General features: G+C 30.5%; 34 protein-coding genes and 1 tRNA gene (2 of these 35 running past the window's edge). 16 read left to right on the forward strand and 19 right to left on the reverse strand.

What is annotated here, in order from left to right; all coding sequences use genetic code 11:
* From P161_RS0108030 to rplM, 6 genes are all read right to left on the reverse strand, one after another.
* Positions 1-1,007, reverse strand: partial view of a sensor histidine kinase gene (locus P161_RS0108030; RefSeq protein ID WP_026776498.1) — the 5' portion only. 73 nt of this gene lie to the left of the window's left edge; the window shows 1,007 of its 1,080 coding nt (coding positions 1-1,007); its start codon is at positions 1,005-1,007; its stop codon lies beyond the left edge, outside the window.
* 71 nt (positions 1,008-1,078) lie between these two features.
* Positions 1,079-2,377 carry a Na+/H+ antiporter NhaA gene (gene nhaA, locus P161_RS0108035; RefSeq protein ID WP_026776499.1) on the reverse strand — a complete coding sequence of 433 codons (1,299 nt, stop codon included), beginning with the start codon at positions 2,375-2,377 and terminating at the stop codon, positions 1,079-1,081.
* 253 nt (positions 2,378-2,630) lie between these two features.
* Complete coding sequence (gene tsf / locus P161_RS0108040; protein WP_026776500.1) at positions 2,631-3,602, reverse strand: translation elongation factor Ts; 972 nt, start codon at positions 3,600-3,602, stop codon at positions 2,631-2,633.
* A 35-nt stretch (positions 3,603-3,637) separates the two neighbouring features.
* Positions 3,638-4,429, reverse strand: coding sequence for a 30S ribosomal protein S2 (gene rpsB, locus P161_RS0108045; protein ID WP_026776501.1), 792 nt, complete (start codon positions 4,427-4,429; stop codon positions 3,638-3,640).
* 173 nt (positions 4,430-4,602) lie between these two features.
* Positions 4,603-4,989: a 30S ribosomal protein S9 gene (rpsI, locus tag P161_RS0108050; RefSeq protein ID WP_026776502.1), complete on the reverse strand. Its 387-nt coding sequence runs from the start codon at positions 4,987-4,989 to the stop codon at positions 4,603-4,605.
* A complete protein-coding gene (gene rplM, locus P161_RS0108055; protein WP_026776503.1) occupies positions 4,989-5,444 on the reverse strand; it encodes a 50S ribosomal protein L13 in 456 nt (151 codons plus the stop codon). Before rplM ends, rpsI begins: the two co-directional genes overlap by 1 nt.
* 240 nt (positions 5,445-5,684) lie before the next feature.
* Here rplM and P161_RS0108060 point away from each other — a divergent pair, with 240 nt between their 5' ends.
* Positions 5,685-8,309 carry a DUF5916 domain-containing protein gene (locus P161_RS0108060; RefSeq protein ID WP_026776504.1) on the forward strand — a complete coding sequence of 875 codons (2,625 nt, stop codon included), beginning with the start codon at positions 5,685-5,687 and terminating at the stop codon, positions 8,307-8,309.
* A 102-nt stretch (positions 8,310-8,411) separates the two neighbouring features.
* Here P161_RS0108060 and P161_RS0108065 read toward each other — a convergent pair whose 3' ends face one another.
* The gene (locus tag P161_RS0108065) at positions 8,412-10,166 is read right to left on the reverse strand and encodes a hypothetical protein (RefSeq protein ID WP_026776505.1); all 1,755 of its coding nucleotides are present in this window, start codon (positions 10,164-10,166) and stop codon (positions 8,412-8,414) included.
* Between the two features lie 194 nt (positions 10,167-10,360).
* Here P161_RS0108065 and P161_RS0108070 point away from each other — a divergent pair, with 194 nt between their 5' ends.
* The 5 genes from P161_RS0108070 to P161_RS0108090 are packed head-to-tail and all read left to right on the forward strand — an operon-like array spanning position 10,361 to position 26,395.
* Positions 10,361-11,179 (forward strand): helix-turn-helix domain-containing protein, encoded by an 819-nt coding sequence (locus P161_RS0108070; protein ID WP_026776506.1) that lies wholly within the window; start codon positions 10,361-10,363, stop codon positions 11,177-11,179.
* A 29-nt stretch (positions 11,180-11,208) separates the two neighbouring features.
* Positions 11,209-12,153: a tail fiber protein gene (locus tag P161_RS0108075; protein WP_026776507.1), complete on the forward strand. Its 945-nt coding sequence runs from the start codon at positions 11,209-11,211 to the stop codon at positions 12,151-12,153.
* A 21-nt stretch (positions 12,154-12,174) separates the two neighbouring features.
* Positions 12,175-20,649 carry a LamG-like jellyroll fold domain-containing protein gene (locus tag P161_RS0108080; RefSeq protein ID WP_026776508.1) on the forward strand — a complete coding sequence of 2,825 codons (8,475 nt, stop codon included), beginning with the start codon at positions 12,175-12,177 and terminating at the stop codon, positions 20,647-20,649.
* A 3-nt stretch (positions 20,650-20,652) separates the two neighbouring features.
* Positions 20,653-21,930 carry a hypothetical protein gene (locus P161_RS19075; protein ID WP_026776509.1) on the forward strand — a complete coding sequence of 426 codons (1,278 nt, stop codon included), beginning with the start codon at positions 20,653-20,655 and terminating at the stop codon, positions 21,928-21,930.
* Between the two features lies 1 nt (position 21,931).
* Complete coding sequence (locus P161_RS0108090) at positions 21,932-26,395, forward strand: T9SS type A sorting domain-containing protein (protein WP_036841343.1); 4,464 nt, start codon at positions 21,932-21,934, stop codon at positions 26,393-26,395.
* Between the two features lie 70 nt (positions 26,396-26,465).
* On the opposite strand, the gene P161_RS0108095 is transcribed toward P161_RS0108090, so the two are convergent.
* Genes P161_RS0108095 through P161_RS0108105 form a run of 3 tightly spaced genes read right to left on the reverse strand, consistent with a single transcriptional unit; the run spans position 26,466 to position 28,766 of the window.
* On the reverse strand, positions 26,466-26,768 hold the full coding sequence (locus P161_RS0108095) for a DUF6370 family protein (RefSeq protein WP_026776511.1): 303 nt from the start codon (positions 26,766-26,768) through the stop codon (positions 26,466-26,468).
* A 2-nt stretch (positions 26,769-26,770) separates the two neighbouring features.
* Positions 26,771-27,025 (reverse strand): hypothetical protein, encoded by a 255-nt coding sequence (locus tag P161_RS0108100; RefSeq protein WP_026776512.1) that lies wholly within the window; start codon positions 27,023-27,025, stop codon positions 26,771-26,773.
* 55 nt (positions 27,026-27,080) lie between these two features.
* Positions 27,081-28,766 carry a glutamine--tRNA ligase/YqeY domain fusion protein gene (locus P161_RS0108105; RefSeq protein ID WP_026776513.1) on the reverse strand — a complete coding sequence of 562 codons (1,686 nt, stop codon included), beginning with the start codon at positions 28,764-28,766 and terminating at the stop codon, positions 27,081-27,083.
* 110 nt (positions 28,767-28,876) lie between these two features.
* Between P161_RS0108105 and P161_RS0108110 the strand changes: the two genes are divergently transcribed.
* From P161_RS0108110 to P161_RS0108155, 10 genes are all read left to right on the forward strand, one after another.
* Positions 28,877-29,092, forward strand: a complete 216-nt coding sequence (locus P161_RS0108110; RefSeq protein ID WP_026776514.1) for a zinc ribbon domain-containing protein — start codon at positions 28,877-28,879, stop codon at positions 29,090-29,092.
* Between the two features lie 234 nt (positions 29,093-29,326).
* Positions 29,327-29,737, forward strand: coding sequence for a DUF2452 domain-containing protein (locus P161_RS0108115; protein ID WP_026776515.1), 411 nt, complete (start codon positions 29,327-29,329; stop codon positions 29,735-29,737).
* A 55-nt stretch (positions 29,738-29,792) separates the two neighbouring features.
* Positions 29,793-30,149, forward strand: a complete 357-nt coding sequence (folB, locus tag P161_RS0108120) for a dihydroneopterin aldolase (protein WP_026776516.1) — start codon at positions 29,793-29,795, stop codon at positions 30,147-30,149.
* A gap of 125 nt (positions 30,150-30,274) precedes the next feature.
* A tRNA-Cys gene (locus P161_RS0108125) sits at positions 30,275-30,348 on the forward strand.
* 198 nt (positions 30,349-30,546) lie between these two features.
* Positions 30,547-31,023: a Dps family protein gene (locus P161_RS0108130; protein WP_026776517.1), complete on the forward strand. Its 477-nt coding sequence runs from the start codon at positions 30,547-30,549 to the stop codon at positions 31,021-31,023.
* A gap of 180 nt (positions 31,024-31,203) precedes the next feature.
* The gene (locus P161_RS0108135; RefSeq protein ID WP_026776518.1) at positions 31,204-36,756 is read left to right on the forward strand and encodes an alpha-2-macroglobulin; all 5,553 of its coding nucleotides are present in this window, start codon (positions 31,204-31,206) and stop codon (positions 36,754-36,756) included.
* A gap of 259 nt (positions 36,757-37,015) precedes the next feature.
* A complete protein-coding gene (gene pbpC, locus P161_RS0108140) occupies positions 37,016-39,310 on the forward strand; it encodes a penicillin-binding protein 1C (RefSeq protein WP_051605700.1) in 2,295 nt (764 codons plus the stop codon).
* A 385-nt stretch (positions 39,311-39,695) separates the two neighbouring features.
* Positions 39,696-40,538 (forward strand): MBL fold metallo-hydrolase, encoded by an 843-nt coding sequence (locus P161_RS0108145; RefSeq protein WP_026776520.1) that lies wholly within the window; start codon positions 39,696-39,698, stop codon positions 40,536-40,538.
* 12 nt (positions 40,539-40,550) lie between these two features.
* Positions 40,551-42,233, forward strand: a complete 1,683-nt coding sequence (locus P161_RS0108150) for a S8 family peptidase (protein ID WP_026776521.1) — start codon at positions 40,551-40,553, stop codon at positions 42,231-42,233.
* Positions 42,234-42,262: 29 nt separating this feature from the next.
* Entirely contained in the window at positions 42,263-44,107 is a 1,845-nt protein-coding gene (locus P161_RS0108155; protein ID WP_026776522.1) for a M1 family metallopeptidase, read from the forward strand.
* A 75-nt stretch (positions 44,108-44,182) separates the two neighbouring features.
* On the opposite strand, the gene P161_RS0108160 is transcribed toward P161_RS0108155, so the two are convergent.
* The 9 genes from P161_RS0108160 to P161_RS0108200 all read right to left on the reverse strand — a co-directional run.
* Positions 44,183-47,518 carry a T9SS type B sorting domain-containing protein gene (locus P161_RS0108160; protein WP_026776523.1) on the reverse strand — a complete coding sequence of 1,112 codons (3,336 nt, stop codon included), beginning with the start codon at positions 47,516-47,518 and terminating at the stop codon, positions 44,183-44,185.
* Between the two features lie 18 nt (positions 47,519-47,536).
* On the reverse strand, positions 47,537-49,072 hold the full coding sequence (locus tag P161_RS0108165) for a YifB family Mg chelatase-like AAA ATPase (protein WP_026776524.1): 1,536 nt from the start codon (positions 49,070-49,072) through the stop codon (positions 47,537-47,539).
* A gap of 93 nt (positions 49,073-49,165) precedes the next feature.
* Positions 49,166-51,745 carry a phosphoenolpyruvate carboxylase gene (locus tag P161_RS0108170; protein WP_026776525.1) on the reverse strand — a complete coding sequence of 860 codons (2,580 nt, stop codon included), beginning with the start codon at positions 51,743-51,745 and terminating at the stop codon, positions 49,166-49,168.
* A gap of 157 nt (positions 51,746-51,902) precedes the next feature.
* Entirely contained in the window at positions 51,903-52,289 is a 387-nt protein-coding gene (locus tag P161_RS0108175; protein WP_155810445.1) for a hypothetical protein, read from the reverse strand.
* 52 nt (positions 52,290-52,341) lie between these two features.
* The gene (locus tag P161_RS0108180) at positions 52,342-52,863 is read right to left on the reverse strand and encodes a hypothetical protein (protein WP_026776527.1); all 522 of its coding nucleotides are present in this window, start codon (positions 52,861-52,863) and stop codon (positions 52,342-52,344) included.
* Between the two features lie 11 nt (positions 52,864-52,874).
* Complete coding sequence (locus tag P161_RS0108185; protein ID WP_026776528.1) at positions 52,875-53,924, reverse strand: helix-turn-helix domain-containing protein; 1,050 nt, start codon at positions 53,922-53,924, stop codon at positions 52,875-52,877.
* Between the two features lie 185 nt (positions 53,925-54,109).
* Positions 54,110-56,080 carry a protein-disulfide reductase DsbD gene (locus P161_RS0108190; RefSeq protein WP_026776529.1) on the reverse strand — a complete coding sequence of 657 codons (1,971 nt, stop codon included), beginning with the start codon at positions 56,078-56,080 and terminating at the stop codon, positions 54,110-54,112.
* Positions 56,080-57,396 (reverse strand): tRNA lysidine(34) synthetase TilS, encoded by a 1,317-nt coding sequence (gene tilS / locus P161_RS0108195; RefSeq protein ID WP_026776530.1) that lies wholly within the window; start codon positions 57,394-57,396, stop codon positions 56,080-56,082. Before tilS ends, P161_RS0108190 begins: the two co-directional genes overlap by 1 nt.
* A gap of 96 nt (positions 57,397-57,492) precedes the next feature.
* Positions 57,493-57,671 carry the 3' portion of an alpha/beta hydrolase gene (locus tag P161_RS0108200; protein WP_026776531.1) on the reverse strand. Its footprint extends 637 nt past the window's final position, so only the last 179 of its 816 coding nucleotides appear in the window; its start codon lies beyond the right edge, outside the window — the gene reads right to left on this strand; its stop codon occupies positions 57,493-57,495.

The following is a 57,671-nucleotide window of genomic DNA, read 5'->3' on the forward strand; positions in this document are numbered from 1 at the left end:
TGGCTGGCAACAATTCCATGAACAACACTTAAACCCAATCCAGTGCCATCTCCAGGAGATTTTGTAGAAAAAAATGGCTGAAAAATGGTATCTAAATTTTCTTCTAAAATTCCTTTGCCTTCATCAAAAATTTCTAAAAATATATGTGTTTTTGTTTGATACGCTTTAATGGTAACCAACCCGTTTTTAGGTGAAAAATAAATAGCATTGATGATTAAATTGAACAAAATTTGAGTAATTTGAACTGTATCTGCTTTTAAATTCAGTTCAGAATCGTCAATGATTACATGATGTTGTACTTGTTCTTTTCTAAAAGTTGCTTCTAATAAATTAATGGCATTTTTTATATTGGGTACTATATTTATTTCTTTCTTTTCTTGGGGCATTTCACAAGCAAAAAACATTAATTTTTTAACAACTTCTCTTGCAAAAATAGCATTGCTTATAATTTTATCTACATCTTGAGTAGTTTGGCTAGCATTTTTAAAATCGTCTTTTAAAAGCTCTGCAAAACCCAAAATATTGGCTAAAGGTGTATTTAATTCGTGCGCAATTCCTGCAGTTAATTCACCTAATATTTTTAAACGATCTGCACGTTCCATTTGTCTTTTAAGAGAAATTTCATTTTGTTGAATTTCTATTCTTTCTAACAAATTCCCCAATTTTAAAGCAACATTATCTAATAGAGGTTGTTCTTCATCAAGAAATAAAAATGATTTTTTTTTGATGGATGCAACAATTCTACCTTTAATTTTGTTGAATAGAATTACATCTGCACAAATTTGATGTTCGTTATTGATATGTCCAGTTTTGTAGCTGTGTAAAGGAATTTCTATTAAAATTTCTGTTTGTTCAGGAAATTGAAAACCTTTTTTTAAGCTCTTACCAATTGCTTTTAGCGTTTCTGAAATCTCAACAGCATCTGCATTTACAATGATAGAAGATACTTCATACAAACAAGTAAGTTCTTTAATTCTTTCTTCTAAAGCAGTATTTTTGATGCTCATTTTTTTTTTTACTAGATATTTTAAAGTATTGGTTTATGATTAATTAATAATTTTCATTCCTTTTTTTAAATTTACTTTTTTTTTGCGCTAAACCTTAAAATTAGATAGCCAATAACTGCTGAAATAAGTGAGCCTAATAAAATACCAATCTTAGCAGAAGTTATATATTCTGGACTTGATGCAAAAGCTAAACTTGCCACAAAAATAGCCATTGTAAATCCTATACCAGCAATAAATGAAACGCCTATAATTTGTTTAAAATTGATATCTATAGGGATTTGTAATAGGTTTAATTTTTTAGCGATATAAATAACAGTTGGTATGCCTAAACCTTTTCCTAATACTAAACAGATTACAATATTAACTACCAAAGCAATTTCTATACCTGCAGAACTATCTATAAGTAAACCAGCATTTGCCAATGCAAAAACAGGAATTATAAAATACGCAACCCAGCCATGCAAATTATGTTCTAAATGCTGCAAAGGCGATTGAAATTTATTACTCCAGCTTTCTAAATCGTCCATAGCTTCTATTTGGTCATTAGATAAAATAGGCTTCTTTAAAATGCTAGCACTTTTAATGTTGTTATAAACGTTTTCCAACTGTGTAATAAAAGTAGAACTATCTATTTTTTGACTAATAGGCACAGAAAAAGCTAATAAAATTCCTGCAACAGTTGGGTGAACACCTGATTTTAAAAATAAAATCCAAACAATAATTCCCGTAAAAAATAAGATAAACTTCGAGTAATATCCTTTATAGGATAAAAAGTATAGAACAGCTAATAAAGCTAAAGCAATTAAAAGTAGTGTTGTTTTTATGGTACCACTATAAAAAATGGCGATGACTAAGACAGCTTCAATATCATCTACTATTGCAAAAGCTATTAAGAATATTTTTAAACTTAAAGGCACTTTTTTACCTAGAGCATTTAAAACAGCTAAAGAAAAAGCAATATCTGTAGCCATTGGTATTCCCCAGCCTTTAAATGTTTCTGGGTTTTGATTTAAAAGAATGTATAAACCCACAGGAATTAGTGCGCCACCAATAGCACCAAATAATGGAAAAGCTAATTTCTTTAAGGAATTTAATTCGCCAATTAAAATTTCTCTTTTAATTTCTAATCCAATCAAAAAAAAGAAAATAGCCATTAAGCCATCGTTAATCCAAAGTAATAATGGTTTTTTAAGTTCAAAACCTTCACCAGAAATTCCTATTTTATAGTCCCAAAGTTCAGTATATGTATTTCCAAAACTAGAATTTGCCCATATTAAAGCAATTATTGTACTTAGCAGTAATAAAATTCCACTAAAACCTTCAATTTTTATAAATTTTTGAAATGGTGTAAGAAATACTTTTCTAATCATATTTTTTTTATTTGATATGTTATTAAAGTTATATCTTCAAAAGATATGCCCACAATTCAAGCTTTTATCTAAGGTAATGAATATAAGTTGATTAATTAACTATTCTAAATTTTATATTGAGTATTAATTACTCAATCGTGTAATAAATACTCGATTTGTATAGCTTTATTAATTTTTAAAAACGAAAAAACCTCGCATTTCTGCGAGGATTTATATTTTATTGAATAAAGTGCTGAAATATATTCAGTTTAAATTATCCTAAAGTAACTCTTTTAAAAGTAGATACTTCTACATCACCATACGTCTTTACATATTCTGCAACGTTCTTTTTATCATCCTTAATAAAAGTTTGATCTAAAAGACACTGTTCCATATCTAAAGTTGTGTTATCAGCAATGAATCTATCAATTTTTCCTGGTAAAATTCTGTCCCAGATTTTTTCTGGTTTTCCTTCTGCAGCTAATTCAGCTTTAGCATCAGCTTCTGCTTTTGCTAAAACTTCTGGAGTTAATTGAGACATAGAAATATATTGAGGTACGTTTTTCAACGTTTTACCTAATCTACCTAACTCAATATTATCTTTTTCAATTACTGCAATTCTAGCTTCAGTTTCAGCAGCAACAAATGCAGGATCAAAATCTTTGTAAGATAATGTAGTTGCACCCATTGAAGCAACTTGCATAGCAACATCTTTTGCCAATTCTTCTGCATTATCTACAGCAGCAGATAAACCAACTAAAGCAGCAATTTTACCAATGTGAGTGTAAGCACCAACATAAGCAGCTTCTACTTTTTCAAAAGCAGTAATTTCTAGTTTTTCACCAATTACACCAGTTTGTTCAACCAATTTATCAGCAACAGTCATTCCACCAAAATCAGCAGCTAAAAACTCTTCTTTACTGTTTGTATGTAAAGCGATATCAGCAAACTGACCACCTAAAGCTACAAAAGAATCATTTTTACCAACAAAATCAGTTTCACAAGCTAAAACGATTGCAACACCAACAGTTTTGTCATCGTTAATTTTAGTTACTGCAACTCCTTCTGTAGATTCTCTATCAGCTCTTTTTGCAGCAATTTTCTGACCTTTTTTACGTAAAACGTCAATTGCTTTGTCAAAATCATTACCAGCTTCAACTAATGCCTTTTTACAGTCCATCATTCCAGCTCCAGTAGCTTCTCTTAACTTTTTAACATCAGCAGCACTTACTTTTACTGTTTCCATGTTATTTATTTTTTAATTATCGATTAAAATTAATTTTATTCTTCTTCGTCAGTTGCTTTAGCAGCTTTTGCTTTTCCTTCCTTTTTAGGAGCTTTTGGCTCTTTAGGACCTTTAGCTTCTTTTACTTTGTCTTTATCTGCTTTTCTTTCAGATAAACCTTCAGCAATTGCATCTGTTAAAAAAGATAAAACTTTATCTACAGACTTAGAAGCATCATCATTTGCAGGAATTACAAAATCTACTTCTCTTGGATCAGAGTTTGTATCTACCATTGCAAAAATTGGGATGTTTAATTTTTGAGCTTCTGCAACTGCAATGTGCTCTTTTTTAATATCCACAATAAATAAAGCACCAGGTAAACGAGTCATATCAGATATAGAACCTAAATTCTTCTCTAATTTTTCTCTCTGACGATTAATTTGTAATTTTTCTCTTTTCGATAAGGCATCAAAAGAACCATCTTGCTTCATTCTATCAATATGAGCCATTTTTTTAACAGCTTTTCTAATAGTAACAAAGTTAGTTAACATTCCACCTGGCCATCTTTCTGTAATGTAAGGCATGCTAACAGCTTTCGCTTTTTCAGATACGATATCTTTTGCTTGTTTTTTTGTTGCAACAAATAAAATTTTACGTCCAGAGTTCGCAATCTTTTTTAAAGCTTCTGAAGTTTCTTCTATTTTAGCTGCAGTTTTATACAAATCAATGATGTGTACACCATTTCTTTCTGTATAAATATATGGAGCCATGTTTGGATTCCACTTTCTAGTTAAATGTCCAAAATGAACACCACTATCTAATAATTCTTGAATATTTATATTTGCCATTTTTTAAAATGTGTTTACTTTCTGTTTGTGAAATCAATACTTAGGTAGTCTTTCGAGTCCTAACTATTTAGATACTAAACTGTTTAATATTATTTTTTTGTAATAATAACAGTTCTCTAAACAATCCATAAGCTTGAACAACTTTAACAAGCAGTCCTGAGCTTGACGAAGGATTAACGTTTCGAGAATTGGAATTTTTTACGTGCTTTTTTCTGACCGAATTTCTTACGTTCAACCATTCTTGGATCACGAGTTAATAAACCTTCTGGTTTTAAAATTAATCTGTGTTCTGCATTAATAGATACTAATGCTCTAGTAATTGCCAAACGAATTGCTTCTGCCTGACCAGTAACTCCACCACCATAAACGTTAACTTTAATATCATAAGACTCTAAGTTTTCTGTTAACATTAAAGGTTGTTGTACTTTATATTGTAAAGTTCCTGTTGTAAAGTAGTTTTTATAATCTTTATTATTTACTACAATTTCTCCTTTTCCTTCAGAAAGATAAATACGAGCAACAGCCGTTTTTCTTCTACCTATTTTGTGTACTATATCCATTATATAAGATCGTTAAGGTTAATAGCTTTAGGTGCTTGACCTGCATGTTTGTGCTCTGTACCTGCATATACATACAAGTTTCTGTATAAAGCGCTACCTAAAATATTTTTTGGTAACATACCTTTTACTGCTTTTTCGATTAATCTTGTAGGATCTTTCTCAAACATTTCTGTTGCAGTTAATGATCTTTGTCCTCCTGGATATCCTGTATGACGAATGTAAGATTTCTCTTTCCACTTGTTACCCGTTAAAACAATTTTTTCTGCGTTGATAATAACCACGTTGTCTCCACAATCTACGTGAGGAGTAAAGTTTGGTTTATATTTACCTCTAATTAGCTTTGCTACTTTAGAAGCTAGACGACCCAACGTTTGACCGTCAGCATCAACTAAAACCCACTCCTTGTTTACGGTAGCGCTGTTTGCTGATACTGTTTTGTAACTTAATGTGTTCATAATTACACTATTAGTTTTTGTTTATTAATAAATTATGTTTTCCTTAAAAAAGGAGTGCAAATGTAATGCTATTTATTTGATTGACAAATAGTGTTTTATAATATTTTTTTGCTTTTAAATCAATGTTTTTTCAAAAAACCACAATTAACATATCATTAAGAAAATAGAAAACTACTTTTGCATTATTGTTAAATCATCATTTTTTGATGTTTATTTCTTAATTATTATCAATTTAAACAGATGAAAATTCTATTTACTTTCTTTTTTTTTAGTTTTTTATTATCTTCTACAATAATTGCTCAAGAATTAGAAGATGAAAAAATACCTAAAAGAATTTACACAACAAAAAAATTAAAAGAAGTACCAGTTATCGATGGTGATGTTTCCGACAAAGCTTGGGAGGTTGTAGAATGGTCATCAGATTTTACAGAAAAAGATCCAGATGAAGGCACGCCTCCTACCTATCAAACAATGTTTAAAGTAATGTATGATGCTAAGTATCTTTATATTGCCTTAAGAGCTTTTGATGAAGAGCCAGAATTAATTCAACAACGATTAAGTAGAAGAGATGGTTTTGCTGGAGATAGAATAAATGTAATTATAGATAGTTATCATGATAAAAGAACCGCATTTGTATTTACAACAACAGCTGCTGGCGTAAAAGGAGAGGAGTTTGCTTCGCAAAATGGAAATAATTGGGACGATAGTTGGAACCCAATTTGGTATACGGATGCAAAGGTTGATGATAAAGGTTGGACAGCAGAAATGAAAATACCTTTTAGTCAATTACGTTTTGGAAAGGATACTGAACAAATTTGGGGATTTAATGTAAACAGAACTATTTTTAGATTACAAGAAAGATCTCTTTGGCAAAGAATACCAAATAACCAAGCTGGTTTTATTAGTGAAGCTGGCGAGCTACATGGGTTAAAAAACTTAATAGCACAAAAGCAATTAGAAATTCAGCCTTTTACTGTTTTACAATATGATAAATACCCACCAGAAGCTGGAAACCCTTTTAGAACAGGTTCGGATTTTAAGGTAAATGCAGGGTTAGATGCAAAAATTGGTATTACCAACGATTTAACGTTAGACTTGACTGTAAATCCAGATTTTGGTCAAGTAGAAGCAGATCCTGGAGCTATAGCATTAGATGGTTTTCAGATTTTTTTTAGAGAGCAACGTCCTTTTTTTGTAGAAAACAGCAATATATTTGATTACGAATTTGCCAACGGAAGTGATAATCTTTTTTACAGTAGAAGAATAGGTAGAAATCCACATAGAAACGCAAATTTAGCTTTTGGAGAATATGCAAATGAACCCCAAAACTCAAGAATTTTAGGCGCTGCAAAATTTTCTGGTAAAACTAGAGATGGCTGGTCTATAGGTGTTTTAGAGAGTGTTACAGGTAATGAATTTGCAGAAATTAGACAAGTTGATGGAGAAACAAGAGAGGAAATTGTAGAGCCTTTAACCAACTATTTTGTAACTCGTGTTCAAAAAGATTTTAATGAAAGAAACTCTTTTATTGGCGGTATTTTTACAGCCACAAATAGAAATTTAAATGGAGATTTTAACGAACTCCATAAGGCTGCTTACTCAGGTGGTCTAGATTTTCAGCATAATTGGAACAATAGAGATTATTATATTGATGGTAATATTATTATGAGTCACGTTTTAGGAAGTACAGAAGCTATAACCCGAACTCAAACAACGCTTAGACATAATTTTCAAAGAGTAGATGCAACTCATGTTTCTGTAGATCCAAACAAAACGTCATTAACGGGAACTGGAGGTCGATTAGAAATGGGTAAAAATGGAGGTGGAAATTGGAGATTTAATGGAGGTGTAATTTGGAGATCTCCAGAATTAGAATTGAATGATGTTGGTTTTTTAAGAAGAACAGATGAAATTATTCAGTTTGGTAACTTAAGATACTTATGGCAAGTACCCACTGATGTTTATAGAAACATTAATGTAAGATTTGAACAAAACAGTTTTTACGATTTTCAAGGAAACTTAAATCAAGTTGGTTTTGAAGTGCAAGGAAATGTAAATTGGATTAATAATTGGTCTACTGAAATAGGGTATGGTAAAGACACTAATTTATATGACAATTTCTTTTTAAGAGGTGGGCCAAGATTTAGAGGGCCAAATAGGGGTTTCGCTTATCTTTTTTTAAATTCTGATAATAGTAGAATGTTTAGTTTTACTTTAGGATACTCTAATAGGCATAGCCAAGAGAATGTAACCACGAGAGATCGTTTTGTAATACGCACCAACTATCAACCTTTTGATGCTTTTAGTATGTCTTTAAATATTGAATATGCAAACTTATACGATGCAACCCAATATGTTACACAAACTGCTTTTAATGATGAAGCAAGGTATGTTTTGGGGAATATTCAAAACCAAACATTAACTACAACACTTCGTTTAAATTATAGTTTTACACCAAATATATCATTACAGTTTTATGGACAGCCTTTTATTTCTAACGGAAGATTTACAGATCTTAATTATGTGATAAATCCTGTTGGTAAAAGTATCAATGATAGGATTTCTATCTACGATACAAATCAAATAACTACTCAAAATGATAACTATTTAATTGATGAAAATAGAGATGGTATTACAGATTATAGTTTCTCAAATCCAGATTTTTCTTTTGTACAATTACAAACCAATTTAGTAGCAAGATGGGAATATATACCAGGTTCAGAACTGTTTTTTGTGTGGGCTAGAGGATCTGTAGGGAATGTAAATCCTATAAATGACTTGGTAGATAGTGTTTCAAATCAAGTATTTAATGAGCCTGCAAACGATACTTTTTTAATAAAAGCGACTTATCGTTTTGCGAGGTAAATAAAAAAGGTAAACAACACGAATAATATGTAAATAGTGTTTTCGTGTATTTATTGTAGAGGGTGATAAAGGTTTTAATATCAGCTTAGGGATTTTAACATTCTATTTATTATCATTAGTATTTGACGACTGTAATTGTAGTAAAAATTCGTTTAGATTTGTATTTTTATCCAAGCCTATTTTCTTTTTTAATCGATACTTTCCTTGGTTTACACTTGTGGCACTAATGCCTAATAATCGGCCAATTTCTTTACTAGATAAATTTAAAAAAGCAAGTACACTTAATTTTGTTTCTGTTGGGCTTATGTTATTTATTTTTTGTCTAAGTTTTTTTGCAAAGTTCGGGTATAATTGCTCGAACTTAAACATAAAGGCTATCCAATTGTCTGCTGCAGCAGATTCTTGAGACTTTAATTCAGCTTTTATTTTATCGTAATTTAAAGCGTTAGAATTTTTAAGTTTTTGATTTATAATTTCCAATTGACTATTTTTCTCAATCATATCTCTTATAAAACTATTTAATTCTAATTCTTTTTGTTTTAAATTCTTTTCGAGCTTAGCTCCTTTTTTTTCGGCAATTAAAAGGTTTTTTTCTATCGATAATTTAACAAGCTTTGCATCTTTTATCCTTAAACGTTGTTGAGACCATATAAAAAGCCCCAAAATTAATAGTAAAATAATAGATAAAATTAAAATCGTTTTCTGTGTAACGTTTAGTTTGTTTTCTATTTCTAAAGTATCTTTTTCTTTATTTAATTTAGAAATTTCTAACTCTAAGGTCATTAAATTGTTAATATTTAGTTGCTCTTGCTCTAATTTTTCGATGTTTTTTTGGCTCCATTCATTCGTATAATAAAGTGCTTTTTCTGCATCACCAATAATTTTATAACCTTCACTTAAACCTTTTAATAGTTTTAAATTTTGGTCGTATTTTTTAAATGCACTTAATTGCTCTTCAACAATCTTTAAAGCGTCTTTAAAAGAACTAGCATTAAAAAAAGCGTATATTTTTTCTTTTAAAAGAATAGCATTTGTTTTTTCAACCTCAATTAAAAGTAGAAACATATTTGCGAAAGATGATTCTATAAAAAGTCTAATAGCTATCTCTTTGGCTAATTGTTGAGACTGTAAAGACCAATCATAGGATTTTTCAAAATTTTTGTTATCTAGAGCCCTTTTACCAAGTATAGATAATATTTGGGTTTGATTGGGTTTTTTATTTAATGCAGTAGTTTTTAGTAATGCTTTCTTCAAATAAAATATGGCAGAATCATATTTTTCTTCTTGATTCAGAATGTTTGCATACATTAAATCTAAATGATATTGTTGTTTGGCACTATTTCTATTTTCTTGATCTGCTTTTACCGCTTTTTTAAAAAATACTTTTGCTTTCTTTGGATCTTTCCCTTTTAAAGAAAAAGATGTTAAAGCAACATTTGCGTTGTATAATAACCTGCTATTTTTAGTTTCTTCTGCAATAGCAACGTATTTAGCCATTGCAGATAATGCCTGTCCTTTTTTACCATTTAAATAGGTTACTTTTTGAATTAAGGCATCTGCTTCTAAAATTTTATTATCTATTTTTTTTGCAACAATAAAAACAGTATCAAGCTCTTTTAAAAATTCTTGATTGTTCCCTTTCATTCTAAAAATTGTAGCTTTTCTAAGTTTTAAATATCCTCTATCTGACAAAGAAACATCCGTATTTAATAAACTGTCTATAACTTTAGAAGCCTTTTTTAAATCGCCATTTAATAGCAAATCTGTTGCACTTTGCAAGGTGTGTTTTTCTTGACAGTTAATAGTAATACTAACAAGAAAGCTGATAAATAAAATTGTAATACGGTTTAAATTCATTTTAAAATTTTATAAATATTGCTCTAAATAGACTTCATTTTGGTAAATGTAGATAATTTGTAGACATCTAAAATACCAAAAAGTAAAAATATTAAGGGATTTTTGAAGAAAATAAAATGTTTAATATAATGGCGCAAATTTACAGAACATTTCTTTTTTTACTTTTTACTTTTACAAAACAACAATTATCTTAAATGGAGTTCTTACACAAAGAAGATTTTCAACATACTCTTTTTAAAGATATTACACGTATTAATTATTTAGAAGATATGCCTGAGCAACTCATTAGCGATTATGGGTATACCTACATAATGTTAAGATATGGCAACATAGAGGCTTTTAATTACCTAGATAAAAAAGTAGCTATTCCACGAGTTTTTGTAAAAGGTACAGGAGATTACTTTATGGTAAAAGGATGTAGCAACAGTAGTTGGTTATCTATAGAATTGCCAAATTATTTGCTATACAATATCACAAAAATACACTCTATAAAAAATAGAAATCAATTAATAGACTTGTCTTTATATGTGGAAGATGATGTAATAGAGAGTTTATATACGGCTTTAGAAACCATTCAGGATATTGATGAAATTGCTAAAATAACGGATCAACATTTAAGAGAATATTACAGAGATTGGACAATTATGAGACCTTCTGTAGAAATTACAGCATACATCTTTAACAAAAAAGGGATGTTAACAGTGCAAGAACTGTTAGATGTTTTTCCACATTCAAAACGTACGTTAGAGAGAATTTTTGCTAGAGAAGTAGGTGCTAGTCCTTATCGTTTTATTTGCCTGGTGCGTTTTAACAATATTATAAGAGAGCTAGAAAAACAAGAACATGATTCTTTAACAAGTTTAATTGCAAAATACGATTATTACGATCAATCTCATTTTGAAAAAGACTTTAAAAAATTTTTAGGACAAAGTATTAAAGAGTATAGTAATAATTTTAACCCACTTTTAACGAATGCCTTGGCAAGAGAATACGTAAAAAACAATACAAATTAAAATATAAAACACAAATAAAGCATAATACTATGAAAACAATTTACACTACGCTATTATTACTTGTAATTTCAATTACAACATTTGCACAAGGTATAGCAGTGCAAGGTATTGCAAGAGACAATACAAATGCAGCAATTACAAACGAAACTTTAAGTTTCGATTTTAGAATTACAGATACTGCAGATGCTGTGTTGTTTAGAGAAACACAACAAATTAGGACAGATAATTTTGGACTTTTCTCTCATGTTGTAAGTACAGGAACAGCTGCAGATGGTACTGTTTTTAACAATGTAGATTTTAGTCAACAAGGTTTAAAATTAATAGTTTGGATAAATTATAATAGCAACAATGTACAAGTATATAACCAACCTTTGCAATATGTACCTTATGCACATTTTGCTAAAAAAGCAGAAAATGGTGTACCTCCAGGTACTGTAGTGGCTTTTATGGGTGATGACAATAAAATACCTGATGGTTGGGTAAAGTGTACAGGACAAAATATTGCTACTGGCAACCAATATGCAGCTTTAAGAGCGGTTATTGGAAATACCATACCAGATTTAAGAGCACGTTTTTTAAGAGGTCAAGGTGTATCTAGTAATATAGGTATCACTATTTATGACGAAAATACGCAAGTAAGACAATATTTAGACCAAACTATTGCTGGGCATAATCATGGTGTAAATATTAATACTAACTATACTGGAGATCATTCACATTTTGTCAGTCAGTTTCAACTTAACACTGCTGGAGGTTCAGAGCCAAGGGATTTTGTGGTGCCACAAAGCGGTTTTGTAGCTTGGAAAAAAAGTTATTTAGATCGTAATACGAGTACAACAGGTTCACATAACCATAATGTATCTGGAAATACAGCAGATGTGGGTGCAATTCAAAATGGCGGACAAACCCTTGCAGTCAGAGGAGAAGAAAACAGACCTTGGACAGTGGTTGTTAACTACATCATAAAATTATAAACAAACCCTAAACTTTTTATCATGATAAAAAAAATACTACTCTTTGTGGTCTGTATTTGGGGTTTAACGCTCCATGCACAAACCCCACAAAGTAAAAATCAAATTTTTACAGGTGCAGGTGCACAACAAGAAATTCAGCATAGCACAAACCTAAATTTAAACATGCAAGTTGGTGGCGCAATTTTGTTTAACACAAGTACAGGTGCACAAAATACTTCTGTGGCTTTTCCGTATTCAATTTTATACGTACCAAATACGTTTATAAGTGATAAATACCAAATATCAAAAGGCTATTATCCAGATAGAGTTCGTTTAACTTGGGAAATCGGTGCGAATGAAAATATTATTACGAACATACAAATTTTTAGAAAGGAATTAGGCACTGATAACCCAGAACAAAGAATAGCTACTTTAGCAAAAGATGTTTTTGAGTACAATGATTTTCAAACACAAGGTGGTACATTGTATGAATACAGAGTAAAAGCACAAGGAGTCTCTGAAGCAAAAGAAGAGGAGTTTTTTAACTTTATAAAAGGCATTGGTTTTAGAAACCCAACAGCTACAGTTTCTGGTAATATTAGTTACGAAGGTGGTAATCCTGTAAAAGATGTTACTGTATATGCAGAAGCTGTAGGTGCAGAAAATAGTGCAGGTAGCAGTATTTTTATCAATGGAGGTTATGCCTCTACAGGTATTTTAAACAAAAGTATTAATGCAAATAAAATTTCTATCCAAGCATGGTCTTCTTTTGTAAAACAAGACAATGCAGGCGATCTTTTTTATTACTCTACAAGTAATGGACAAGGATATTCCATAGTTTCCAAAATAACGAGTGCAAATGCGTTTGTAATAGATGTGTATAAAAACAATAATTATATTTTTAACATACATGTTAGAGGTAGTTTACCAACAGGCGAAATAGATGCTTTAGGGAATGATATTTATAAAGATATTAACCAATTTACCAGTAACGATTTTTATCACTTGTCTTTTGTGATGGAAAAAGGCAAAGAACCTAAAGTTTACATAAATGCCAGAGAAATGACACAAGATAAGTTGAATAACGCAACTGTGTCAGCTAACATAACTAAACCTGTAGTAACTTTTTTTAGAACTGCCATTTACAACCCAGATGCTACAGAAAAAATAAATCAAATAGATATTGGTGCTACTTTAGCAGGAGTAAATGTCGATGAAATTAGAGTTTGGGATAGAATTTTAACTGAAGATCAAATTAGAAAAGATTACAGAAGATATTTAAACGGAAGTGAAAGCGGATTAAAAGTTTATTTAAGAGCAGATGAAAATGCAGGTGATTTTTTATATGATATTTCTAAAGTTGGTAATATTCAAAATGAAAACCACGCAAGATTAATTAAAGATAGTAATAATTCGGGTATTAACTACTCTTTAAAAGTACCAAGAAGAGATCAGTTAGGTGTTTTTGGTGTTACCGATAACAATGGTAGTTATACAATTGCTGCAATACCTTATGCAGGTTCAGGAGAAAGTTTCGAAATTACACCTTCTTTGGGGGTTCATGAATTTAATCCAGCAACACAAACGTTGTTTTTAGGGAGAGATGAACCTGTAGTAAATAAAGTAGATTTTATAGATGTTTCTTCATTTACCTTTAGAGGTAAAGCTATTTTTAACGTACAAGATGTTTTTAAACCCATTGCAAGTACAGAACCCACCAATTTAAGAGATTCAGAAAATTACAACCAATATTTGTTAGGTGATGTTTTGATAAATAAGGGTGAATATTACTATGTAGGAGGTACAAAAAATCCAAATACAGGTTTTTATGAAGGTGGTGTTTTAAATCAATATCCAGTTATTGGTGTTGGTGGGGCTACTATTTTAGTAGATGGTAATATTGTTTTTGATGAAGACAATCAGCGTGTTTTAACTAACGAAGATGGTACTTTTACTATTGATGTACCTATTGGAAGGCATAAAGTAGAACTCGAAAAAAACGGACATACATTTGCACTCAATGGGCGTTTTCCAGAAGAAGGTACATTCGAGTTTTTCGAAGATCAAATAGAAACCAGGTATTTTATAGATAGTACTAGAGTAACTTTAGTAGGTAAAGTTGTTGGAGGTAAAAAAGAATTCGAAAAGCCAGTTGGTTTTGGTTTTGAGGGTAAAAACACCTTTAAAAATTTCGAAGATACTGTAAATGAAACCACAGAAACTATATCATCAAATAACAATATTGGTGTAGCTCAAATTACTTTTAAGGGCGAAACAAACTCAACATCCTTAGATAAAATAATTACTACAAATCCAGAAACTGGCGAGTATAAAGTAGCGTTAATTCCTTATCAATATAGTATTTTACAAAACGGAATTACAATTCCAACAAATACAGATATTTCTATATTAACAAGTACAGAAACCATAGATTTAAGAGAAATACCTGAGTTAAAAACATCAGAATACACCACAAAAGACAATACTGTTGTAAGTTCAGATCCTTACCATTATGTAAAAAGTTTCAGGTATAATTCAGATGTGGCTGTATATCTTTTAGAACAAGAATTTGATACTGAATTTACTATAGAAGATAAAACTTTTGATATTAGTGCGTTAAACACACCTATTTATACCCAAAGAGAAAAGTATAAATTTACTTTTGAAGTGGTGCAAGAATACATAAACAATGATGCTGATGAACCAGTAACCACAAAAGAATTTTTTACAGAAGGTGCATTTAATATTACCAATAATTTAGCACAATCAGACACGCAAGAAATTGTATTAAAAGATAACAATACCAAGTATGAATATTCTTTTAATGCAGGTTTACCAAACATTACAGTTACAGATGGTTTTGCGCAAAATATTGCAGTACAATATGTTATAGAAGGTAGTAATCCTTTGTCAATTTCTAATCTTTCAGATTTTAAAAGTTCGGGTATTGTAAAAGGAGGTAGGCCATCTGCAGGTAAAACATTTGTAACTTCTGCACCAGAAGTGCCAGAAGTTATTTTAAGAGATCCTCCAGGTACCAATAGTTATGCAACTATAGAAAAAGGAACTTCTATAAAAATGAAAACATCTACTGCATCTACAGATACAGGTTTTACAAACTTCGGTATTTTTACATCAATTGGTCCAGATGTTACCTTTTCTAAGGGAGTAATTTTTGCATCAGTAGACACAGAAATAGATGTAGTTGCAGATTTTGATCTTAATTTTTCGAGATCTACAGAAAATACATCAGCAAATGAAACTGAAATTACCTATACTTTTAATCAATCTATTTCTACAAGTGATGATCCTTCTTTTGTAGGTGCAGATGGAGATTTATTTATTGGGAATGCAAAAAATATTTATTATGGTATTTTTGATAATATTTTCATTACAGAAAATATTCCTTTAGATTTAAACAATGCTACCATTCCTAACCTACCAATAGTTGTAAAAGATAAAGATGGTAATGACAAGAATTTGTACATAAGTACTTCTAAAGATTACTTTATTGCAGAGCAACCTACCAATACTTTTTTCACCTATTCTCAAAAATATATTGTTGAAACATTAATACCAGATTTAGAGCGTTTGGCAGCTACAGGTTCAACGAGTCAAAATGGTGTAGAAGCAAAATCTGCAACATATTATACTGCTCAAGCAGAACTATGGAAAAAAGTTGTTCAGAATAATGAAAAAGCAAAATACGATGCAAAAAACAATCGTGAAGCTGTTAAGAATGCAGTAATTGCTAATGTTACAAATAATTTTGATCCAAGCCTTAGAAGTGGTTTAGCAGCTTTGGTAAACGAAAATTTTTATTCAAATAGATCTTTTGATGCTGGTTTAGGCGAATTTAGCAACTCAATCTCAACATCTGTTTTAACATCAAATACATATACAAACACCATAGATATAGATAACGAATTTGCTGCAGATCTTGGTTTTTTTATAAATGGTGTTGGTAGAAGTTTAAACTTTACAACAAGAACAGGCTCTGTAGAAACAGACAGCAATACAACAACACAAGATATAAGTAACACAATATCTTACACCTTAAAAGACAATGATAAAAGCAATTTATTAAGTGTAGATGTAGTAAGTATGTTTGATGGTAATGGCCCTGTTTTTATAACAAGAGGAGGTACAACATCTTGTCCTTATGAAGATGCAACAACATCTATTTTCTTTAAAAATGATGGTTTTGATGCTAATGTAATTGGAGCAGGAGGAGAAGTTTTATCTGAAGCAACGAACAGAGTTTACAATGCAGAAATCTCAGTAGAAAAAAATCTAATTACAAACGTTCCAGAAAGTGAAGCTGCTGTCTTTAAAGTGTATTTAAAAAACACCAGTGAAACACAATCCGATTTAGAATTTATTCTTGATTTTGATTCAACAACTCTAAATGGCGCAGAAATTAGTTTAGAAACAAATGGAACAAATATCTTTTTACCTTTTAATGAAACTATAGAGTTTCCAATCGAAATTACAAAGTCAAGCAGTTCTAGTAGGTTTAGTTATGAAGATATTAAATTATACTTGTATAGTCCTTGTGCTTTTGCAAGTGAAAAAGATGAAATCTCAGTAGAAATAACAGCAGAATTTAAAAAATCATGTTCTAATGTAGTAGTTTCTGCTCCAGAAAATAATTTTATTTTCAATACTAATGAAGCCTATTCAGTAGATGTTAATGGGAATACAACTACAAATACATTGCCAATTACGTTTACAGATTTTAATGTAGATTTTAGCGGTTTTAATAAAATAGAATTGCAATATAGAAATGCAAGTGCTTCTAACTGGACTAAGTTTGCAAGCTACTATGGTTCTGAAGCGTTAAAAACAACTGCTGGCGATACAGAAGGTATTGTCATTAGTTCTTCTGATGCAGATTTTACCTACAATTGGGATATTGTTGCAGATAATATTCCTGATGGAAACTATGAAATTAGAGCAGTATCTTACTGTACAGACAATATAACAAACACTTCAGATATTATCTCTGGAATTATCAACCTAAATGCACCTGTTGTTTTTGGAACACCAAAACCTACAGATGGTATTTTAGATGTTGGTGAGGATGTAACTGTACGTTTTAACGAACCAATTTTTAAAAGAATAACATCAGAAATAAGAGTTACAGGTTTAAAAAATCAGCAGGAAATAGATCATAGTGTTTCTGTGTATTTAGATGGTTCTTCAAATCAAATAGAATTGCCAAATCAACGATTGAATAACCAATCTTTTGCACTGCAATTTTGGTATAACAACAGTACAACTGGTAAAGGAAATTTGGTATCTCAAGAAAACGGAATTAAAGTTGCTATTGATGGTAATCATTTAGATTTTTCTATAGGAAATCAAACCGTTTCTACAAAAACAAATAATAGATCTTTAGATGCTTCTCAATACAATTTCTATTCTTTTGTTTATCAAAATGGAAGTTCGCCACAATTGTTAATTTTAGAAAATGGGCAGGTTTTAGAAGCTAAAGTTTTAGATGAAGAAATAGATTTTAATACAGCAGCATCTATCTTTTTAGGAGGTACTAATGTTGTTGGGAATTTACATGATATTCGTATGTGGTCTAAGCCATTTACGCCAGCGCAAGCAACAGTTGCAAAAGATGTAACCTTAACAGGTAGAGAATTAAATCTACAAGGTTACTGGAAGTTAGACGAAGGTTTTGGGGGAATTGCTATTGACAAGGCCAAAAGAAAAAATGCAACTGTAGCTTTAGCTTGGGATATTTTTCCAAAAGGAACTGGTTACGAATTTAAAAATAACGAACACCTAACGTTAAACAATGTTGGTTTTGTTCAGCCTACACATTTAGAGGATATTACTTTGTCTTTCTGGATAAAGCCAGATGCCACAAGCAAAGGAACTATTTTTTCTAATGGAAAAGGAGATAATTCTGAACCTACTTTAACAAATGGTTATCGAAATAAATGGGCTATCAACTTAAAAGAAAACAAACATTTAGAGCTTACAACTGAAAACGAAACCTTCCAATTAACCTTGAATGATTTAGAGGTAGATTCTTGGAGTCATGTTGCAATTGTTCTTAAAAGAGGTAGTTCTTTAAGCACGTTTGTAAATGGTAATGAAGAAAGTGCTGTATCATCAGCAAAAATTGGAGGAATTTCTGGAAACAAAATTGTTTTAGGTGGAAGATTGTTTCAGTATTCTGGAGGTTCAGATGAAGTTGATAGTCATTTTACAGGGTTGTTAGATGAGGTAAGATTATGGAATACAGCAAGAAGTTTTGAGCAAATTAAAAGAGATCGTTATTTTGAAGTTAATAAGGAAACCACAGGTTTGTTATTATATGTAGACTTTAATGAAGATGCTACAAATACCAGCAATGGTCCTGCCTATAATCATGCAGATAGAAACTTAACAACAGGTACAACTTTTGCAGTTTTGAGTGGAGCAAATCAAAATTATGTGCAAGATTCGCCACCATTAAAACCTCAATTACAATTTACAAACATTCCTTTTTCTACAGTTATCAATGGTGATGAAATGATTATTACACCAGAATTAACAGCAGAAGAATGGAGTTTATACGAAGGTGAAATCATCAACTTTTCTGTAGCAAGAATGTCAGATACACATTTTAATACTCAGAATTCACCTGTAACTTGGTCTGCTTTGGTAAATAGACAAGAAATAGAATGGTTTACGCAAGATCAAACCAAAGAAATCATCACCCAAAAAATTGTAGGTGAAACTTATAGTTTTACGATGGATGTTGTAAATATTGGTGGCAGCAATCAACCTTATACACTTTCAAGTTTGCCTGTTTGGCTACAAGCAGATAAAACAAGTGGTGCTATAAATGCAAATTCTGCTAGAACGATTACGTTTACAGTAGATAAAGATTTGGCAATGGGCAATTACACAGCAGATATTTTCTTGCAAACTGCTTCTGGTTTTAATGACCGTTTGTCATTCAATCTTCGTGTATTAAGTGATGCTCCAAATTGGGCTGTAAATCCACAAGATTTTGACAGTAGCATGAATGTGATTGGTAAAATAGAAATTAACGGATCTTTTTCTAGAGATGCTTTTACAAAAGTGGGTGCTTTTATAGATGATGAACCAAAAGGAGAAGCCTATTTAATTTATGATGCTTTTTATGATGCTTATTTTACGTATTTAACCATTTACAATTCACAAGAATTAGATGCAGATAATAATGTTATCACCAAAAATGTAACTTTTAAAATTTGGGATGCTATCAATGGTAAAATCATTACAGCAGCTATAGATAATGTAGAAAGTGTTCCTTTCATTCAAAATGATATTTTAGGATCTAATGATACTCCAAAAGTATTTTCTACTACCACTTTTGCTGAGCAAAACATTGCACTAAATAAAGGCTGGTCTTGGATGTCTTTTTATGCAGATGATAGTAGGTTTTCTAATTTAGCAGCTAGTTTAATTCAATTAGATGAAACTGAGGGAGATATTATAAAATCTCAAGTTGAGTTTGCAAACTACGAAAATAGTAAGTGGAATGGGAATTTAAAAGCTTTGAATACAGCTAAAATGTATAAAATAAAACTAGCCAAAGCCAATAATTTACGTTTAAAAGGCCCAGAAGTAGACATTAGTAAATTTATTTTTACAGTTGAAGGTAAAGCTAATGAAGATGATGTTGCAAAATGGAACTGGTTGCCATTTCCAATTCATAAAAATGTGAGCATACAAGAAGCACTAGCCTTTTTTGATGCTTCAAATGGAGATGTAATAAAAGATCAATTTAATTTTGCAATTTACAACACAAATTCAGGTTGGAGAGGAACTTTAAACTATTTAGAAGCTAACAAAGGGTACATGCTAAAATCTAGTAAAACGCAAAGTTTAAAATACCCAAACACAAGCATACTTCAAAAAACATTTTTTTCAAAAAGTGTGTTAGCAAAACAAAATAATACCAATGAAGATTTTACACAATATGCAAGCAACATGAATATTGTTGCAGAGGTTGTTGCAGATGAAAACTTTACAAAAGTGTTGGTTTTCGATATGAATAATCAACTAAGAGGTACTGCAGAAATTTCTGAAATTGATAACAAAAAATACAGTTTTATAACTGTGTTTAGCAATCAACCAGAAACGTTAAAGTATGTATTGGCAAATGATTTTGAAGAAGTTGATATCAATATGAGTTTTGAATTTGAAAGCAATAAAGTTGTTGGAGATTTCGAAAATCCTATACTACTTTCTGCAAGTGCATTATCACTAGAAAATGCTATTTTAAACGAGGCAGTTTTGTATCCAAATCCGTTTACAAATGAAATTAATGTAGACTTTTCATCAACAAGTTTTCAAATTTCTAAAGTAGAGGTTTTCAATACTATTGGTGTTTCTATCGTGTCTAAAAAAATAAATCAAGACAATAAAATTACTTTAAATACATCAAATTTAGCAAATGGAATTTACCTAATTCGTTTAACGAATGATTTAGGAGAAACCGTTCTTAAAAAAATGATTAAAAAGTAACTGATGAAAAAAGTTTTGCTTGCATTTTTGTTGAGTTTTTCTGTAACTATTTGTTTTTCACAAGACCCTAATTGGTCTGTAAATCCAAGTAATTATCAATACAGTATGACGTTTACTGCATTTTTAAATGTAAATGGCACTACTTTATCATCCACAAATGATAAAGTAGCTGCCTTTATAGATAATGAAGTTAGGGGTGTTGCAAATTTGGTGTATTTGGCTGATGAAGATAAATATGTAGCTTATTTAACGGTTTACAATTCTACAAGTAATAGCCCAGTTTCGTTTAAAATTTACAATAGTACAGCAAACAATGTTGTTGATGCAGTGCAAACTATAAATTTTCAAATCGATAGAAATGTGGGGAGTGTTTTTCAATCGTATTCCATTGCAAGTACTGCTTTAAATAATCAAGCAAATATTACCGATTTTTCTTTTAAAAACACAACTGTTTTAGCAACTTCAATTGTTGCTGATACAATAGAAATTACTTTACCATCTACTGTAAATCTTAATAATTTAGTTGCCAATTTTACAACAAATACTGGAGCAAAAGTATATGTCGATTTTGTGCTTCAAAATTCTGGAGTCTCTTCTCAAAATTTTTCAAATCCTATTAAGTTTCAAGTGCTTTCTGAAGATGAATCTGTCCTAAAAAACTATGATATTGTTATCATCAAAGATCAAAATATTCAAGAGTTAGCTGTAAGTTTAACTACAGCAAGAACTCAAGTTGTTGAAAATCCAACAGAAATTCAAGTAACATTTAATCAACCAATTGTAGCGTTAGAAAAGGAGAATTTTGTTTTATCGAATGCTATCATTCAAAATATTTCTAAAGTAGACAATTTAAATTATAAACTAAATATAGTTGCCATTCAACAAGGTGATTTTTCAATAGAAATTCCAGAAAATTCCATTAAGACATCAAATAATACAACTAACCAAACTTCTAGTAAAATAGATTTTTTGTTTGATGCTAATGCGCCTTTTTTAATTTCTATAACAAGAAAATCGCCTTTGGCAACGCTTACAAATGCGAATTCAGTAGCGTTTTTAATAACGTTTAATGAGCCTGTAAAAAATATTTTTGCAACAGATTTCAATTCTATTGCTGGAGCTGTTATATCACTTGCTAAAATTAGCGATACTAATTATACAGCCACAATTACAAATATTGAAAATACAAATGGCACTATTGGGTTAAGTTTGAAAGCAGACAATGCAATTACAGATTTGGTAGGCAATCCATTACGAACTACAGTTACAAATCATAATTAATATGAAAATAAAATTTTTCCATTTTCTTTTAATTATTGCCAATTTATGTTTGGTGACTAATGGTTTTTCTCAAGAACCAAATTGGGAAGTAAAGCCAACAAATTATCAATATAGCATGACGTTTACAACCTTTTTAAATGTAAATGGAACTACGTTAACCTCTGTAAATGATAAAGTTGCCGTTTTTGTAAATGATGAAATAAGAGGAGTTGCAAACGTAACTTTTGAAGCAGATGATAACAAATATGTTGCCTATTTAACTGCGTACGCAAATACCAATAACGAACCCTTAACTTTTAGAATTTACGACAGTAAAAACGATGTTGTTGTGTCTGTTTCTAAAACTATAAATTTTCAAATTGATGCGAATTTAGGAAGCGTTTTTCAGGCAGTAAGTATCGCAAATCCAGCCTTAAATACAACTGCTATTTTAAACGATATCATTTTTACAAACGCAACTTCTTTAAACACAGTAAAAAATGGAAATACGTTTCAAATAGAACTTCCACCAGGCACAGATATCACCAATTTAAAGCCCATTTTTAATGTAATTGATGGAGCAAAAGTTTATGTTGGCAATAAGTTACAAGAATCTGGAATTTCTGAGGTAGACTTTACATTTCCAATTATTTTTACAGTACTTTCAGAAGATGAAGCAGTTGCAAATAACTATACAGTTCAGGTTTCAGTAGCTGCAAATGCAGCAGCAACAAATGTTGTTTTAAGTATTGATGAAAACACAAGTGTACATCAAGCTCCAGTTGTTTTAAATGCCCAATTTAGTAATGAAATTACAGATTTTGATACAGACGATTTTCAGCTAACAAACGCTGTGGTTTCTAAAATTGTAAAAATTGACAACCAAAATTTTAAAGTAGAAATAGTTCCTATAAAAGAAGGGAGTTTTTCTGTTATGGTAGCTCCAAATTCAGTTGTAGATGCAGATTTAAAAGTGAATTTTCCATCCAATACAGTTGCATTAAATTATGATAAAACAAAACCAATACTTACCAATTTAAGTTACGGAATAGAAAATAATAATGAGTTTTTTGAAATCACTTTTAGCGAAGAAATTATAAATCAAGATATTTCTGATTTTGAATTTACGGGTTCAAATGCAGCTATTTATTTTAAATCTTCTTTATTTAGAGTAAGACCAAATACATTTCGATTGGCTATTTTTAGAATAGATAATAACCCTCAAGAAGGAAATATTTTCTTAAAACTAAAATCAAATTCAGATATTGTAGATCTTGAAGGAAATAAAATTTTACTCCAAGAAATGAGTTCTTTTTATAGAGATAATCAACCACCAACTGCACCAACTTTAAACGATGTTGTTGGCGTTTGTAATGCAACTGTTTCAGAGATACCAAAGGCTACAGATACAGTTTCTGGAGAAATTTTAGGCGTAACACAAGATGCTTTAAGCTATACAGAACAAGGTGAGTATTCTATAACTTGGACCTTTACTGATGAGGCTGGAAATGTTGCAACAGCCATTCAAAAAGTGATTGTAAGTGATGAAATTGCGCCAATTGCACCAACTCTAGAAACGGTTTCAGACGAGTGCAGTGTTACAATAACTTCAATTCCAACTGCAACAGACAATTGTGCAGGAACTATTATAGGTGAAACTTCAGACCCATTAACTTACAATTCACAAGGCGAACATTTAGTAACTTGGTCTTTTGATGATGGTAATGGAAATATCACAACAACTAAACAAAAAGTAATTATTAAAGATGTTACTTTTCCTGTAGTTCCAGAATTACCAGATATTAGAGCAGTTTCTAGTGTAACTTTAACAGCGCCAAAAGCACAAGATAATTGTGGAGAAGTTGTTGAGGGAATTACTTTTGATCCTATTTTTTACGATGAACCTGGTGAATATATTGTGTATTGGTTTTTTGACGATGTCAGTGGAAATTCGATAAGAGGATCTCAAAAAGTATTTATTATTAGAGGTACACCAGTTGCTCCAGTTTTACCAGATTTAAGAGCAGATTGTAGTGTTACCGTTTTTAATACACCTACTTTAGAAACCATTTCTGGTACAATTACAGCAACAACTGCAGATGCTTTAACTTACACAGAGCAAGGAGAATTTGTTATTTCATGGATTTTCGATTTAGGTAATGGAACGCAATTAACATCAACTCAAAAAGTAATTGTAAAAGATGAAATTGCACCAGAAGCCCCTTTTTTAAATGATATCACAAGCGAATGCAGTTATACTTTTTCAGAAATTCCAACAACTTATGATGGCTGTGCAGAATTAGTAACTGCAACTACATCAGATCCTTTAACTTACACTAAAGCTGGCAATTATACAATTACTTGGTCTTTTGATGATGGAAATGGAAACGTATCAACAAGTACTCAAAACATAACTATTACAGATACTTTAGCGCCTGAAAAACCGACATTATCAGACGTAAATGCACAATGTAGTGTTAGTTTAGTGGCACCAACTACCACAGATAATTGTGCAGGAACCATAACAGGAACAACAACAGACCCTATATTTTATAATGTTTCAGGGACATACACCGTAAATTGGGTTTTTGATGATGGAAATGGAAATTCTACAACAGCTTCACAAAACGTAATTATAAGCAATTCTTCTGCACCAATTCCACCAGAACTACCAGCTGTAAAAGCAGCTTGTTCTGTAACGATTACAGAAAATCCTGAAACAGCAGGAAACGGATGTTCTGGGACTATTGTTGGCACAACAACAGATGCATTGTATTATGATGAACAAGGTGAATATACAATCATTTGGACTTTTGATTACGGAAATGGTATTGTATTACAATCCAATCAAAAAGTAATTGTTAAAGATGAAACTTTACCAGAAATTCCAGTTTTGCAAGATGTTTTATCAGAATGTTCCCTAACGATTACCAATATACCAACAACTACAGATAATTGCGCAGGAACCATAACAGGAACAACAACAGATTCTTTAACGTATAATCAGCAAGGAGAATTTAGTATTACTTGGACTTTTGATGATGGAAATGGGAATATTTCCACAGCCAATCAAAAAGTAATTGTAAAAGATGAAACTGCTCCTGTAATTCCAGATTTAGCTGATATTTCATCAGAATGTTCCCTAACGATTACCAATATTCCAACAACTACAGATAATTGTGCAGGAACCATAACAGGAACAACAACAGATCCTTTAACATATAATCAGCAAGGAGAATTTACCATTATTTGGACTTTTGATGATGGAAATGGGAATATTTCAACAGCCAATCAAAAAGTAATTGTAAAAGATGAAACAGCGCCAGTAATTCCAGATTTAGCCGATATTTCATCAGAATGCTCTATAACAATTTCAGATATTCCAACAACAACAGATAATTGTGAAGGAACGATTACAGGGACAACAACAGACAACTTAACGTACAATCAACAAGGAGAATTTACGATTACTTGGTCTTTTGATGATGGAAATGGAAACATTTCAACAGCCAATCAAAAAGTAATTGTAAAAGATGAAACTGCTCCTGTAATTCCAGATTTAGCTGATATTTCATCAGAATGTTCCCTAGCGATTACCAATATCCCAATAACCACAGATAATTGTGTAGGAAATATAACAGGAACAACAACAGATTCTTTAATTTACAATCAGCAAGGAGAATTTACTATTATTTGGACTTTTGATGATGGAAATGGGAATGTTTCCACAGCAAATCAAAAGGTAATTATTAAAGATGAAACTGCTCCTGTAATTCCAGTTTTACAAGATATTTCATCAGAATGTTCTATTGTAATTTCAGATATTCCAACAACCACAGATAATTGTGCAGGAACGATTACAGGAACAACAAACGATTCTTTAACATATAATCAACAAGGAGAATTTACGATTATTTGGACTTTTGATGATGGAAATGGAAACGTTTCAACAGCCAATCAAAAAGTAATTGTTAAAGATGAAACTGCGCCAGAAATTAAAGCAAAAGATTTTGAATTGGAACTTGATGATAGTGGTAATGCAACTTTGGAAATTTCAGATATTGACAACGGTTCAACAGATAATTGTGGAATTGCTTCTTATAATTTATCCAAAACAAATTTTGCAGTAGCTGATTTAGGTGAAAATGATGTTGTTTTTACAGTGACTGATATTCATGGAAATTCAGATTTTGTAAGTATAAAAGTTACAGTTATACAAAAAGTATTGTCAACAGAAGATATAGAACTAAAAGACTTAATTCAATTATATCCAAATCCTGTTAGTAGAAAGTTATTTATAAAAATTGATGAAACTGTAAAAATTAATAAAATTGAAATTTTTTCTATCAATGGTAAAACAATTTTATCAAAAAATAAAAGTCAGGATTTTGTTGATGTAAAACCTTTTGCTATTGGTGTTTATTTTATAAAAATAACTACAGAAAAAGGTTTTCTGCTAAAAAAGTTTATAAAGAGTCAGTATTAGTTTGCCCAAATAAAAACCCATTAAAGAGCTTAATGGGTTTTTATTTGGTTTATAAAAAAGTAAAAAAATATTATTCAATTAATTTTATTGAAGAAGCTACAAATTTATTAGAGACAATTTCACCTTCAATTTTTGCTTTTCTAACTACATTACAAAAACCTGTTTGTTCATCATGAGCATCTCCAAAATCATCAATGCTAAAACCCTCAACAAAATAGGCTTTATCATTAATTTTTACAGCTAAATTGCAACCATCGCCTTCTAAATCAAATTGACATTGCCCACATGCAATTGGTGCTTCTAAAACACTAACTTTTAATTTTGTTTGGCAGGCTACTATAATTAAAAAGCTTAAAACGATTATTTTTTTCATGATTATTTTTCTCTTGAGTTAAGTTCAGTTTTTATTTTTTTCATCGATATAAATTGTACAGGAAGAATCGCTGCGCAAGAAACACCAACTACAAATAAAGCAATAAAAGTTGCATTATTATCTTTAAACAACATACCATAAATAGTTATGGATAACAATAAACCAATGACAATTATCAAAGCAATCGAAATTATTTTTAATCCTTTTAAGCTGCCTTGTAATTCTTTAGTCGATTTACTTTCTAAATTATTTTCCATTTCTAATTATTTTTATTTACAACAGTAAGCACTACAAAGTGCAACTGAAAACTGATTACTTTTTAGACCAACTATCCCTCAACCCAACAATTTTATTAAAAACTAAATGTTCTTTTGTAGAATCGTCATCAACATTAAAATAACCCATTCTTTGAAATTGAAAACGTTCACCAATTTCAGCAGACTGTAAACTTGGTTCAACAAAAGCTTCAATAATTTCTAAAGAATTAGGGTTGATAAATTCCATAAAATCTTTGTCTTTATGAGAGTCTGGAGCTTCATCTAAAAACAATCGATCATAAGCTCTTACTTCTGCTTTGATAGCATGTTTTACAGAAACCCAATGCAAAGTTCCTTTTACTTTACGCTTGCTTTCTTCAGTGTCCATGCCAGATTTTGTTAATGGATCGTAGGTACATTGAATTTCAATAACATTTCCATCAGCATCTTTTGTACAGCTGTTTGCTTTTATAAAATAAGCGTTTTTTAAACGAACTTCGCTACCCAACTTCAATCTAAAAAACTTCTTATTTGCTTCTTCTCTAAAATCCTCTTTTTCAATATAAATTTCTCTAGAAAAAGGAACTTCTCTGCTGCCAAAACCATCTTCATAATCATTATAATTGGCATCTAACATTTCCTCTGTATCCTCAGGATAATTTGTAATTACCACTTTTACAGGGTCTAAAACAGCCATTACTCTTGGTGCATTTTTATTTAAATCTTCACGAATTTTAAACTCTAAAAGTGCTACATCAATTACATTTTCACGTTTAGAAACTCCAACAGTTTCTATAAAACTTTTTATAGATTCTGGAGTATAACCACGTCTACGTAAACCAGAAATTGTTGGCATTCTTGGATCATCCCAACCAGCCACAATTCCATTCTCAACCAACGTTAACAATTTACGTTTACTCATAATTGTATAACTCAAATTCAAACGAGAAAACTCACGTTGTTTTGGCGGATTTGGGTATTCAGATTTGCTATACTCTAAAACATTTTCTTTAAACCAATCGTACAATTCTCTGTGAGGTTTAAACTCTAAAGAACATAAAGAATGCGAAATTTGCTCAATATAATCGCTTTCTCCATGCGTCCAATCGTACATTGGGTAAATGCACCAATCATCTCCAGTTCTATGATGCGTTTTGTACATAATTCTGTACATTAAAGGATCACGTAGTAACATATTTGGAGATTCCATATCAATCTTAGCACGCAAAGTATGCTCACCTTCTTTGAATTTTCCATCTTTCATTCCTTGAAACAACTCCAAGTTTTCTTCCACAGATCTATTTCTAAAAGGACTATTTGTTCCAACCTGAGTTGGCGTTCCTTTTTGCGCTCTCATTTCTTCTGATGATTGAGAATCTACATACGCTTTTCCATCTTTTATCAACAGAATTGCCCAATCATAAAGTTGCTGAAAATAATCAGAAGAATAGCATTCATTAGCCCAAGAATACCCCAACCAAGAAATATCTTTCTTAATAGCATCTACATATTCTTGCTCCTCTTTTGCAGGGTTTGTATCGTCAAAACGCAAATTAACTGGTGCATTGTATTTTTCACCCAAACCAAAACTAATTCCAATGGCTTTTGTGTGCCCAATGTGTAAATAACCATTTGGTTCTGGTGGAAAACGAAAACGTAAATCCTCTTTTGGCATTCCATTTGCCAAATCTTCTTCTATAATATGCTCTAAAAAATTGAGCGAATTCTTCTCTTCAGACATCCTTTTCTATAAATAAATTGAAGCGCAAAATTACGTAAAATACTTTTTAGACTTTGAGCATTCGTAACAAAATTGTAAATTCAGCAACTAATCAATAAACACCATAAATTATGAGCAATCAAATTAGAAATTATACCTGTCCTAAATGCAATAACAAAACCTATAAATTAGGTCAAATGCGAGCAACTGGAGGAACTTTATCTAAAATTTTTGACATTCAAAATCAGAAATTTACAAGCGTAACCTGCGAAAAATGTACATATACCGAATTTTATAAAACAAAAACAAGCGCAATTAGCAACGTTTTCGACTTTTTTACAAGTTAATTTTTTTGGGCGTTCCCAAGCAGAAAAGCTTGGTCGCGCTTTACGTTATATCTTTTTTTCAGAATTTATTAAAGTATCTGTAATTTTATCACCCAATTTATTCCTTAAATAATACATTGATTTTAAAAAAGCATAAAAAAGGATGCCACTTCAATCGCTAACGCAGGCATTTTTATCAGTTAAAGTTTTAATAAAAGCTAATTCAGTATTTATATTTTGTCGTAATTTTGCAACATGAAAAATGATGATGATAAAAAACCAGATTTAGTTGTTTTTAATGAGGAAACGCAACAATATGATGCTGCTTTAAAACCTTATGGAACATCAGCAAGTTCACCTGTAATTAAGCCATTAAATACTGCCAGTTGGAAAAATGATGGAATTACACGTGTAAATAAACAACTAAAATCTAAGTTTGATGAGGTTAAAAAAGAATACGAAGCTTTAATGCAAAAGTTTCAGTATAATGATTTAATCTACAATGCAAAATTTAGTTTTGAGCCAATTTTTGGTGAAAATTATCATTTGTACAACAACAGAAATGGTGAACCCTTTTTGTCGATTATAGAACCAGCACAATGTAGTTTTGAGTATCTTGGTTCTTTTAGATTAAACACCGATAAAATGTGGGAAAAAATAGACTAAAATTTATCCTGCAAGGTTTCAAAAACCTTGTAGGTATTCAAAAATCAAGACAAATTTGGGAATCATAAAAGTAAACAACATCAAACTCTACGCTTTTCACGGTTGTTTAGATGAAGAAGCAAAAATAGGTTCAGAATACAGAGTGGATGTAGAAGTAAAAGCAGATTTAAAAAAATCAGCAAAAACAGATGAACTTTCTGATACTGTAGATTATGTACATTTAAATCATATTGTAAAAGAAGAAATGGCAATCCGTTCTAAATTACTAGAAGAAGTTGCGCAACGTATTTTAAATCGATTTTTTAAAGAATTAAAAATGATTCAAAAAGCAACGGTTTCTGTATCAAAAATAAACCCTCCAATAGGTGGAAATGTAGAAGAAGTTGTTATTATTTTATCAAAAAAACGATAAGTATAAAAAATGCTTGTAGTAATTGTAAATTTATGTAAATTTGCAATCCTTAATTTAGATTCCTGTTTTTACAGGAAAGACATTTTAAGGTTTCGAAGTAAAAAAAACTTCGAGATAATTTTTTTGGTGTCTTGGCCGAGTGGCTAGGCAATGGTTTGCAAAACCATGTACAGCGGTTCGAATCCGCTAGACACCTCCAAAAAAACCTTGATAATTTTATCAAGGTTTTTTTATGCAATATTTTTTAGAAAATAAACAAAATCAAATTTTTATCAAACAAGTTAAAAAATAAACCTTTTGAACAAATAAATACTATAACAATCCAATAACTTGCAGTCGTTAAGAGGTAGTAAAATATCAGAATAAAAATACTAATCACTAATTAAAAAATATATTGATGAAAACAAATATTGGAATATCAGAAAAAAACAGAAAAGAAGTATCAGACATATTAGGAAAATTATTAGCAGATGAATTTGTGTTATACACAAAAACATTAAGAGCTCACTGGAATTTAGAAGGACATGATTTCCACACAAAACATGTGTTTTTTGAGGAACATTATGATGCAATCAAAATTTTTACGGATAGTGTTGCAGAAAGAATTAGAAAAATTGGTCATTATTCGCCAGGAACTCTAAAAGAATTTTTAGATTTAACTAATTTATCTGAAAAATACGATGGAGATAATACAAGTCACGATTACACAGTAGCTTTGTTAAAAGATCATGATACAATTATTCAATATATTAGAGAAAACTTATCGAAAGTTGGTGAAGATTGTAAAGATGTCGGTTCAGAAGATTTCTTAACAGGATTAATGCAAGAGCATGAAGAAATGGCTTGGATGTTAAGAGCAACTGTTGCTAAATAATCAGTATAAAAATATATTTAAAAAGCTAAACTCTATTTTGAGTTTAGCTTTTTTTTTGCTAAAATTATTTTTTAACGATTGACTTATCAAATTCTAATTAAAAAGTTACGAATTCTAATTCTTCTGATTTTTCCATACTTAATTCACTATTTTTGAGTTGTGCTTATAAACTTCACAACTATGAAAACCAAAAATCTACTTTTTACACTTGCTATTATTTTATTGATTTTTTCCTGTAAAGATCAAGAAATTAAAACAGATAACATTTATAAGTTCAAAGAATATATCAGTTATACAACTTCTGGAGTTGTTTCAAAAACGGCAAACATCAATATAAATTTAAGCAAAGAAGTTATTGATTGGGAAGCAAATCAAGAAATTTCTAACGATATTTTATCTATAGAACCTTTTGTGGAAGGAAGTTTAAAAACCTTAAATAATCATGCTTTAACTTTTGTTCCAGATGAAGATTTAGCAACAGATACAGAATATACAGTTACTGTAAAGCTGAATGAAATTTATAAAAATATTGATGAGTCCTTTAAAAATTATACTTTTCAATTTAAAACGATTACACCTAATTTTAATGTCCAAACAAAAACGCTACAATCCTATTCTAAAGAATATCAATATTTAGAAGGTGTTTTAAAATCTGCGGATATCATTACTTTAGAGAATGCAAAACAGTTAGTTGAAGCATCACAAAATAACAATCAAAAAAATGTAGTTTGGAACGAATCTTTTGCAAAAGGAAAGGTTTTTGAGTTTAAAATTGATAGCATTCAACGTTTTGTGGAGGACTCAAAATTAACTATTTCTTGGGATGGAAATGTAATACAAGCTGACAACGAAGGAGAAAATGAAGTTTTAATTCCGGGTAAAAATAATTTTAAAATTGTTGATATAAGTGTCAATAATTTAGGCGAACAATATATTTCTATCAATTTTTCTGATGCGTTAAAAAAGCAACAAAACTTTGATGGTTTAGTAGTGATAAAAGATTTTAATAATCCACGTTTTATTGTGAATGGAAATGAATTAAAAGTATTTTCTGAAGCAAAATTTGAAGGAAATATGTTGGTTTCCGTTTTTGAAGGAATCCAAAATTCAGAGGGTTATAAATTAAAAAATGCCTTTTCTGAAACCATTACTTTCGAGCAGAAAAAACCCCAAATTAGAGCCATTTCAAACGGAACAATTTTACCGAATTCAAATGATTTGAAATTTAATTTTGAAGCGATTAATGTTAGGGAAGTTGAGGTTAGAATCATTAAAATATTTGAAGATAATGTATTGCAATTTTTGCAGGAAAATAATATCAATAGTAATGATGAGTATCAAATAAAAAAAGTTGGAAGAAGCGTTGCTAAAAAAACCATCACTTTAATTGATAATGAAAAAAATAACATGCAAAAGTGGAGAGCCTTCAGCGTAGATATTGCTGAGATGGTGAAAACGGAACCTGGAGCTATTTATAGAATTGAGTTGAGTTTTAACAAAAATCAGGTTTTTTACGAGTGTTCAGAAAGTGCTTCATCAACCGAAAAGAGCGATGATTATGAGGATGAATTTTATGAATCAGCATACAATATAAGCGATCTTGAGGAAGATGAAAGAGAAGAATTATATTGGGATAATGAGTTGTATAGTTACAGAAATTACAGTTATAATTGGCGAGAAAGAGAAAATCCTTGTAATGATGCTTATTATAATGAAGACAAAATAGTTGCACAAAATCTGTTAGCTTCCAATTTAGGAATTATCGCAAAAAAAGGAGAAAATAATTCGTATTTCTTTGCAATTACAAATATTTTAAACACAACCTCAATTATTGATGCTACAGTAAAATTGTATAATTTTCAGCAACAAGAAATTGCAAAAGGGACCACAAATTCAGAGGGTTTTGTAACAATCGAATCTACTAAGAATGCTGCATTTGCAATAGCATCTAAAGGAAAAAATAAAGGCTATATAAAACTGTTTGATGGCAATTCTTTGTCACTGAGTAAGTTTGATGTTTCTGGAAGTAAAACTCAAAAAGGCTTAAAAGGGTACATTTATGGAGAACGTGGCGTTTGGAGACCTGGAGATTCATTGCATTTAACTTTTTTGTTGAATGATGCTGATAATAAACTGCCAAAAAATCATCCTGTAAAAATGGAAATTACAGATCCAAGTGGAAAGTTGATGTACAAAAATGTAACAGCTGAAAACTTGAATAATTTCTACAAATTTGAAGTAAAAACCTCACAAGAAGCAAAAACAGGAAATTACTCAGCCAAAGTTTCTGTTGGTGGTGCAAAATTTTATAAGACTTTAAAAATAGAAATGGTGAAACCAAATCGATTAAAAATTAAGATTGATTTTGGTGATGAAATTCTAACTAGCAAAAAACCAATTGAAGGAGTTTTAGATGTAAAATGGCTTTTTGGAACACCTGCAAAAAACTTAAAAGCGGAAGTGAAAGCCAAAATTTCTACGATAAATTATAGTTTTGAAGATTATAAAGAGTATGTTTTTTCAGATCCATCAAGAACTTTTTCATCCGAAGAAATAAACATTTTTGAAGGGAAATTAGATGATAATGGCTTGGCAAAAATCAACAGTAAATTAACGGTTGGCGAAAATGCGCCAGGAATGTTAAATGTTCAGTTTTTAGTGAGAGCTTTCGAAAATGGTGGAGATTTTTCTATGGATGCTTTCACTAAAAAATATGCACCTTTTTCTTCTTTTGTAGGTTTAAAATCTCCTGAAGGCAATAGATATGGTTCTTTTTTTACAGATGAAAACCAGAATTTTGCTGTGATTTCTGTAGATGAAAAAGGAAAACCAACTCCAAATAGAGCCTTAGAAATAGAAGTTTATCAAATAAATTGGCGTTGGTGGTGGAGCTCCTCTGATGATAATTTATCTAAATATTCGTCAAGTAGTTATCATAAATCGTATCAAACTATTAAAGTAAATACGAATGCTAAAGGAAAAGGAACTTTTAAATTGAACATTCCAGAAAGAGATAATGGACGTTTTTTAATTAGAGTTATCGATAAAAAAAGTGGGCATTCCACAGGAAGAACAGCTTATTTTTATAGAAACTGGTGGCGAAATTCAAGTTCTAATGATAAAGATGCTGCAAAAATGTTGGTTTTTTCTGCGGATAAAGAAACGTATGATGTTGGTGAAACAGCAAAAATTACGTTTCCATCAGGAAGTGAAGGAAGAGCACTTATCAGTATAGAAAATGGCACAAAAGTTTTGGACATCAAATGGATTAAAACCACAAAAGGAACCACAACTGCAGAACTTGTGATCACTAAAGAAATGACACCAAATGTGTTTGTAAATATTTCTTTATTTCAACCACACAAAGCTACAGAAAACGATTTACCAATCAGATTATTTGGTATAATTCCGATTTTGGTAGAGGATGCATCCACAAAATTAGAACCTCAAATTAAAATGCCAGAAGAACTGAAACCTGAAAAAGAATTTACGGTAACAGTTTCAGAAAAAAACAACAAATCAATGACCTATACTTTGGCAATTGTGGAAGAAGGTTTGTTAGATTTAACTCGATTTAAAACACCAAATGCCTATGATAATTTTTATGCAAGAGAAGCTTTAGGTGTAAAAACGTGGGATATTTTTGATGATGTAATTGGAGCATATTCAGGAAGTGTAGATCAAGTTTTTGCTATTGGTGGAGATGGAAATTTAGCCAAAGGAAAAAACCAAAAAGCTAACAGATTTAAACCTGTTGTTAAATTTTTAGGACCTTTTCAATTGGAAAAAGGAGCAGAAAAATCTCATAAGATTACATTGCCAAATTATATTGGTTCTGTCAGAACAATGGTGGTTGCAGGTGATGTAAATATGGAAGCTTTTGGAAATGCAGAAAAAGCAGTTGCTGTTAAAAAGCCTTTGATGGTTTTAGCAACGTTGCCAAGAAAATTATCGCCAAAAGAAAAAGTTACGTTGCCAATTACCATTTTTGCGATGGATGAAAAAGTGAAAAACGTACAAATTGAGGTAAAAACATCAAACGGAATTGCAGTTTTAGGAAATAAAACACAAAACATCAATTTTGAAAAGCCAGATGAAAAAATGGTGTATTTTCAGTTGGATGTTTTAAAAGCAAATGGCATCAATACTGTTGAAATTATTGCGACTGGAAATGGCGAAAAATCAACGTATAAAGTGGAGTTAGATGTTGTGAATCCAAACCCAATAACATCCAAAGTTATTGACGCAACTATTGAAGGAAATCAAGTGCAAGATATTGATTTTGAAACTTTTGGTATTGAAGGTACAAATACGGCTATTTTGGAATTATCCACAATTCCGCCAATCAATTTTTCTGGCAGATTAGCATACTTAATTCAATATCCACATGGTTGTGTAGAGCAAACTACATCCAGTGTTTTTCCACAATTATTTTTAACAGATTTGTTCGATTTAAATTCGGATAAAAGTTTAGAAATTCAAAGAAATATAGAAAACGGAATTACACGTTTAGGGAATTTTCAAAAAGCAAACGGAGGTTTGAGTTATTGGATGGGAGAAAGTTATATAAGTGATTGGGGAACAACCTATGCAGGTCATTTTATGTTAGAGGCAGAGAAAAAAGGCTTTGTGTTGCCACTTACGTTTAAGAGTAATTTTATTAAATTTCAAAAAGAAGCTGTTAGAAATTGGAGACCACAATACAATCAAAATTCAAGAGATTTAAATCAAGCTTATGCTTTATATACGTTGGCTTTGGCTGGTAGTCCAGATTTATCTGCCATGAATAGATTACGAGAATTTAAGCAAATTTCTAACGAGGCAAAATGGAGATTAGCTGCAACTTATGCTTTGGTTGGACAAAAAGAAGCTGCTGATGAAATTGTGCAAAAAGCCGATTTAAATTTCGCTGGTTATAATTATTACAACTACGGTTCTGTAACCAGAAATAGAGCGATGGCTTTAGAAACAATGCTAATTACAAATGATAAAAATGCCAAAGATGTATCAAAAATTATAGCAAAAGAATTGTCTAGTAATACTTGGATGAGCACACAAACTACTGCTTTTAGTTTGTTAGCCATTGGGAAAATGGTGGTGAAAAATGGAGGAAAAGCAATGAATTTGTCTTTCACAAATAATGGAAAATCCGAAGTTGTAAAAACAACAAGTTCTATGGTTCAGAGAACTTTAGATATTAAAAAAGGAAGCAATAAAATCACTTTTAAAAATAATGAGGATAATATTGTTTTTGTAAGAATTGTAAATTCTGGGAAATTGCCTTTGGGTGATGAAATTGCAGAAAGTAGGGGTTTAAATGTTTCATTAAATTACAAAGATTTGAGTGGCAATAAAATCGATATAAAAAGTTTAAAACAAGGTCAGGATTTTGTGGCAGAAATTACAGTGAGCAATCCTAAAAATGTAGAAGTTAAAGATATTGCTTTAACGCAAATTTTCCCTTCAGGTTGGGAAATTGTAAACACACGTTTTACTGATTTTGGAACCACAGCAAAAAGCGAAGCACGTTACACAGATATTAGAGATGATCGTGTTAATTTTTATTTCGATCTAGATAGAAAACGAAATACATCAGAAACAAAAACCTTTACAGTTTTATTAAATGCAGCGTATTTAGGAAAATACTATTTGCCAGGAATTCAAGTTGAAGCGATGTATGACAATGATTATTTAGTAAGAACAAAAGGTGATTGGATTGAGGTTGTGAAGTAAAAATCTACAACAACCTGCAAGGTTTCTTTTGAACCTTGTAGGTTTTTAATAATTCTAAATTTAAAATTAAAAACACGAATTGTCATTGCGAAATGAGCCTTTTTAGGCGATTGAGAAATCTCATAACGAATAAGAATCGTGTGAGATTTCTCCTATCGTCGAAATGTCAATTGAACTCTAAATTAGTGAATAAATAGCATCAAAATTGAATATTAAAAACTACATATTAAAACACAAAAAGAAAACAATATTTCTTGTTATGCTGTTGATTTTTTATGCGTTTTGTTTGCCAAAAGAATTATTTACAAAACCAACATCCACAGTAATTACAAGTAAAAATGATGAATTATTAGGTGCTTTAATTGCAAAAGATGGTCAGTGGAGATTTCCTCATAATGATAGTGTTCCAGAGAAATTTAAAACCTGTTTAATTCAATTTGAGGATGAATATTTTTACAAGCATCCAGGTTTTAATCCTATTTCAATTTTTAATGCGTTGAGACAAAATTTAAAAGCAGGAAGTATAAAAAGAGGAGGAAGTACAATTACACAACAAGTTATCAGATTAAGCAGAGACAATAGAGATAGAACCTATTTCGAAAAAATAAAAGAACTCATTTTAGCAACGAGATTAGAATTTAGAGCATCCAAAGAAAAAATACTTACCTATTGGAGTTCAAACGCGCCTTTTGGTGGAAATGTAGTAGGTTTAGATGCTGCTTCTTGGCGATATTTTAATCGAAGTTCATCAGAATTATCCTGGTCTGAAGCTGCAACTTTAGCAGTGTTGCCAAATGCACCAAATTTGATTTATCCAGGGAAAAATCAACATAAATTATTGGTAAAAAGAAACCGATTATTGAAAAAATTACTAACAAAAAACGTAATTGATTCGTTAACGTATGAATTATCAATATTAGAAGAATTGCCACAAAAAGCATATAAAATTCCACAAATTACAACCCATTTATTGCAGAAAGTAAATCAGCAGAAAAAAGGACAATTTGTAAAAACTACCATTGATAAAAAACTACAAACTCAAACCAATGAAATTGTAAAAAATCATTATAACCAATTAAGCAAAAACGGAATTCACAACATTGCTGTATTGGTTTTAGATGTGAAAACAAGACAGGTTTTAACCTATGTTGGGAATTCGCCAACAACAAATAAAAATCAGAAATTTGTAGATATTATTACCAAACCAAGAAGTACAGGAAGTATTTTAAAACCCTTTTTATATGCTGCAATGTTAGATGCTGGAGACTTGTTGCCAAATACGTTGGTTGCAGATATTCCAACAAATTATGGCAGTTATCAACCAGAAAATTTCGATAAAAAATATGCTGGAGCAGTTTCTGCAAAGTTGGCTTTATCAAGATCTTTAAATGTGCCAACTGTTAGGATGTTGCAAAGTTTTGGTTTGGAAAAGTTTCATCATTATTTGCAAAAATTAGCGTTAAAAGATGTCAAGAAAAATCCAAATCATTATGGATTAACCTTGGCTTTAGGAGGAGCAGAAAGTAACTTGTGGGATTTATGTAAAAGTTACGCATCAATGGCATCCACCATAAATCATTTTTCTGAAAATTCGAGTAGATATTTTACCAATGAATTTGCAGAACCAACTTTTTATGCTGATAAAAAAGTTGATTTTGGTTCAACATCCAAAGAAAAAATAATTTTTGATGCAGCTTCTATTTACCTAACTTTTGAAAGTTTAAAAGATGTAAACAGACCTAATGCAGAAGAAAATTGGGAATTTTTTGATTCTTCTAAACAAATTGCTTGGAAAACAGGAACTAGTTTTGGTTTTAGAGATGCTTGGGCAATTGGCACCACTAAAGATTTTGTAGTTGGGGTTTGGGTTGGAAACGCAGATGGAGAAGGAAGACCAGGTTTGGTAGGTGTGCAAACTGCTGGCCCAATTTTGTTTGATGTTTTTGACAAATTACCAAAATCAGATTGGTTTGAGAAACCTTTCGATGAAATGACTAAAGTGGAAATTTGCTCAAAAAGTGGTTTTAGAGCTACCCAAATTTGCGAAGAAAAAACGATGGAATTTATTCAAAATTCGGGTTTAAAATCAGCACCTTGTCCTTTTCATATTTTGGTAAATGTGGATAATTCAGAAAACTATCAAGTAAATACTTCTTGTGAGCGTTTGGAGAACATCAAACAGAAATCTTGGTTTGTTTTGCCACCATTATTAGAGTATTATTATAAAGATAAAAATCCGTTTTATAAAGCTTTACCAAAATTTAGAGAAGACTGTTTGGGTGAAACTAAAAACACTATGAAATTTTTATATCCCACAGAAAAAAGCAGCATTTTTTTACCTAAAAATTTTGATGGCAAAAAGAATGAATTAGTTTTAAAAGTAGCACATTCTAATAAAAATGCTATTTTGTATTGGTACTCCAATGCTACATTTTTAGGCACTACAAAAGAGATTCATAATTTGGCAATTTCACCCAAAGTTGGCGAGCATAAATTTACTGTGATGGATAATTTAGGGAATGAAATTCATCAATCTGTAATTATTAAAGAATAGATTTTCGATGGTTTTTTTTAAATGTTGTTTGATTAAATATCGCTCCTATGGAGCTTAATGTTTGAGATGTTTTTTTTATTAATATTATGCTCCTATGGAGCTAAAAAAATCCCAAAGGGATAAAGTATTAATAACAAAATGTGATAAATGTAAATCAAGCCCTGAAAGGGCGACATATTAAATATTTGTTTAATTAGTAAGGATTTTGGAAGTTAAAGGAATTTTTAATCGAACATTAACAAATTTCTGCGACTTTTTCTTATCAAGAACTATCAAATAAAATTTGGTTAAATATGTATATAAAAACCTTAAACCTTTAGATTTTCTTAACGAAAAATCATCATTTTTTTAACATCTTTGTAACATTTAGAAAATTTGTTTTAAGATGAAAATATATCCTATAGAAACTGGTAATTTTAAGTTAGATGGTGGTGCAATGTTTGGTGTTGTGCCAAAAACTATTTGGCAAAAAACCAATCCTGCAGATGCTAATAACTTGATTGATATGAGTATGCGTTGTTTGCTTATAGAAGATGGCAACCGTTTAATTTTGGTAGATACAGGTTTAGGTGCAAAACAATCAGACAAATTTTATGGTTATTATTACTTATTTGGTGATTTTTCTTTGGATGCTTCCCTTAAAAAATTAGGGTTTCATAAAGACGATATCACAGATGTTTTCTTAACACATTTACATTTCGATCATTGTGGAGGCGTTATTGAAAGAACTAAAGACGGACTTTTAATTCCAGCTTTTAAAAACGCCAAAGTTTGGAGTAATGACAAGCATTGGAAATGGGCAACTGAACCAAATCCGAGAGAAAAAGCATCGTTCTTAAAAGAGAATATCAATCCAATTAAAGAAAGTGGGCAGTTGGAATTTATTCATAGCAATTACAAAGAACAAATTGGTTTTGATGTCTTATTTATGGATGGTCATACAGAAAAACAAATGTTGCCAAAAATAGCATATCAAGGAAAAACAATCGTTTTTATGGCAGATTTATTACCTACAGTTGGGCACATTCCATTGCCTTATGTTATGGGCTATGATACAAGACCTTTATTAACTATTAAAGAAAAAGCAGCATTTTTAGACTTGGCTGCTGATGAAAATTTTTACTTATTTTTAGAGCATGACGCACATAACGAAATTTGTACAGTAAAGCATACAGAAAAAGGAGTACGATTAAACGAAACATTTACATTTAACGAATTATTTAATTAAGAGAATTTTATTATGAGAATTTTAAAACCAGTTTTATATACAGCATTTGCAGGAGTTTTTTTAGCAAGTTGTACAACAGTATCTAAACTTCCTGTTCCTAATGGAGTTGATAACGCTATAAATATACCAGCAAAAAAAGCAGCGTTAACAGATGTTGAAAAAGATAATTGGCAACATTTAGATTTAGCTACAGATACCATTCCAGGAATGAGTGTTGATAAAGCGTACCAATTTTTAGAAGGTAAAACCAGTGTGCCTGTAATTGTTGGTGTGGTAGATTCTGGTACCGATTTAAAACATGAAGATTTAGTAGATGTTGCTTGGGTAAATGCAGATGAAACTGCTGGTAATGGAATTGACGATGATAAAAATGGTTATATTGATGATATTAATGGTTGGAATTTTCTTGGAAAATCTTACAAAGAGCATTTGGAATACGAGCGTATTTTAATGAATCCATCAGTAGCTGATGCAGAAACTTTGGCTGAAGTAAAAGCATTTTATCAAGAAAAATTAGATGCAGCAAAAAAGGCAAATGAAATGTTGTTGCAAAATAAAACTAGATATGAGCAATTATTACAAGGTGTAAAAACTGCACATGAAGCTTTTGTCAATCATTTTGGAAAAGAAGACTATACAAAAGAAGAGGTTCTAGCAATTTCTACAACCGACGAAAATTTATCGAACCAAGTTGCATTTGCAAAACAAATGTATGCGTTTGGTTTGCCATCTATGGCAGCTGCAAAAACTGAATTAGAAGGTGGTGTAAATTATTTTATTGAACAATTAGCAACGAACAAAAAGTTAATTGCTGGCGATAATTTAAAAACCGATTACAGAACTGTTGTTGGTGATAACGCTTATGATATTAACGATTCTCCTGGTTATGGAGATGGAAATTCAGGCCATTCTGAAATTGATGAAGCTCATGGTTCTCACGTTTCAGGAATTATAGCAGCTACCAGAAATAATGATAAAGGAATGAATGGTGTTGCAAATAATGTAAAAATTATGGCAGTTCGTTCAGTTTCTAGTGGAGATGAATATGATAAAGATGTTGCTTTAGGAATTAGATATGCAGTAGATAATGGCGCAAAAGTTATCAATACTAGTTTTGGTAAAGCATTTTCGCCAAATAAAGAATGGGTTTATGATGCTATTAAATATGCAGCAAAAAATGATGTTTTAATTGTAAATGCTGCAGGAAATGATGGGAAAAACATCGATGTTGAAAAAACATATCCAAACGATTCTGAAGATTTAAAATTAGAAATTGCGAACAATTTATTGTCAATTGGAGCAATGAGCGCTAGTTATGATGAGAATTTACCAGCATCATTTTCTAATTATGGTAAAATAAATGTTGATATTTTTGCTCCTGGAGTTCAAATATATTCAACAACTCCAGAAAATGGCTATGCAAAATTTAGTGGAACATCTATGGCAGCACCATCAACTGCTGGAGTTGCAGCTTTAATACGTTCATATTACCCAGCATTATCTGCAAATCAAGTAAAGATGATTATTATGAATTCTGGAACAAAAATAGATTTACAAGTTATAAAACCAGGATCACAATCTCAAGAAAATCCAAAAGGAGAAATGGTTCCTTTTTCAGATTTATCTGTAACTGGTAGAGTTGTAAATGCAAATAATGCTTTACAAATGGCAGACAGAATTGTTAACGGAAAATAAATCAATAAAAACCAAATAAATAACAACTTATGAAAAAATACATTCTTTTTTTAGCATCTATATGTATGATTATCTCTTGTGCACAAACAAAAGAGGTTAGTTATACTCAGAATTCTTCTGCAGAAAATAATCCTGGTTATTGGCAACAACAAGTAGATTATACTATGGATATTGATATGGACGTAAATAAATATCAATATAAAGGAACGCAAAAATTAGTGTACACAAACAATTCTCCTGATGATTTAGACAGAGTTTTTTATCACTTATATTTTAATGCGTTTCAGCCAGGTTCTCAAATGGACATGAGGTCTTTAAATATCTCAGATCCTGATAGAAGAGTTCGTGATAGAATTAGCAAATTAAATGCGGATGAAATTGGATACATAAAAGTAAATTCTTTACAACAAAATGGAGTAGCAGTAAAGCATGAAACTGTTGGTACTATTTTAGAGGTGCAATTAAATACACCAATTAAAGCAGGTGAAAGTGTAACTTTTGATATGGTTTTTGATGCACAAGTTCCTGTTCAGATTCGTAGATCTGGTAGAAATAGTTCAGAAGATGTAGCTTTATCAATGGCTCAATGGTATCCTAAAATGGCAGAATATGATTTTCAAGGATGGCACACACCACCTTATATTGCAAGAGAATTTCATGGTGTTTGGGGAGATTTTGATGTAACACTGCATATTGATAAAAGTTATGTAGTAGGAGGAACAGGATATCTACAAAATCCGCAAGAAGTTGGGCATAATTATGCTGATAAAAAATTGCCTTTAAATTTACCAGAAGGTGATAAATTAACATGGCATTTTAAAGCACCAAATGTGCACGATTTTATGTGGGCAGCAGATCCTGACTATAATCACGATATTTTAACAATGAAAAATGGTATTGATTTACACTTTTTTTATAAGAAAACTTTAGAACCTGAATTTTTAGAAAATTGGAAAAACTTACAACCAAAAACGGCTGAGTTGATGACGTATTTCTCTGAAAACGTAGGTCAATATCCATACAAACAATACTCTGTAATTCAAGGTGGAGATGGAGGAATGGAATATGCAATGTCTACTTTAATCACTGGGAAACGTAAGTTTGGGAGTTTATTTGGTGTAACTGCACACGAAATGGCACATACCTGGTTTCAGTTTTTATTAGCAACCAATGAAAGTTTACATCCTTGGATGGATGAAGGTTTTACAAGCTATATTTCTAACAAAGCAGAAAATGAAATTTTAAACGAAAATAAAGAGAACCCACATGCAGGTTCTTATAGAGGTTACAGAACTATTGTTGCAAGAGGTTATGAAGAAACATTATCTACACATGCAGATAGATATGACACTAATTGGGCATATGGAACTGCAAGCTATTCGAAAGGAAATATCTTTTTATCGCAATTAGAATATGTTATTGGTTCAGAAAATGTTGCGAAAGGTTTAAAGAAATACTTTACAGATTTTAGTTTTAAACACCCAACTCCAAATGATATTAAACGTTCTATGGAAAAAGTTTCTGGGATTCATTTAGATTGGTATTTAAACGAATGGTCGCAAACGTTACATACCATAGACTATGGAGTAAAAGCCGTTGATGGTAAAAAAATAACGCTAGAAAGAATTGGTAAAATGCCAATGCCAATCGATTTGGAAGTTACCTATACAGATGGAAGTACAGAAAACTTCAACATTCCTTTAAGAATTATGAGAGGCGCAAAACCAACAGCTGCAAAAATAATTGAAGATTGGGCTTGGGCAAATCCTGTATATTCTTTTGATGTTGCAAAAACTGTAAAATCTGTAATGATTGATAAAAGTGGTTTAATGGCAGATATAAACTTAGAAAATAATTCTTTTTCTGTGGATTAAAGAATACATATTACAATGTATAGTAAAAAGGAGTAAGAATGTTTATCATTTTTACTCTTTTTTTTGTTGTATTTTTTACTGTCTTAACAAGCTAAAATTACCTTTTCTGTTTTTTATATTGTCTTTCTGGTCTATTAAAATAGCTTGAAACCAATAATCGTTTGCAATCATTTGTTTACCATTGTAAGTGCCATCCCAACCAATATCATCAATAGTAAAAGTGGCTATTTGTTTTCCATATCTATTAAAAATATTAATCGTACCACTTTTATAGTAACTTTTATCAATGCCTTTTATTTGCCAGAAATCATTATTTCCATCACCATTTGGTGTAAAAAAATTAGGGAAACTAATTAGGGCAATTTCAAAAGGAATTGAACCACAATTGTTATTGTCATTTACTTCTAAATTATAAACACCACCTCCTAAGTTTTCGAAAATAGGTTCATTTTGATAGTCAAATAAAATGTTATTATTTGCATCTAAAAGTCGAAACTCATAATCTCCTAAACCTAAATTATTCGTATTTATTTTGATAAAATTATTATCCGAATCATCTTGAACTTCTATATCGTTTATAGTGATATAAGAAATTGAAGATTCATTTATGACAATTTGCTCTTCCTCTGAATTACAACCATATTGTGATGTTGCAATTACTTTATAAACGCCACCTTTTTGAATATTTGTAGCTGATGAATTGCCAACAACAGTTCCATTTTCATCTCTCCAAGTGTAAGAAAAATTTGGGTTAGGATTGTCAACTTTAATTTCTAGATTTGAGTTGTTTGTTATGCAAATAATATCTTCTGCAATTAAATTAACAGTTGGTTTTTCTCTCACAATAAAGTCGACTGTGGTTTCTTCAAAACAAACATCATAAAGAGGATTTTCTAAACGAACTTTAATAGTTTGTGAAGTTGTATAAAAAGGATTTGGAAGAGGACTAGATAATTCCACATTATTTTCATCAAAATACCTAACAATCAAGTTGGTTTGACTGCCAATAATTTCGCTTTGAATAGTTGTTGTGTTAAAACCAACAAGACCATCAAAATCAGTATCACATTCTTCTTGTGGAGCAATTGTATTTGCTATGGGGACAGTATTTACAAGAAATTCTATAACATTTGTGTCACTACATTTTCCATCAAGATCTTTAGAATTTATATTCTCAATTTTCGCAGTAATTTTTTGAGAAGCTGTTACAAAAGGATTTGGTAAAGGACTTGAAAGCTCTTCATCATTTTCATCAAAATAAGTTACAACAACATTAGTTTGGTTGCCAATTATGGTGCTTTGTATGGTTGATGTATCAAAAGAAAAAACACCATCTCTATCATTATCACATTCAGGATTTATAATTACAGGATTTGCAATAGGCATTTTTTCTACGTTTAAAGAAATATGTGCACCTAAACCCAAACAGGCATTATCGACTTTACTATCAACTCTTATATAAATGTTTTGTTGATTTGGATACCCAATATTTTGATAATTTGAAATATCTGTAATCGGATTTTCTTCAGCTAAAGCATCTAATTCATTTTTGTAATAAGTAATTTCTAATTGTTGATTAACAGGAAATATATTTTGAATATCTGCAGTTACTGAGCTAAAATCGAAAGTAGCAATACCATCTGTTGTATTTGTTCCATCATCACATTGATAAAATGAATTTAATAATGTTGACGGAATTTGAGTTGTAGAAACAAATAGATTTACTTCGCTAATTTCAAAACAACCAGTGCTGTTCTCTACTCTAGCCCAAATTTTACCTGTACTAACTGTTTTATTTTCGTAGTTGGTAACATTAGAAATTGCAATCCCTTTATTTTCAGCAAGTGTTTTCTCTCCATGGAAGGTAATCGTATAATTCTCTGGATTTGTAACTATTTTTTCTTTTACTTCAATTAGATTGAAGAAACTGAAACCATTGATATCAGAATTATCACACTGTTTTAGAGAGACAATAGGGTTGATATTTGGAGCTTCAAAAATTTCTATTTCTTTAGGTATTGTATAAACTGTATTGTCTATGTGAGTTACAGTTGCTGTAACGTTATAAATACCTGAATTCGTAAATTGATGATTAATATCTATCTGTGTTGAAGTATTATTGATACCAGAACTTGGATCATCAAAATTCCAAACAACAGATTTTATTTCTGTTTGATTTGTTAAACTAAAATTGTTTGAAAAGTTAGAACAAGTATTATCATTTGTAATTTCAAAAGGAAAAATAGTTTTTGCTTCTCCATTTACGGTAACAAAAAAATTAACATTAGATTTTCCTATATCAGCACTATTTTTAAATTCATTATAGGGTGGACAACCTCCACTGTATGATTTGAACCAAGATATTCCATTATCTTGTTTTGTACCTGCTGCAAAAGCAACAGCAGAACTAGCCAAGCTATGAAGTTGCTTTACCTCCACTAAAATTTTTTTTATACCAGCTTTAACAATAATTGGATTATTGAAGTATATAATAGAAATATGCGCATTTTGAGGGCTTGCAAATTGATCTTGACTTTTGCTTTTGCCAATGAGTTTGGTTTCAGAAAAAGAAGCTGGAAAATCATCATCAATTTCATAAATGTTAAATTCTACATTTGTGTCCCACTCATTAGATTCTACTAGTCCAATTTGTCCTGATTTAATAATATATTCTTCGTTATCAGAAATACCAAAGTTTGATAAAGTAAAAGACTTTGACCAACTCACACCACCCCAACTACAGCCATAAATTCCAGTTTCAAAAACTTCATCACCAATATTAGTAGAAAGTGTTAAATTAGATTTTGTATTAATTAAACTTCTCTTTTCGCCTGTTACGCTAATAAAAAAATTTGCATTAGGTTTTGGAGATTCTAATTGATCTGTAGTGATAAAAGTATAATGTTCTCTGCAACCATAAAACCAAGAAAAATCCTTGTCTTGTGCAGTGCCAGCAATTAAAACTTTTTTATAATCTGGATTATAAATATCTTCAGATTGGGTTATACTTACTAATATTTTAGTTGTTTTAGAAGGTATAACTACAGGTCTAGAAAATGTGATGTTTATGATTTCAGGTTTATTACCAATTTCTGGAACTGATACTGAACCACCTCCAAGATAAACATTGTTGGAATTTGGAAAGTTATCATCAATACTAAATACAGCAAAACTGATTCTTGCTCCATTATAAGAGTTGCTAATTGCAGTTTGGCCAGACCTTATTATTAATTGATCTGATTTAATAACTCCAAAATCTGAAAGGGTAAATGTCCTTGCCCAAGATTCTTCATAATCACACGATTCCCAATCAGTTTTAATAGGAGTATTTCCAACATTGTGGGTTAGTGTAATCTGAGATAAAAGGTTTGAACAAAATATTAATATAAGGGGTAAAAGTAATTTTTTCATCAAAAATAATATATAAGTTTACCCTAACCAACCATCTCTATCTAAACTTCTATATTGAATAGCCTCTGCAATATGATCTGGAGAAATATCAGCAACATCAGCTAAATCTGCGATGGTTCTTGATACTTTTAAAATACGATCGTAAGCTCTTGCAGAAAGGTTTAATTTTTCCATGGCAGTTTTTAAGAGTGATAAACTTTCAGGAGATAATTTACAGAATTTTCTGATTTGTTTTACAGACATTTGAGCATTGTAATGTACATTTTCAAATTCTTCAAAACGTTTGGATTGTATTTCTCTAGAGGCTGTAACACGTTTTCTAATATCTACAGAAGATTCGCCCTTTCTTTCTTCGGATAATTTCTCAAAAGGAACTGGAGTAACTTCAATATGAATATCAATTCTATCTAATAAAGGTCCAGAAATTTTGCTCAAATAACGTTGCATTTCTTGTGGAGAAGAGGTCATTGGACTATTTGGATCATTAAAAAAACCACTTGGACTAGGGTTCATACTAGCAACCAACATAAAAGAACAAGGATAAGTTACTGTGAATTTTGCTCTAGAAATGGTAACATCTCTGTCTTCTAAAGGTTGTCTCATTACCTCTAAAACTTCTCGTTTAAATTCTGGTAATTCATCTAAGAACAAAACGCCATTATGTGATAAAGAAATTTCTCCTGGTCTTGGATATTGGCCTCCACCAACCAAAGCAACATTGCTAATTGTATGATGTGGACTTCTAAAAGGACGTTGATATAAAAGTCCATTATTTTTAGTTTTACCAACCACAGAATGAATTTTGGTAGTTTCTAAAGCTTCGTGCAAGGTCATTGGAGGTAAAATACTTGGCAATCTTTTGGCTAACATTGTTTTTCCAGAACCTGGAGGCCCAATGAGAATAATATTATGACCACCAGCTGCTGCAATTTCCATGCAACGTTTTATAGATTCTTGTCCTTTTACATCCGAAAAATCGAATTCAGGGAAATCTATATTTTTGTAAAACTCGGCTCTTGTATCTACAATTGTGGGTTCTATTTTTTGATTTCCATCAAAATGATTGATGACTTCTAAAATATTTTCTACACCTAAAACTTCTAAATTATCAACAATTGCGGCTTCTTTTGCATTTTCTTTTGGCAGAATAAAATACTTAAAACCCTCTTCTCTTGCTTTTATAGCCATTGGCAAAACACCTCTTATAGGTTGCAGACTTCCATCTAAAGAAAGTTCGCCCATAATAATATATTCGTGAATGTTTTCTGATTGAATTTGATTGGAAGCTGCTAAAATTCCCATTGCTAAAGATAAATCATAGGAAGCACCTTCTTTTCTAATATCTGCAGGAGCCATGTTGATGATGATTTTTTTACCAGGAAGTTTGTAAGCATTATTATTTAAGGCAGCAGAAATTCTGTACGAACTTTCACTTACAGCTTTGTCTGGCAAACCCACCAAATGATACCCAATTCCTTTATCTATATTCACTTCAATGGTAATTGTGGTGGCTTCAATACCAAAAACTGCAGAACCGTAAACTTTAACAAGCATTTTCTTTTTTGATAAAAATAGATAAAATTAAACCAACAAAAAAATGCAACCTAAATTAAGATTGCATTTTATGTTTTTTAAAGTGATAAAATATTAAGCAGAATTTCTACTCGCATTAATATTTCCAAATAAAGAACGCATTACCATTTTTTCAAAGATTTCAATTTCAGCTTCATTTCCTGCTGTTTTTTGTAACTCCTGAATTTTCTTCAACGCAAATTGCTGAATCGTTAACAATGGCAACACAATACTTTCTCTAATTTCTATGGATGCTTTTCCAACTGGATGATTTTCCATCAATTCTGTATGCCCTGCTAATTTTAATAATAAACGTTTTGTGGTTTTATATTCTTCATAAATTAAAGTCCAAAATTCTCCGAAAACTTCGTCATCAGCCATATAAGCAGTTAAACCGAAAAACGATTTTGTTAAACTCATCATACTATTTTCTAGCAATGTTTTTAAGAAATCAGATGCGTTATAAAACTCAACTATTTCGTCAAATCTGTTGGCATCTTCGTACTTTTTTAATGCAGTTCCTACTCCATAAAAACCAGGAACGTTTTGTTTTAATTGACTCCAACTTCCTACAAAAGGAATGGCTCTTAATGCAGAAAAATCTAACGTGTCTGAATTTGAACGTTTACTTGGTCTACTACCAATGTTTGTTTTTGCATAATATTTTAAGGTACTCATTTGCTCTAAATAAGGTAAAAACTGCGGATGATTTTTAAAATCAACATAGGTTTTATAACTTGTTTTTGCTAAATCATCAATAATAGTTCTATGAGCATCATTCAATTGATCTTTCGTAAAAACCTCATTTTTAATACCTGAACTTATCAATTGTTCTAAATTGAATTGAGAAGAATTTAATGTTCCAAAATTAGAACTAATGGTTTGTCCTTGAATGGTTAACTGAATTTCTTTATCTTCAATTGTTGGACCTAAAGAAGCGTAAAATTGATGCGTTTTTCCTCCTCCTCTTGCAGGTGGTCCTCCTCGTCCGTCAAAGAAAATAACTTCAATGTCAAATTCTCTAGAGATTTTTGTTAAGGCTTCTTTGGCTTTAAAAATTCCCCAATTTGCCATTAAATAACCACCATCTTTTGTTCCATCAGAAAACCCTAACATAATCGTTTGTTTGTTTTTTCTTTTCGATAAATGGTATCTGTATGTTTTATTGGTGTATAAAATGCGCATTACATCACTTGCATTTTCTAAATCGTCAACCGTTTCAAAAAGAGGAATAACATCAACTGGTAATTCGTTTTCAAAACCACATAAATTTAGCATTGCAAAAGTTTGCATTACATTTAAAGCAGATTGGTTGTTGCTAATAATATATCTGTTGGCACCTCTTTCCCCATTTCTTTGCTGAATAGTTTTTAAGGCGTAAATAGATTCTATCGTTTTTACAGACATTTCATCTGTTAAAACTTCAGGGTCTATAGTTCCTTTAATTTCTGCTAAAACTTTTATTTGATCATCTTCTGATAATTGATGATAATTTTCAGGAAAAGTAGCATCTCCAGAAGCTAATAAATCGTCTACAATTTGCGTAAATGCTTTGTGATGCACTCTACTATCTTGGCGAATATCTAAGGTTGCAAAGTGAAAACCGAAGATTCTTACCTTGTTTATAAAGTCGTTTAATTCTTCTATAAATAAAGAATTATGCTTTTCGATTATAATTTCTCTAGCTGCATATAATTCTTCTAACAATATTTTTTGAGAGAAATTTACTTTAGAATAACTTCTAATAACGTGCTTGTATAAACGTTTTTCAATTTTGCTTAAAATTTCGTGAACGCCATCAAAAGTGAAACGTCTTTTTAAACGTCTTACATCTCTATAATAATTTCTTAAAATAGATTGACGCAATCTTTCTGCAACATCTAACGTAATTTGTGTGGTTACAAATGGGTTTCCATCTCTATCTCCTCCAGGCCAAAAACCAAGATCTATAATTTCATTATCAATAGGATGTCCATCATATACATTATGCTGAATATAGTTGTAAATTTTTGGCACAGAATGATAAAAAACATTCTCTAAATACCAAATTAAACTAATAGCTTCATCATAAGGAGTTGGTTTTGTCTTCTTGTAAAAAGGCGTTTTCCCTAATTGAGCCAACAACTTTTTTATCAATAATAAATCGTCATTTTGAATGGCTTTATCCAAATCTGTGATAATTCCTAAAACAGAGCCAGGATAAAATTGCGTTGGGTGTGCAGTTAAAACAACACGAACTTTAAAATCTTCTAAATGTTTTTTAAGTTCCTCTTTTTTATCATTTAAAATGGCAATTTCTTTAGAGTTTCTTAGCGTTCCAATTCCATCCATATTATTTACAATAGGAAACGCAGCATCTTCAATAGCATCAAACAACACTACTTGACGTTCTATATATTGTATAAATTGAAAAAGTAAATCGGTCTTGTTTTTTCCTTCTGATGAGTCTTGATATTTGGTAAAAAATTCTTCTACAATTTCTGTAGGATTTTTTCCTTCTTCAAATCCTTTTTCACAAATTTTATGAAAAAGTGGTAATAAAACACCTGTATTGTCAATCGTATCAAAAGGGAGTGTAATAAATATGCTGTTATAAATTTGATATTTAGACAACACATTGTCATTAAATCTTGTTAATTCTGGTAATGCAGACATATTTTTAAATTTTATAGTGTGAAATTACAAAAAACCAAAAATAAAGCAGCTAGGTTTATACGAATAATCAGGTAAAAAATTACGAAATCGATATAAATTTGTGATGTTTTTTTACAAATGTTTAATATCTAATAAAAAGTATTGAAATTGTTATTTTTTATTCTGTTGGTTGTACAGAAAGAGGGCTTGGACACCACAAATTCCAACGAGTTGGATCGTTTTCTAATAGAAAACCTTTCAGTAAATTTTCGTCTCTATAAGCAATGTAATCATCATAAATAAAAGCAGTTGGTGTTTTTCCGAAATTTCGAAGTCTTAAAGAGTATGGATTTGCATCTGAATCATTCAAATCCAAATAAGCAAAATTAAAGTTATTTAGTTTCAATTTTTTATTGATGTCAGAAAAGTCGTTTTTTGAATTTAATAAATTAGAAAAGGTATAAATACTTACGGGTTTTTTTAAGGTTGGTGTAGTTGTATTTTGAGCAAAAATGGATAAATTGATTAAAAGAAAAATAGAAAAATAAATATTTTTTAGTTTCATGGTTTTATGTTTTTTTTCGTTCAATTTATAAATGTAATTTATTTAGAAAAATCTATTTGTTACCCAACATTTTTTTATCCTCCCAATGTTCAATCCTTTTGTCTATTTCTTTTTTAGGAAGTCTATTATTTAATTGAAATAGTTGTTTTATTTTTTCTATTGCAATCGGAAATTCAACCAAACTTTCCTTTACTAATTCATCAAAAACATAAATAATACCTCTTACTTCAATTCCTTGTTTACTAACTTGTTTTCTTAGTTTTCCATCCCCAGTCAGTAAAGTTCCTGATAATTTTTTGCTATAATACCAAACAGAACAATCTTCAAAACTCAAACCACTTGAAGACTCTAATAATTCAGATATGTTTTGAAAATCTATAGTTTCCTCTGTTTCAATTATTTTCAAATAACCATTTTTATATAACACTGAAACTGGACTTTTTTGTTCTTCATTTAACTCTTCATAAACAAAATCGGTTGTATATAAATCAAAAGGTAGTTTTGAGAAAACATCTAATAAGTCAAGCTTTGCTAAATCAATTAAAATATTGGCATCATTTATAACAATCTTCATTAGAGCAGAACTTAGATTAAAGCATAATTTTCTTTAACGAATTCTATATTTTTTCCTAATAAAGAAGAAGCCTTACTAATAGATATATTTTCTTGAGCTAATGCTCTATAAACAAGACGTTCGTAACGATTTGAATTTTCAGGGGTTTCAAATCTTGAATAATTTACTTCTTTTTTAAGACTAGGATTAAAATTTATCTTTATATAAAATTGTTTTTGACGCTCTTTTGATAATATTTTAGCATCAACTAATCTATATACAATTGCAGGAACACTAATTCCATATTTTTTTTGAGTAGAGATTAATTCAGTCAAAGTTATACCCTTTCTTTTTCCTCCAAATTCATTAATAATAATGTTTTTAGGTAAAAGAAATTCTGATGCAAATTTATTGCAATAATTTTCCTCTTCATTTATTTCACAATCGGGAAGATTTAATAATAAATGACCTAATTCGTGCAACAAAGTAAATCTTTTCCTTTCAACAGGGAAATTACCATTAACAACAATTACAGGATATTTGTCATTTACATAAGTTGCTAGTCCATCAAATTTTTCATCAGTATCGTAAAGTTCAATAACTTTAATTTCTTTATCTTCTAAAAGTTGTATAATGTTATGAATTGGGTCAGTACCAATATTCCATTCAGTCCTTAGTTTTAATACTGCGTTTTCGATATCATTAATATTATTGATGCTAATATCTTTTATAATATTTTTAAATGAATAATCTATAGATAAAGTATCTTCAACCCATAAATAATTTTCAAGTTTGATTTTTATTTGTTCTTTTAGAGAATTCTGTTTTTTCATTGAAAAACTAGATTTTTTTCTAAAATTAACCTCTCCAATATCTACCTTAAATGAATTAAAAAAATAATCAATTTTTAAACCAAAAAGGCGAGATAGTTTTAATAATTTTGAGCTTGAAGGCATAGAAATACCTTTCTCATATTTGCTCACCATTTGTTTTGAAATTTGTAATTCATCTGCAATATCTTGTTGCGACAAACCTTTTAATTTCCTAGCATTTTTTATTCTATAAGCTACTATTTTTTCCATCTTGATTTAATAAAGTTGACAAATTTACATAAATATAATCAAAAGTCAACTAAGAATCAAATTTTGAGCGATTTTTTATGTTGGGTAAGTCCTTAAAATAGTAACTTTTAAAACACATATCTCATAAATTTAACTTTATATGTTACTCTCTTATTAGAAGTATAATTTCTACATCAAAAATTATGCTACTTTTTATTTTCAAAATTTTGCAAACCTTTTTGTAGCCAAGCATAATAGGTGTCTCTATCTGTATATTGTTGTTCAGTATTTAAAACTTCCAAATCTGGACTTAACAAAACATAATAAGGTTGAGATGTGTTTTTAAAATTAATCACTTGAAAAGTTGACCATTTATCTCCTACTGTTTCAATTTTTTTAATTTTTCCATTGTCTTTTAAAAAATCAAATTGCTCATCTTTTGGCAATTCTTTTTCATTGTCATCAACATATAAAGAAATTAAAATATAATCGTTTTTTAATGTTTGATAAATATCTAGTTCGCTCCAAACATTTTCTTCCATTTTTCGGCAATTCACACAAGCCCAGCCTGTAAAATCTAACAAAATTGGTTTGTTAACTTCCTTGGCTTTTGCCAAACCTTCTTCAAAATCTTTGTAGCAATCTAAACCTAAAGGACAATCGCTTTCTTGCTCATAAATACTGTAAAACTGAGGAGGAGGAAAGCCACTTAACAACCCTAAATTCCAAGTTGGGTTTTTTAGAACTCCAGGAATCATATAAATAACAAATGAAACAACTAAAACTCCGAAAGAAATTCTTGAAAACGATAATTTTTTAACAGGCGAATCGTGAGGAAATTTAATTTTAGCGAATACATATAAAGCCAAACCTATAAAAATTACAATCCAAATTCCCATGAAAATCTCACGTTTTAGAAAATCCCAATGGGCAACTAAATCTGCATTTGACAAGAATTTAAATGCCAACGCCAATTCTAAAAAACCTAAAACTACTTTAACTGTATTTAACCAACCTCCAGATTTTGGTAAAGAATTTAACCAATTTGGGAACAAAGCAAACAATGCAAAAGGCAAAGCCAAAGCCAAACCAAAACCAGACATTCCAGCCGTTAATTGTGTTGCGCCACCATCTGAAGTTAAAGAACCAGCCAATAAAGAACCTAAAATGGGTCCTGTACATGAAAAGGAAACAATTGCTAAGGTTAATGCCATAAAAAAGATGCCAATAATTCCGCCAACTGATGAAGCATCATCCATTTTATTTCCCCAAGAACTAGGTAAGGTTATTTCAAAAAATCCAAAAAATGAGAACGCAAAAACAACTAAAACCACAAAAAAGAAAATATTTAACCAAACATTGGTGGAGATTGTGTTTAAAATTTCAGGATCTAAATTATCTAAAAAGTGAAAAGGTAAACTCAATAAAATGTAGATAAGAACAATAAAAAATCCATACAAAATTGCATTGAAAATCCCCTTCTTTTTGTTTTTAGATTGTTTGGTAAAAAATGAGACTGTTAAAGGAATCATTGGGAAAACACAAGGAGTTAATAGTGCTAATAAGCCACCAACAAAACCAAGAATAAAGATGCTTAATAAACCTCCTGAAGTTTCTGAATTAGAATCTGAACCATTTTTTAAAAGGGCTACATTTTTTAAATCTAACTGTAATTGTTGTTTTAATTTTGCACTTTTTTCATCAATAGAAGTGTTTAAAGCAATTTCTTTTCCTGAAAGGGAAAGGGTAAAGTTTTCATCGAAATTTATACAAGCAGTTTCACAAACTTGCCCAAAAAAATTCAGCTTAATTTGCGTTATTTCTTTGTTGGTTAATTGTATTCTTTGAGTGATCGTTGCTTTGTCTTTAAAAACAATTTCTTCAACTTCCCAAACATCAGAATATTTTTTAAAGGTGTCTTTTTCATCAGCTTTGCCAACTAATTTATAACCAGTTTCATTTTCTGGAATAGAAATTTTTAACGGAATAGATGCATCATCTGGATTATCTTGTGAGTACAAATACCAACCTTTGTAAAGTGTTGCATTAAAAATAACATCATATTCAGTTTCTGATATTTTTTTTACAGAAGTTTCTATTTTTATTGGGGCATCTTCAGTTTGTGCGTTCAAAAATAAAGTGAACAAAAAGATAAAAAGTGTGAGGAATTTCTTCATTATAAAGTTGTAATTTTTAAGGTGCTTTTGGTTGATGGTTTTATTGAAAAACGCCTGTCTTGTCTATGGTTTATCACCCAAATAATTTCGTTATTTGCATTGCAAAGTAGCCAAGTATTTTCTTTTTCTAAAAGCGAAAATTTAGCATCTTTAAAAAATTTACTCAACTTTTTTTTGCCTTGCATTTTAGAGGGATAAAGATAGTCTCCATTTTGCCATTTTCTAATAAGTAAAGGGTACTTTAACAAATCTTTATCAACGTAAATAGTTTGCTTGTTTTCTGTTGATTTTTCTTGAGTTTGTTCAAAAGTTAATTGAACTGGGTTTGTTATTTTTGATTGATTTTCTTGAATTAGAGATTTCTCGACTACGTTTGAAATGACATTTGTTTTTTTAGTCAACATTAAAAAGTCTCTATCTTTTAACAAACGATGTGTTTCAGAAAAAACTTGTTTACCAGATTGTGCAGAAAGTAAATCGTAAACATCATTCCATTCTGTAAAACCAAACTTTTTTAGAAGCTGATATAAATACGCTTTCGAGTTTGAAAGTTGCTGTATTTTATCAATATTTATTTTTGTGATAGCATTTTTTGTTTCCATTATTTCTGATGAAACCTTATCAATACTATCTGTAAGAATTTGCTGACTTTCTTGTAAATTCTCTAGTGTTTTTTCAAATGATGACAATAAACTTGGGTTGACCTCTTTTAAAATAGGTACTACTTGATGTCTTATTTTATTTCTGGTGTATTTTGTAGAGGCATTACTTGCATCTTCTCTCCAGCTAATGTTATTTTCTTTGGCATATTTTAGAATTTCTTCTCTAGAAAAAGGCAAAAGCGGACGCACAATATTTCCGTTGATTTTTGGGATTCCAGTAAAACCCTCCAATCCAGTTCCTCTTGTTAAATTGATGAGAAAAGTTTCTAAATTATCATCTGCATGATGAGCTGTTATAATAAAGTCGAAATGATGTTTTTCAGCTAATTCTTGAAACCAAGAATAACGTAATTCTCTTGCTGCAATTTGTGTGGAAAGTTTATTTTCTTTTGAATATTTTTGGGTATCAAATGATTTTATAAAAATCTGATTAGACGTTTTTTGTGATAAATTATTTACAAATTCTGCATCTAAATCGCTTTCTTTTCCTCGTAAATTAAAATTGCAATGTGCCAAAGAAATATCAAAATGTAAAGTGGCTAATTGTTGATATAAAACAACAGAATCTAAGCCACCAGAAATGGCAATTAATAGTTTTTTATCCTTTAAAAAAGGAAAATTTTGGTTGATATGAGCTGTGAATTTCTGTATCATTTTAATCTTCAAAAATACGAAATTTTAAAATGATTATAGAACTTTAAAAAACCACAAAGGTTTTTAAAATTTTTGTGGTTTGTAGTTATTTTAAAGTTATGAATTCAACCAATCAACTATATCTTGCAACATTTCTTCTTTGCATAAATCGTTGTGCAATTCGTGAAAACCATTTTCATATAATTTTAAAGTGGCATTTTTTGAATTGTTTGCAAATTTTTCGGTCCCTTTATAATCAATGATACTGTCAGCAGTTCCATGTAATAAAAACATAG

It is taken from the genome of Polaribacter sp. Hel_I_88 (assembly GCF_000687935.1).
Lineage (GTDB): Bacteria > Bacteroidota > Bacteroidia > Flavobacteriales > Flavobacteriaceae > Polaribacter.

Coding starts and splice junctions, on each gene's coding strand:
- nhaA (WP_026776499.1), bottom strand. CDS start 2,377: ATGATTAGAAAAGTATTTCTTACACCATTTCAAAAATTTATAAAAATT.
- tsf (WP_026776500.1), bottom strand. CDS start 3,602: ATGGAAACAGTAAAAGTAAGTGCTGCTGATGTTAAAAAGTTAAGAGAA.
- rpsB (WP_026776501.1), bottom strand. CDS start 4,429: ATGGCAAATATAAATATTCAAGAATTATTAGATAGTGGTGTTCATTTT.
- rpsI (WP_026776502.1), bottom strand. CDS start 4,989: ATGGATATAGTACACAAAATAGGTAGAAGAAAAACGGCTGTTGCTCGT.
- rplM (WP_026776503.1), bottom strand. CDS start 5,444: ATGAACACATTAAGTTACAAAACAGTATCAGCAAACAGCGCTACCGTA.
- P161_RS0108060 (WP_026776504.1), top strand. CDS start 5,685: ATGAAAATTCTATTTACTTTCTTTTTTTTTAGTTTTTTATTATCTTCT.
- P161_RS0108065 (WP_026776505.1), bottom strand. CDS start 10,166: ATGAATTTAAACCGTATTACAATTTTATTTATCAGCTTTCTTGTTAGT.
- P161_RS0108070 (WP_026776506.1), top strand. CDS start 10,361: ATGGAGTTCTTACACAAAGAAGATTTTCAACATACTCTTTTTAAAGAT.
- P161_RS0108075 (WP_026776507.1), top strand. CDS start 11,209: ATGAAAACAATTTACACTACGCTATTATTACTTGTAATTTCAATTACA.
- P161_RS0108080 (WP_026776508.1), top strand. CDS start 12,175: ATGATAAAAAAAATACTACTCTTTGTGGTCTGTATTTGGGGTTTAACG.
- P161_RS19075 (WP_026776509.1), top strand. CDS start 20,653: ATGAAAAAAGTTTTGCTTGCATTTTTGTTGAGTTTTTCTGTAACTATT.
- P161_RS0108090 (WP_036841343.1), top strand. CDS start 21,932: ATGAAAATAAAATTTTTCCATTTTCTTTTAATTATTGCCAATTTATGT.
- P161_RS0108095 (WP_026776511.1), bottom strand. CDS start 26,768: ATGAAAAAAATAATCGTTTTAAGCTTTTTAATTATAGTAGCCTGCCAA.
- P161_RS0108100 (WP_026776512.1), bottom strand. CDS start 27,025: ATGGAAAATAATTTAGAAAGTAAATCGACTAAAGAATTACAAGGCAGC.
- P161_RS0108105 (WP_026776513.1), bottom strand. CDS start 28,766: ATGTCTGAAGAGAAGAATTCGCTCAATTTTTTAGAGCATATTATAGAA.
- P161_RS0108110 (WP_026776514.1), top strand. CDS start 28,877: ATGAGCAATCAAATTAGAAATTATACCTGTCCTAAATGCAATAACAAA.
- P161_RS0108115 (WP_026776515.1), top strand. CDS start 29,327: ATGAAAAATGATGATGATAAAAAACCAGATTTAGTTGTTTTTAATGAG.
- P161_RS0108130 (WP_026776517.1), top strand. CDS start 30,547: ATGAAAACAAATATTGGAATATCAGAAAAAAACAGAAAAGAAGTATCA.
- P161_RS0108135 (WP_026776518.1), top strand. CDS start 31,204: ATGAAAACCAAAAATCTACTTTTTACACTTGCTATTATTTTATTGATT.
- pbpC (WP_051605700.1), top strand. CDS start 37,016: ATGCTGTTGATTTTTTATGCGTTTTGTTTGCCAAAAGAATTATTTACA.
- P161_RS0108145 (WP_026776520.1), top strand. CDS start 39,696: ATGAAAATATATCCTATAGAAACTGGTAATTTTAAGTTAGATGGTGGT.
- P161_RS0108150 (WP_026776521.1), top strand. CDS start 40,551: ATGAGAATTTTAAAACCAGTTTTATATACAGCATTTGCAGGAGTTTTT.
- P161_RS0108155 (WP_026776522.1), top strand. CDS start 42,263: ATGAAAAAATACATTCTTTTTTTAGCATCTATATGTATGATTATCTCT.
- P161_RS0108160 (WP_026776523.1), bottom strand. CDS start 47,518: ATGAAAAAATTACTTTTACCCCTTATATTAATATTTTGTTCAAACCTT.
- P161_RS0108165 (WP_026776524.1), bottom strand. CDS start 49,072: ATGCTTGTTAAAGTTTACGGTTCTGCAGTTTTTGGTATTGAAGCCACC.
- P161_RS0108170 (WP_026776525.1), bottom strand. CDS start 51,745: ATGTCTGCATTACCAGAATTAACAAGATTTAATGACAATGTGTTGTCT.
- P161_RS0108175 (WP_155810445.1), bottom strand. CDS start 52,289: ATGAAACTAAAAAATATTTATTTTTCTATTTTTCTTTTAATCAATTTA.
- P161_RS0108180 (WP_026776527.1), bottom strand. CDS start 52,863: ATGAAGATTGTTATAAATGATGCCAATATTTTAATTGATTTAGCAAAG.
- P161_RS0108185 (WP_026776528.1), bottom strand. CDS start 53,924: ATGGAAAAAATAGTAGCTTATAGAATAAAAAATGCTAGGAAATTAAAA.
- P161_RS0108190 (WP_026776529.1), bottom strand. CDS start 56,080: ATGAAGAAATTCCTCACACTTTTTATCTTTTTGTTCACTTTATTTTTG.
- tilS (WP_026776530.1), bottom strand. CDS start 57,396: ATGATACAGAAATTCACAGCTCATATCAACCAAAATTTTCCTTTTTTA.